Annotated in this window: 51 protein-coding genes and 1 pseudogene (2 of these 52 only partly in view); 34 read left to right on the top strand and 18 right to left on the bottom strand. The window is 60.5% G+C overall.

Annotated features, from left to right (window positions below; all coding sequences use genetic code 11):
* A protein-coding gene (locus KSS91_RS01940; protein ID WP_217836897.1) for a TonB-dependent receptor crosses the window boundary here: on the top strand, positions 1–1104 show its 3' portion. The gene continues 990 nt to the left of window position 1, outside the view; the window shows 1104 of its 2094 coding nt (coding positions 991–2094); its start codon lies beyond the left edge, outside the window; it ends in the stop codon at positions 1102–1104.
* A 176-nt stretch (positions 1105–1280) separates the two neighbouring features.
* On the opposite strand, the gene KSS91_RS01935 is transcribed toward KSS91_RS01940, so the two are convergent.
* The 3 genes from KSS91_RS01935 to KSS91_RS01925 form a co-directional block, all read right to left on the bottom strand.
* The gene (locus KSS91_RS01935) at positions 1281–1493 is read right to left on the bottom strand and encodes a hypothetical protein (RefSeq protein ID WP_217836896.1); all 213 of its coding nucleotides are present in this window, start codon (positions 1491–1493) and stop codon (positions 1281–1283) included.
* A gap of 244 nt (positions 1494–1737) precedes the next feature.
* Positions 1738–2844, bottom strand: a complete 1107-nt coding sequence (gene aguA / locus KSS91_RS01930) for an agmatine deiminase (RefSeq protein ID WP_015093047.1) — start codon at positions 2842–2844, stop codon at positions 1738–1740.
* 294 nt (positions 2845–3138) lie between these two features.
* Positions 3139–6051 carry an aminotransferase gene (locus KSS91_RS01925; protein ID WP_217836895.1) on the bottom strand — a complete coding sequence of 971 codons (2913 nt, stop codon included), beginning with the start codon at positions 6049–6051 and terminating at the stop codon, positions 3139–3141.
* A 258-nt stretch (positions 6052–6309) separates the two neighbouring features.
* Here KSS91_RS01925 and rfbC point away from each other — a divergent pair, with 258 nt between their 5' ends.
* The 4 genes from rfbC to KSS91_RS01905 all read left to right on the top strand — a co-directional run bounded on the left by rfbC (position 6310) and on the right by KSS91_RS01905 (position 10645).
* Positions 6310–6855 (top strand): dTDP-4-dehydrorhamnose 3,5-epimerase, encoded by a 546-nt coding sequence (gene rfbC / locus KSS91_RS01920; RefSeq protein WP_217836894.1) that lies wholly within the window; start codon positions 6310–6312, stop codon positions 6853–6855.
* 93 nt (positions 6856–6948) lie between these two features.
* Positions 6949–8757: a sensor histidine kinase gene (locus tag KSS91_RS01915; RefSeq protein WP_015093044.1), complete on the top strand. Its 1809-nt coding sequence runs from the start codon at positions 6949–6951 to the stop codon at positions 8755–8757.
* A complete protein-coding gene (locus KSS91_RS01910; protein WP_217836893.1) occupies positions 8754–10148 on the top strand; it encodes a sigma-54-dependent transcriptional regulator in 1395 nt (464 codons plus the stop codon). The genes KSS91_RS01915 and KSS91_RS01910 overlap by 4 nt, the downstream gene beginning before the upstream one ends.
* Positions 10149–10189: 41 nt before the next feature.
* Positions 10190–10645: a YiiD C-terminal domain-containing protein gene (locus KSS91_RS01905; RefSeq protein WP_217836892.1), complete on the top strand. Its 456-nt coding sequence runs from the start codon at positions 10190–10192 to the stop codon at positions 10643–10645.
* A gap of 140 nt (positions 10646–10785) precedes the next feature.
* Here KSS91_RS01905 and cysQ read toward each other — a convergent pair whose 3' ends face one another.
* Together cysQ and nudE are read right to left on the bottom strand one after the other, a co-directional pair.
* Positions 10786–11613 carry a 3'(2'),5'-bisphosphate nucleotidase CysQ gene (gene cysQ, locus KSS91_RS01900; protein ID WP_217836891.1) on the bottom strand — a complete coding sequence of 276 codons (828 nt, stop codon included), beginning with the start codon at positions 11611–11613 and terminating at the stop codon, positions 10786–10788.
* On the bottom strand, positions 11610–12176 hold the full coding sequence (gene nudE, locus KSS91_RS01895) for an ADP compounds hydrolase NudE (protein WP_217836890.1): 567 nt from the start codon (positions 12174–12176) through the stop codon (positions 11610–11612). The genes cysQ and nudE overlap by 4 nt, the downstream gene beginning before the upstream one ends.
* 88 nt (positions 12177–12264) lie before the next feature.
* Between nudE and yrfG the strand changes: the two genes are divergently transcribed.
* Positions 12265–12927 carry a GMP/IMP nucleotidase gene (gene yrfG / locus KSS91_RS01890; RefSeq protein ID WP_126048645.1) on the top strand — a complete coding sequence of 221 codons (663 nt, stop codon included), beginning with the start codon at positions 12265–12267 and terminating at the stop codon, positions 12925–12927.
* Between the two features lie 129 nt (positions 12928–13056).
* Here the strand turns inward: yrfG and lysM are convergent, their stop codons facing one another.
* Positions 13057–13497, bottom strand: a complete 441-nt coding sequence (gene lysM / locus KSS91_RS01885; RefSeq protein WP_102673942.1) for a peptidoglycan-binding protein LysM — start codon at positions 13495–13497, stop codon at positions 13057–13059.
* A 128-nt stretch (positions 13498–13625) separates the two neighbouring features.
* On the opposite strand from lysM, the gene KSS91_RS01880 reads away from it, so the two are divergent.
* From KSS91_RS01880 to KSS91_RS01865, 4 genes are all read left to right on the top strand, one after another.
* Positions 13626–14513, top strand: a complete 888-nt coding sequence (locus KSS91_RS01880; protein WP_217836889.1) for a LysR family transcriptional regulator — start codon at positions 13626–13628, stop codon at positions 14511–14513.
* A 92-nt stretch (positions 14514–14605) separates the two neighbouring features.
* Positions 14606–15460, top strand: a complete 855-nt coding sequence (gene fdhD / locus KSS91_RS01875; protein ID WP_217836888.1) for a formate dehydrogenase accessory sulfurtransferase FdhD — start codon at positions 14606–14608, stop codon at positions 15458–15460.
* On the top strand, positions 15457–17805 hold the full coding sequence (locus KSS91_RS01870) for an FdhF/YdeP family oxidoreductase (RefSeq protein ID WP_217836887.1): 2349 nt from the start codon (positions 15457–15459) through the stop codon (positions 17803–17805). The genes fdhD and KSS91_RS01870 overlap by 4 nt, the downstream gene beginning before the upstream one ends.
* A 355-nt stretch (positions 17806–18160) precedes the next feature.
* The gene (locus KSS91_RS01865) at positions 18161–18652 is read left to right on the top strand and encodes a glycine zipper domain-containing protein (protein ID WP_217836886.1); all 492 of its coding nucleotides are present in this window, start codon (positions 18161–18163) and stop codon (positions 18650–18652) included.
* Positions 18653–18718: 66 nt separating this feature from the next.
* Here KSS91_RS01865 and KSS91_RS01860 read toward each other — a convergent pair whose 3' ends face one another.
* The 3 genes from KSS91_RS01860 to KSS91_RS01850 all read right to left on the bottom strand — a co-directional run bounded on the left by KSS91_RS01860 (position 18719) and on the right by KSS91_RS01850 (position 22711).
* Positions 18719–19141 carry an acyl-CoA thioesterase gene (locus KSS91_RS01860; RefSeq protein WP_217836885.1) on the bottom strand — a complete coding sequence of 141 codons (423 nt, stop codon included), beginning with the start codon at positions 19139–19141 and terminating at the stop codon, positions 18719–18721.
* 176 nt (positions 19142–19317) lie between these two features.
* A complete protein-coding gene (locus KSS91_RS01855) occupies positions 19318–20544 on the bottom strand; it encodes a 3-hydroxyacyl-CoA dehydrogenase (protein WP_217836884.1) in 1227 nt (408 codons plus the stop codon).
* 232 nt (positions 20545–20776) lie between these two features.
* Positions 20777–22711 carry a RecQ family ATP-dependent DNA helicase gene (locus tag KSS91_RS01850; RefSeq protein WP_217836883.1) on the bottom strand — a complete coding sequence of 645 codons (1935 nt, stop codon included), beginning with the start codon at positions 22709–22711 and terminating at the stop codon, positions 20777–20779.
* A 262-nt stretch (positions 22712–22973) separates the two neighbouring features.
* Here KSS91_RS01850 and KSS91_RS01845 point away from each other — a divergent pair, with 262 nt between their 5' ends.
* From KSS91_RS01845 to KSS91_RS01825, 5 genes are all read left to right on the top strand, one after another.
* Complete coding sequence (locus KSS91_RS01845; RefSeq protein ID WP_217836882.1) at positions 22974–24038, top strand: S8 family peptidase; 1065 nt, start codon at positions 22974–22976, stop codon at positions 24036–24038.
* A 396-nt stretch (positions 24039–24434) separates the two neighbouring features.
* Positions 24435–24773 carry a hypothetical protein gene (locus KSS91_RS01840; RefSeq protein WP_126048631.1) on the top strand — a complete coding sequence of 113 codons (339 nt, stop codon included), beginning with the start codon at positions 24435–24437 and terminating at the stop codon, positions 24771–24773.
* Positions 24774–25161: 388 nt separating this feature from the next.
* Positions 25162–25461 (top strand): hypothetical protein, encoded by a 300-nt coding sequence (locus KSS91_RS01835; RefSeq protein ID WP_217836881.1) that lies wholly within the window; start codon positions 25162–25164, stop codon positions 25459–25461.
* Positions 25462–25571: 110 nt separating this feature from the next.
* Entirely contained in the window at positions 25572–25757 is a 186-nt protein-coding gene (locus tag KSS91_RS01830) for a hypothetical protein (protein ID WP_217838484.1), read from the top strand.
* Positions 25754–26110 (top strand): DUF1493 family protein, encoded by a 357-nt coding sequence (locus tag KSS91_RS01825; protein ID WP_217836880.1) that lies wholly within the window; start codon positions 25754–25756, stop codon positions 26108–26110. The genes KSS91_RS01830 and KSS91_RS01825 overlap by 4 nt, the downstream gene beginning before the upstream one ends.
* A 343-nt stretch (positions 26111–26453) precedes the next feature.
* Here KSS91_RS01825 and KSS91_RS01820 read toward each other — a convergent pair whose 3' ends face one another.
* The 4 genes from KSS91_RS01820 to KSS91_RS01805 form a co-directional block, all read right to left on the bottom strand.
* Entirely contained in the window at positions 26454–27476 is a 1023-nt protein-coding gene (locus tag KSS91_RS01820; protein WP_217838352.1) for an IS110 family RNA-guided transposase, read from the bottom strand.
* A gap of 125 nt (positions 27477–27601) precedes the next feature.
* The gene (locus KSS91_RS01815) at positions 27602–29143 is read right to left on the bottom strand and encodes a phosphoenolpyruvate carboxykinase (protein ID WP_015093023.1); all 1542 of its coding nucleotides are present in this window, start codon (positions 29141–29143) and stop codon (positions 27602–27604) included.
* A gap of 180 nt (positions 29144–29323) precedes the next feature.
* The gene (hslO, locus tag KSS91_RS01810; RefSeq protein ID WP_217836879.1) at positions 29324–30226 is read right to left on the bottom strand and encodes an Hsp33 family molecular chaperone HslO; all 903 of its coding nucleotides are present in this window, start codon (positions 30224–30226) and stop codon (positions 29324–29326) included.
* Positions 30227–30454: 228 nt separating this feature from the next.
* Positions 30455–30859 carry an RNA-binding S4 domain-containing protein gene (locus KSS91_RS01805; RefSeq protein ID WP_217836878.1) on the bottom strand — a complete coding sequence of 135 codons (405 nt, stop codon included), beginning with the start codon at positions 30857–30859 and terminating at the stop codon, positions 30455–30457.
* A gap of 216 nt (positions 30860–31075) precedes the next feature.
* Between KSS91_RS01805 and rimB the strand changes: the two genes are divergently transcribed.
* Both rimB and rimK read left to right on the top strand, forming a co-directional pair.
* The gene (rimB, locus tag KSS91_RS01800; RefSeq protein ID WP_007972870.1) at positions 31076–31555 is read left to right on the top strand and encodes a retropepsin-like aspartic endopeptidase RimB; all 480 of its coding nucleotides are present in this window, start codon (positions 31076–31078) and stop codon (positions 31553–31555) included.
* A complete protein-coding gene (gene rimK / locus KSS91_RS01795; RefSeq protein ID WP_007972871.1) occupies positions 31552–32457 on the top strand; it encodes a 30S ribosomal protein S6--L-glutamate ligase in 906 nt (301 codons plus the stop codon). The genes rimB and rimK overlap by 4 nt, the downstream gene beginning before the upstream one ends.
* A gap of 168 nt (positions 32458–32625) precedes the next feature.
* Here rimK and KSS91_RS01790 read toward each other — a convergent pair whose 3' ends face one another.
* Both KSS91_RS01790 and ompR read right to left on the bottom strand, forming a co-directional pair.
* The gene (locus KSS91_RS01790; RefSeq protein WP_126052807.1) at positions 32626–33939 is read right to left on the bottom strand and encodes an ATP-binding protein; all 1314 of its coding nucleotides are present in this window, start codon (positions 33937–33939) and stop codon (positions 32626–32628) included.
* Between the two features lie 115 nt (positions 33940–34054).
* Positions 34055–34795, bottom strand: a complete 741-nt coding sequence (ompR, locus tag KSS91_RS01785; RefSeq protein ID WP_007972873.1) for an osmolarity response regulator transcription factor OmpR — start codon at positions 34793–34795, stop codon at positions 34055–34057.
* Between the two features lie 361 nt (positions 34796–35156).
* Between ompR and KSS91_RS01780 the strand changes: the two genes are divergently transcribed.
* The 7 genes from KSS91_RS01780 (at position 35157) to tauD (ending at position 43521) form a co-directional block, all read left to right on the top strand.
* Entirely contained in the window at positions 35157–37481 is a 2325-nt protein-coding gene (locus KSS91_RS01780; protein WP_095964510.1) for a Tex family protein, read from the top strand.
* Positions 37481–37864 carry a PaaI family thioesterase gene (locus KSS91_RS01775; RefSeq protein ID WP_217836877.1) on the top strand — a complete coding sequence of 128 codons (384 nt, stop codon included), beginning with the start codon at positions 37481–37483 and terminating at the stop codon, positions 37862–37864. The genes KSS91_RS01780 and KSS91_RS01775 overlap by 1 nt, the downstream gene beginning before the upstream one ends.
* Positions 37865–38107: 243 nt before the next feature.
* Complete coding sequence (gene gshA / locus KSS91_RS01770) at positions 38108–39691, top strand: glutamate--cysteine ligase (protein ID WP_217836876.1); 1584 nt, start codon at positions 38108–38110, stop codon at positions 39689–39691.
* A gap of 240 nt (positions 39692–39931) precedes the next feature.
* A complete protein-coding gene (tauA, locus tag KSS91_RS01765; RefSeq protein ID WP_217836875.1) occupies positions 39932–40909 on the top strand; it encodes a taurine ABC transporter substrate-binding protein in 978 nt (325 codons plus the stop codon).
* A gap of 16 nt (positions 40910–40925) precedes the next feature.
* The gene (tauB, locus tag KSS91_RS01760; protein ID WP_217836874.1) at positions 40926–41720 is read left to right on the top strand and encodes a taurine ABC transporter ATP-binding subunit; all 795 of its coding nucleotides are present in this window, start codon (positions 40926–40928) and stop codon (positions 41718–41720) included.
* On the top strand, positions 41717–42550 hold the full coding sequence (gene tauC, locus KSS91_RS01755) for a taurine ABC transporter permease TauC (RefSeq protein WP_126048610.1): 834 nt from the start codon (positions 41717–41719) through the stop codon (positions 42548–42550). The genes tauB and tauC overlap by 4 nt, the downstream gene beginning before the upstream one ends.
* Positions 42551–42678: 128 nt before the next feature.
* Positions 42679–43521, top strand: coding sequence for a taurine dioxygenase (gene tauD / locus KSS91_RS01750; protein ID WP_217836873.1), 843 nt, complete (start codon positions 42679–42681; stop codon positions 43519–43521).
* 160 nt (positions 43522–43681) lie between these two features.
* On the opposite strand, the pseudogene KSS91_RS01745 reads toward tauD, so the two are convergent.
* A pseudogene (locus KSS91_RS01745) lies at positions 43682–43879 on the bottom strand (aldo/keto reductase); the annotation flags it as partial.
* A gap of 186 nt (positions 43880–44065) precedes the next feature.
* On the opposite strand from KSS91_RS01745, the gene KSS91_RS01740 reads away from it, so the two are divergent.
* Positions 44066–44326 (top strand): hypothetical protein, encoded by a 261-nt coding sequence (locus KSS91_RS01740; RefSeq protein WP_007972888.1) that lies wholly within the window; start codon positions 44066–44068, stop codon positions 44324–44326.
* Positions 44327–44349: 23 nt separating this feature from the next.
* Here KSS91_RS01740 and betT read toward each other — a convergent pair whose 3' ends face one another.
* Entirely contained in the window at positions 44350–46311 is a 1962-nt protein-coding gene (gene betT / locus KSS91_RS01735) for a choline transporter BetT (RefSeq protein WP_217838351.1), read from the bottom strand.
* Positions 46312–46703: 392 nt separating this feature from the next.
* Positions 46704–47630, bottom strand: coding sequence for a serine O-acetyltransferase EpsC (epsC, locus tag KSS91_RS01730; RefSeq protein WP_217836872.1), 927 nt, complete (start codon positions 47628–47630; stop codon positions 46704–46706).
* Positions 47631–47820: 190 nt separating this feature from the next.
* On the opposite strand from epsC, the gene KSS91_RS01725 reads away from it, so the two are divergent.
* From KSS91_RS01725 to KSS91_RS01685, 9 genes are all read left to right on the top strand, one after another.
* Positions 47821–48813: a D-cysteine desulfhydrase gene (locus KSS91_RS01725; RefSeq protein ID WP_217836871.1), complete on the top strand. Its 993-nt coding sequence runs from the start codon at positions 47821–47823 to the stop codon at positions 48811–48813.
* A gap of 297 nt (positions 48814–49110) precedes the next feature.
* A complete protein-coding gene (tcyJ, locus tag KSS91_RS01720) occupies positions 49111–49911 on the top strand; it encodes a cystine ABC transporter substrate-binding protein (protein ID WP_015093009.1) in 801 nt (266 codons plus the stop codon).
* Positions 49911–50576: a cystine ABC transporter permease gene (gene tcyL / locus KSS91_RS01715; RefSeq protein WP_007972897.1), complete on the top strand. Its 666-nt coding sequence runs from the start codon at positions 49911–49913 to the stop codon at positions 50574–50576. The genes tcyJ and tcyL overlap by 1 nt, the downstream gene beginning before the upstream one ends.
* Positions 50577–50580: 4 nt before the next feature.
* Complete coding sequence (tcyN, locus tag KSS91_RS01710; RefSeq protein WP_007972898.1) at positions 50581–51336, top strand: L-cystine ABC transporter ATP-binding protein TcyN; 756 nt, start codon at positions 50581–50583, stop codon at positions 51334–51336.
* A gap of 482 nt (positions 51337–51818) precedes the next feature.
* A complete protein-coding gene (locus KSS91_RS01705; protein WP_015093008.1) occupies positions 51819–52592 on the top strand; it encodes a hypothetical protein in 774 nt (257 codons plus the stop codon).
* 375 nt (positions 52593–52967) lie between these two features.
* The gene (locus KSS91_RS01700; RefSeq protein WP_217836870.1) at positions 52968–54200 is read left to right on the top strand and encodes an SfnB family sulfur acquisition oxidoreductase; all 1233 of its coding nucleotides are present in this window, start codon (positions 52968–52970) and stop codon (positions 54198–54200) included.
* 23 nt (positions 54201–54223) lie between these two features.
* Positions 54224–55417: an SfnB family sulfur acquisition oxidoreductase gene (locus KSS91_RS01695; protein ID WP_217836869.1), complete on the top strand. Its 1194-nt coding sequence runs from the start codon at positions 54224–54226 to the stop codon at positions 55415–55417.
* Positions 55418–56770 (top strand): LLM class flavin-dependent oxidoreductase, encoded by a 1353-nt coding sequence (locus KSS91_RS01690; RefSeq protein WP_217836868.1) that lies wholly within the window; start codon positions 55418–55420, stop codon positions 56768–56770. It abuts the gene before it with no gap.
* 119 nt (positions 56771–56889) lie between these two features.
* Positions 56890–57217 carry the beginning of a MetQ/NlpA family ABC transporter substrate-binding protein gene (locus KSS91_RS01685; protein WP_217836867.1) on the top strand. The gene runs 482 nt beyond the window's last position, so the window shows 328 of its 810 coding nt (coding positions 1–328); it begins with the start codon at positions 56890–56892; its stop codon lies beyond the right edge, outside the window.

Genomic DNA, 57217 nt, shown 5'->3' with positions numbered 1-57217 from the left:
CTGAATACCCGCAACGTCTACAACAACGTCGAGCTGGAAGGTGGCTTCGATACTTTCGGCCTGGAGCACCGCTTGCTCACCGGCATCGAGATCGGCAGCCAGCGCCGCGACCCGCTGCTGTACACCGCCGCCACTTCCGGGCCGGGCAGCTCCCCGGTGCCGGCGCTGGACCTGTACGCCCCCGACCGCAATTTGCGTCATACCGGGCGCATGGTGGTGTCGAGCAACACCCATACCGAGGTCGAGAGCCGTGCGGTGTATGTGCAGGATCAACTGCGCCTGAACGATCAATGGCAGTTGCTCGCCGGCCTGCGTTACGACACGTTCGATATCGAGTCGACCAACAAGGTGCGCAACATTTCCGAAGACAGTGATAGCCATAGCACCAGCCCTCGCGTTGGCGTGGTCTGGACGCCGCTGCAAAATCACTCCTTCTACGCGTCCTGGAGCAAGACGTTCTCGCCGGTCGGTGGTGGCTTGATCGGCATCACCCCGGGTGCGGCCGGTAACAGCAATGACCTGAGCCCCGAGCTGACCAGGCAGAAGGAAATCGGGGTCAAGAGTGACTGGCTCGATGATCGCCTGAGCACCACGCTGGCCATCTACGAGCTGGAGCTCTACAACCGCCGCACCAGCGATCCGAACAACCCGACCATTACCCTGCTCTCCGGGCTGCAACGTTCTCGCGGTATCGAGCTGACCGCTGCCGGCAGGATTACCGGCAACTGGTACGTGCGCGGTGGCGTGGGTCTGCAGGACGCAACCATCGAAAAGGACAACAATGGCCTGGAAGGCAAGCGCGTCAACAACGTGGCCAAGCACAACGGCAGCCTGTTCCTGACCTGGAAACCGGAAATGGGCTGGTATGCCGAAACCGGTTTGACCCTGGTTGGTGACCGCTATGCCGACAACCTCAACACCGTCGTGTTGCCGGGTTATGGCCGCTGGGACGCCTTGGCGGGCTTCCGTCAGAACGATTGGGATTTGCGCGCGGCGCTGAACAACATCAGCGACAAGACGTATTACTCATCGGCGACCAGTGCATTCCAGATCCAGCCTGGGGCACCGCGTAGCCTGGTGGTGACGGGTACCTACAGCTTCTAGACACCACAAAACCTGTGGGAGCGGGCTTGCCCGCGAAGGCGTCGTGTCAGCCAATGACAACGTTGCTGACACACCGCTTTCGCGAGCAAGCCCGCTCCCACAGGGTTCCGAGTGCTGAAAAAAAAGCGCTGCCATCCCGGCAGCGCTTTTTCTTGATCAATCCGTTGTTGTTCTTCTTATCCTTCCATTACATCCCACAACGCATCCAGTTCCGCTTCGCTGAATAAACCAGCAGGGTAACGCTCGATCATCGTCCGGCGCGGATCAGTTTCACTGATCTGACGCATTCCATTGGACTTGAACCACTGCGCCAGAATCTGGAGCGATTCGCTGTTTACGGCCAGGGGATGCAACGCCTTGTCGCTCACTACGTCCACTTCGGCGTTCATTTCAGCGCTCTCTCCCGGTTTGTGAGCGGCTAACTTATCCAAGGTTTATGACAGAACATCGAAGTTCTCCCCCTCCCCGAGTTACAACAACAGAGATACAAGAGCTGTGCCAAGGTGTCTGAAGTGTGGCCTCGCGGATACAAAAAAGCCCGCAACCCTGAAGGGCTGCGGGCTCTGCGAATTGCGGGAGGTTGATTTACAGGTTGAGAAATTTCGCAATCAACTCAAGATGTTACGACCTCACTCACTCCTTGTGTGGCGCGGGTTGCTGCTGGGTAAGGCAGTGAATATTGCCGCCCCCCAGTAACAGTTCACGACCAGGCACCATCACCACTTCATGCTGTGGGAACAGGTTCTGCAGGATTTCCTTTGCCGGGCCATCCTGCGGGTCGTCAAAGCATGGCGCGATGATGCCGCCGTTGACGATCAGGAAGTTCACGTAGGAACCGGCCAGACGCACAGTCGGGTTACGTTCCTGAGTACCATCTACCGGATCGACTCCGGCACATTCTTCCTCGGTCGCAAACAGCGGGCCCGGGATCGGCATTTTGTGCACCGTGAACGGGCGACCCTTGGCGTCGGTGCTGCTTTGCAGCACTTTCATCGCCGCCTGGCAGCGCGGGTAGTTCGGGTCCTGCGGATCATCGGTCCAGGCCAGCAGCACTTCACCCGGACGCACGTAGCAGCAGAAGTTATCCACATGGCCGTCGGTTTCGTCGTTGAACAAGCCATCCGGCAGCCAGATGATTTTATCCACAGCCAGGTTCGCACTCAGGACCGCTTCGATTTCTTCGCGGTTCATGTGCGGGTTGCGATTGCGGTTGAGCAAGCACTCTTCGGTGGTGATCAGCGTGCCTTCGCCGTCGACGTGAATCGAACCGCCTTCAAGTACGAAGCCTTCGGTGCGGTAACGCGGGCTGCGTTCGATCTCGAGGATCTTGCCGCCGACCTGCGAGTCACGGTTCCACGGCGAATACAGACCGCCGTCAAAACCGCCCCAGGCATTGAAGTCCCAGTTCACGCCACGGACTTCGCCACTGTTATTGATGACGAAAGTCGGACCTGAATCGCGAACCCAGGCGTCGTCACTGGACATTTCCACTACGCGAATATTCGGCATGTCCAGACGGGCACGGGCGTTTTCGTACTGGCCGGCGGAAACCGCCACGGTGACCGGCTCGAAACGGGCGATGGCCTTGGCCACGGCCACGTGCGCGGCCTGTGCCGGTTTGCCACCCAGGCGCCAGTTGTCCGGGCGCTCGGGCCAGATCATCCAGGTCTGGGTTTGGGGTGCCCATTCGGCTGGCATGTAGAAGCCGTCGGCGCGAGGGGTGCTGTTCAACGTGGTCATGACTCAGGACTCCGGAGTGGCGTTGATGCCTGACAGAAAAGAAAGCGCATGGATACACGCCGTGGACTGGCCACTTTATATCCGATAAATATCGGCTTTTAAAGCACTACCAATCCGTATCTACAAAAATAACCGACATAAAGCCGATATCAATCGAATTAAAACCACCCTTCCTGTGGGAGCGGGCTTGCTCGCGAAGAGGCCGGTACATCCGACGCAAATATTGAGCCTGGAATGCCGCTTTCGCGAGCAAGCCCGCTCCCACATTGGCCCGCATTTACAGGGGGATTGTGTCTACAACCCTTCCGCCAGCACCTTCGACAGCATGTCCACGAAGAAATCCACGCTCTGGCGCGAAGTGACCATCGGTGGCTTGATCTTGAGGATGTTCAGGTAATCGCCGGTCGGCTGCATGAAGATCCCCAGTTCCCGCAAACGATCGCACAGTGCGGTGGTTTCCTCGGTGGCCGGCTCCAGGGTTTCGCGGTTGCGGATCAACTCGACGCCCAGGTAGAAACCGGAACCGTGCACCGCGCCCACTAACGGATGAATATCGATCAACGCTTCGAGGCGCTGCTTGAAGTGGCCGCCAACGACCTGAGCGTTCTCCCAGAGTTTTTCCTCTTCCATCACATCCAGCACGGCCATGCCGACCTGGCAACTGACCGGGCTGCCACCGGCGGAGGAAAAGAAATAACCCTCGGCCTCCAGCGCCTCGGCGATTTCCCGGCGGGTGATGACCGCGCCCAATGGCTGGCCGTTGCCCATGCCTTTGGCCATGGTGATGATGTCCGGCACCACACCTTGCTCTTCAAAGCCCCAGAAGAAATCGCCCATGCGTCCGTAGCCGACCTGCACTTCGTCGGCGATGCACACGCCGCCCTGGGCCCGGACCATGCCATAGACTTGCTTCAAATAGCCCGGTGGCAGCGAGATACCGCCGGCATTGCCGTACACCGGTTCACAGATGAAACCGGCCAGTTGGCGTTTCTGTTCGGCGATTTTCGCCAGGTTGTGCTCGACGCTGCGCACATAATCCGGCGCACTGTCGGGGCCACGGAATTCACCGCGGTAAGTGTTTGGCGCGGTCACCGGGTGTACCCAGTCCGGGCGGCTGCTCAAGGCCTTGGGGTTGTCGGCGATCGAGGTCGACACCGAGTCCGCGCCCACCGTCCAGCCGTGATAGGCCTCCAGCACGCTGAGCATGTCGCGGCCGCCGCTGTAGGCCCACGCCAGCCGAATCGCCAGGTCGTTGGCCTCGCTGCCGCTGTTGACCAGGAACACGCGGTCCATGCCGTCAGGGGACAGTTTCAGCAAGCGTTCGGAGAACTCGGCCACGGCCGCGTAGTTGAAACGCGAGTTGGTGTTGAGCAACGACCACTGGCGACTGGCGACCGCCGCCATGCGCGGATGACCGTGGCCCAATACCGCGACGTTGTTGAGCATGTCGAGGTAGGAACGCCCCTGCATGTCGATCAAATGGTTGCGCCAGCCACGCTCGATGCGCGGCGGGTCGACGTAATAATGTTTTTGCGTTCGGGCGAAACTGGCGTCACGCCGGGCCAGCAAGGTCGCGCCGTCGAGTTCTGCTTCGGCATCACAGGCCAGCCCCAGCAGTGCCGCAGGTGATGGGCACAGTGCCTGCCAGGCAGCGGCGCGCGATGGTGTGCAGAACAACGGGGCATCGATCGACGCGCCACGGCTCAACTGCACGATCAACGGCCCGCTGACCGAACCCAGTACCTGGCCTTTGACCAGTGCCGCGCCGCTGTGCAGCGACGGCGTGACACCCCAAAGCCGCACACTCAATTGCGGGCCGTCCAGTTGCAGCACGCCCGCCGACGGCTGGTGCACCACACCGGCAAACGGTGCTTCGACCGTCGTGCCCTGAGGCACACGCAGTTCAACGTGCAAGGGGCAAGTGTCCGGTTCGGTGGCACTGTCCGGGCGGGTGTGGGACAGGCGGTACTGTCCATATCGACTGGCCGCCAGGCCATGAGCTGCGGCGGCTTCATCCAGCAAGCGCTGATCGACCCCCTCCTGCTCCCAGTTCCCGGCTTCGAAATGCGGGCTGAGCACCCCCAGGTCGATCAAGGCGAACTCACGCCCCACCAGGCTTGGCAACAGCGGCGCAAAGCCTTCACTGCCAATGGCCGGAAGACTGTGGCCGACAGCAGTGAGGATCGCCGCTTCCATCAATGCCAACGGCACCGACGTGGCCACACGGAAGATTTCCCATTCATGGACCAGGTTATCGCGACTGTAGGCATTGCCCGGATCGATGCTGACCTGCTGTTCGCCACTGAGCACCAGCACCGCCGCACGGGCGACGATCAGCGGCCACAGCGCCAGCAGCTCTTCGTGTTGCAAAGGGTTGACTGCGTGGTAAGCCTGGATTGCCGGCAAAATGCAGAACGGATCGCCCTCGCCATGATGCAGCAGCGCGGCGCAGGTGACCGACAGATCGGTAATGCGCCAGGTACGCACCAGGTCACCGAAATCGATCACGCCTTGCAGTTGCCAATGGCGTTGCGCATCGCGCTGCCACACCACGTTGTCGTCGGTGATGTCCATATGAATGGCCTGCACCGGCAGCCTGGCTTCCAGCGGCTGCAAATGCCGCTCGGCTTGTGCAGACGCTTCGACGATCAGTTTGCGCTGGGCTTCATCCTTGATCACCGGCAGCAAGTGCGCGATCAGGGCGTGAGCATGGCGAGCGTCCCATTGCAGGGTTCGCACCAGGCCCGGATGATCGAAATCCGCCAGGGCCAGGTCCATTTCACCGCACAGGCGACCGAAACCGGATACCACCGTCGGGTTGAAATGGCCGAGGCTCGTCAGCGGCTGGCCTTCGATGTAGTCGAGCAGACGAACGTGCACTGCCTGGCCACCCACGTCCAGAGACAGCAGGTCTGCACCGTTTTTCGCCGCGATAACACGCGGCACATGGACATCGGGGTGCTCGCCCAAGTGCTTGAGCCCGGCATGCTGTGCCTGAAGCTCAACGACCGAGTAGTCGCCACGGCAGATTTTCAGGACGAAACGCCCCCGCTCGCTGTCGACGCGGTAGTTCAGGTCTTGCTGGCTGCCGAGGGGCTGCAGTCTGCCGCTGAACCCGTAATGTTCTTCCAGCAGCTCTAGCGCTTGCTCCGCAGACACCTGCGGGCTGGGCAAACTGGCGCGATGAATCAACGTGGCGAGCGGCATACAACAACCCCTGAAATTTTATTAGGCGCCTATATCGCCACTGCTTCGGGCGATACGCAACCCCCCGCAAGCCGCTATGAGGGCATTTGTGGGAGCGGGCTTGCTCGCGAAGAGGGCGTGTCAGTCACATTCAGGTTGCCTGTCACTCCGCGTTCGCGAGCAAGCCCGCTCCCACAGGTTTTGGTTCTGGCACTCGCCTCCAATGGCACTTTGCGCAAGAATGACGGCCCTAAACACATGCATCTGGAGATGCCCACCATGAATGTAGTGACCACCGACCTGCCCGGTGTTCTGATCCTCGAACCCAAGGTCTTTGGTGACGATCGTGGTTTCTTCTACGAGAGTTTCAATGCCAGGGCGTTCAAAGAGGCCACCGGGCTGGACACCGAATTCGTTCAAGACAATCACTCCCGTTCGCAGAAGGGTGTGCTGCGCGGCCTGCATTACCAGCTGGAAAATACCCAGGGAAAACTGGTCCGCGTCACAGCCGGTGAAGTGCTGGACGTCGCCGTGGACATCCGTCGCAGTTCGCCGCACTTCGGCAAATGGGTCGCCGTGCGGCTGTCCGCCGCCAATCATCGGCAGCTCTGGGTCCCGGAAGGCTTTGCCCACGGGTTCGTCGTACTCAGCGAATTTGCCGAGTTCCTGTACAAAACCACCGACTACTACACGCCATCGGCCGAACGCAGCATTCGCTGGGATGACCCGGACCTGGCCATCGACTGGCAACTCGAAGGCACGCCGCAACTGTCGGCCAAGGATCAGGCCGGCGTGTTTTTCAAGGACGCTGACGTCTTTGCCTGAAAGGCCGGCTGAAACTCGCCTTTCAAGATGCAGCTGACCCAAGGCGGGCAAGCCTAGGCATAATGCGCCTGTACCCACAGGCGCATGCTGCTCATGAAACCGACTCTCCCCCCCAGACCCCGTTGGCGCAGCCTGGCCCTGCTGGCACTGTGCCTGGCGCCGTTGCTGTGGCCGCTGGAGCATCTGGCCGAGCGCTATTACCGCAGCGAACTGGCCAGCCAGAATCGTCAGACCCTCGACCTCTATGTCGCCAACCTGCTGGGCACCCTGCACCGCTATGAAGTGTTGCCGCAAATCCTCGGTGACCTTCCGGCCCTGCGCGCCGTGCTCGGTGCACCGGACGATGGTGTCACCCAGGGCAATGCCAACCGCCTGCTGAAAAATATCGCCACCCAGACCGGTGCCGAAGTCATGTACCTGATGGACGCCACCGGCAAGACGCTGGCTGCCTCCAACTGGGACAAGCACGACAGTTTCGTCGGGCGCAATTTTTCCTTCCGGCCTTATTTCAGCGAAGCCATGGCCGGGCGGCTCGGGCGCTTCTTTGGTTTGGGTACCACCTCCGCCAAGCGCGGTTACTTCTTCGCCGCCGGCGTGCGTGATGGCGAAAAAATCATGGGGGTGCTGGTGGTCAAGGTCGACCTCGACCACACCGAAAGCCTCTGGGGCAAAACCCCGGAACAACTGCTGCTGACCGACCACAACGGCGTGGTCATTCTCACCTCGCGACCGGAGTGGCGATTCCGCTCGACCCGCCCGTTGAGCGAGGCCGAAAGCAAAGCCATCACTGCGATCCAGCCCTATCCAACCCGCGATCCCAAACCGCTGGAGCTCAACCCCAACGCCTGGCTGACCCAGACCCAGCAGATTGCCGAAACCGGCTGGAATGTCAGCATCCTCGCCCCGCGCACCTTGATCGACCGTCCGGTGCGCACGGTGGTGGCCATCGGCGGTGCAACGCTGCTGGTGTTGATGCTGTTGCTTGGCCTGATGATGCAGCGCCGCCGCCATTACCTCGATCGCATTGCTTTCGAAGCCAAGGCCCGCCGCGAACTGGAAGGCCGGGTCGCCGAGCGCACCAGCGATCTCGAAGGCCTGAACCGGCGCCTGAAACAGGAAGTACTGGAACGCGAGCAGGCCCAGCAGGAGCTGGTCCGCGCCCAGGACGATCTGGTGCAGGCCGGCAAACTGTCGGCGCTGGGCACCATGTCGGCGAGCATCAGCCATGAACTCAATCAGCCGCTGGCAGCGATTCGCAGTTATGCGGAAAACGCCGAGATATTGCTCGACCACCAGCGCACCGACGATGCCCGCGGCAATCTCAAGCTGATCAGCGAACTGACCGGTCGCATGGCCTCGATCATCGCCCACCTGCGCGCCTTTGCCCGGCGCGACCGGCATGCCCCGGAAAGCGTAGCCCTGCAACCGGCGCTGGATGATGCCCTGGCCTTGCTGGCCAAGCGCCGACGCAGCATGGACGTCGAGCTGATCCGTGATCTGCCCGCCGCCACCCTGTGGGTCGAGGCCGGGGAAACCCGCCTGCGCCAGGTGCTCGGCAACCTGCTGGCCAATGCCCTGGATGCCCTGACGGAAAAAGGCCCGCCACGCAAACTCTGGTTGAGTGCCCAATCCACGGCCGAAGGCGTCAACCTGTACATTCGCGACAACGGCCCGGGCTTTTGCATGGAGGCCCTTGGACGCGCCAGCGAGCCGTTCTACACCACCAAGACCCGAACCCAGGGCCTGGGCTTGGGGCTGGCGATTTGCGAAACGCTGATGCGCGCCTTCGGGGGTGAACTGTCGTTCGCCAACCACAAGGAAGGCGGCGCCCTGATTACCCTGAAGCTGCGCGCAGGCGCACCAGGCGTGAGCCTGCAACCGTCCGAGGACCGAAGTGCATGACCATCGACAACCGCATTCAGGTCGTGTTGATCGACGACGATCCCCACTTGCGCCAGGCCTTGAGCCAGACGCTGGATCTGGCCGGCCTGAAGATCCTGCCGCTGGCCGAAGCCAAGGGCCTGGCCGGGCAACTGGAGCGCGACTGGCCGGGTGTGGTGGTCAGCGACATCCGCATGCCCGGCATGGACGGTCTGGAACTGCTGACCGAACTGCACGCCCAGGACCCTGAATTGCCGGTGCTGCTGATCACTGGCCACGGCGATGTGCCACTGGCGGTGCAGGCCATGCGCGCCGGGGCCTATGACTTTCTCGAGAAGCCGTTCGCCAGCGACGCCTTGCTCGACAGCGTGCGCCGCGCGCTGGCCCTGCGCCGGCTGGTGCTGGACAACCGCAGCCTGCGGTTGGCCTTGAGCGACCGCAACGAGCTGAGCGCCCGCCTGGTTGGCCATTCACCTTCGATGCTGCGCCTGCGCGAGCAGATTGGCGCCTTGGCGGCGACCAAGGCCGACGTGCTGATCCTCGGCGAAACCGGCGCCGGCAAAGAAGTCGTGGCCCGGGCGTTGCACGATCTATCAGGCCGGCGTAACGGTCCGTTCGTGGCGATCAATGCCGGTGCCCTGGCCGAATCAGTGGTCGAAAGCGAGCTGTTCGGCCACGAGCCCGGCGCCTTCACCGGCGCGCAGAAACGCCGCATCGGCAAGTTCGAATTCGCCAATGGCGGCACCTTGTTCCTCGATGAAATCGAAAGCATGAGCCTGGATGTGCAGGTCAAATTGCTGCGCTTGCTGCAGGAGCGCGTGGTCGAACGCCTGGGCGGCAATCAACAGATCCCGCTGGACATCCGCATCATCGCCGCGACCAAGGAAGACCTGCGCCAGGCAGCGGATCAAGGGCGCTTTCGTGCCGACTTGTATTACCGCCTGAACGTCGCGCCGCTGCGGATTCCACCCTTGCGCGAACGGGGCGAAGACGCGCTGATGCTGTTCCAGCATTTCGCCGACGAAGCCAGTGCCCGCCACGGCTTGCCGCCCCATGAACTGCAACCAGGACAACGTGCCCTGCTGCTGCGCCACACCTGGCCCGGCAACGTGCGCGAGCTGCAAAATGCGGCCGAGCGTTTTGCCCTCGGGCTGGAACTGGCCCTCGACAACAGCACGCCGGAAGGCGGCGCTGGCCCTATGGCCGAAGTCGTCAGCGGTGGGTTGAGCGAGCAAGTGGAGAACTTCGAAAAAACCCTCATCGCCGCCGAACTGGCGCGCTCGCACAGCTCCGTGCGCAGCGTCGCCGAAGCCCTCGGCATTCCGCGCAAGACCCTGCACGACAAACTACGCAAGCACGGTTTGAGCTTCTCGGACAGTGGCGCTTCGGCCCACCCTGATGACCTCGACTGAGCTACCGTCCAATCATCCAATTCAAGCAAGAGGCCCCCTGAATGAGCCGCGACAGTCGACAACTGGAATCAGTCCTCCATCACGACATTCCCCTCACCCGGGACATGGGCCTCAGAGTGCTCAACTGGCATGACCAGCAACTGCGCCTGCACTTGCCGCTGGAAGCAAACGTCAACCACAAGAGCACCATGTTCGGCGGCAGCCTGTATTGCGGCGCGGTCCTGGCCGGTTGGGGCTGGCTGCATTTGCGCCTCAAGGAAGAAGGCATCACGGACGGGCACATCGTGATTCAGGAAGGGCAGATCAGCTATCCGCTGCCGGTGACGGGCGATGCCAACGCCATTTGCCAGGCGCCGGATCCGGTGATCTGGAAGAAATTTTTGACCACGTTCCAGCGGTACAGCCGAGCTCGGTTGACGCTGCATACACGGGTCGTCAATGAAGGCCGTGATGAGGATGCGGTGAGGTTTGTCGGGCAGTACGTGTTGCACCGCTAAATCGGGACCACCACAAAACCTGTGGGAGCGAGCTTGCTCGCGATGGGGTCGTCCAGGCCAACATTGTAGTTGCCTGACCCACCGCCATCGCGAGCAAGCTCGCTCCCACAAGGATTTTGCATCAGCGCGTGGGAACGATCTTATGCGCGTGCCAGTTCCAGCAGCTTCTCCCGCCAAGCCGCCTTCGCCGGCAACGCCAGAAAGAACGCATTCAACAGCGATTCCCGCGCCGGATAGCTGAACGGCTCACCGCTCAGCTCCAGCACCTCACCGCCCGCACCTTCCAGTACGCCTTGGGCGGCCGCCGTGTCCCACTGCGAAGTCGGTGCCAGACGCGGATAGCAATCCGCGGCCCCTTCAGCCAGCAAACAGAATTTCAGAGAACTGCCGATGTTGACCAGTTGCAGCTCGCCAAGACTGGCGCTCAACCCGGCCAGCAAACGTTCCTGCTCCGGGCTCGAATGGCGACGGCTGGCCACCACGGTGAACGACTCACCGGGCGCTAATGCATCACGCACCTTGATCGCCACTGGCGTACCACCTTTATCGCCACGCCACGCGCCGAGGCCGGCGCCACCGACATAAAAACGACCATTGGTCGGCATAGACACCACACCGAACACCACCCGACCGTTTTCGATCAGGGCGATGTTGACGGTGAACTCTTCGCTGCCGCTGATGAACTCCTTGGTGCCATCGAGCGGATCGACCAGCCACCAGCGCTGCCATCCGGCCCGCACACTTTGCGCAATGTTTGCGTCCTCTTCGGAGAGCACCGGGATGCCCGGATCCAGCGCCGTCAGCCCCGCCAGAATCAGGTGGTGCGCGGCCAGGTCAGCAGCGGTCACCGGCGAATCATCAGCCTTAGCCGTGACGGCCGTGCCTGTACGCCAGAACGGCAGGATCGCATCACCGGCCTGCAAAGCCAGCTCAATGACCGGAGCCATCAACGGATGCGGAAAATTCATGACTGGAACGCTCCGCGCTGAGTCAACAGGTCTCGGGCCAGGTACAGCGCCGCCAAGGCACGGCCTTCGGTAAATTGCGGGTTTTGCGCCAGCGCCGAGAGTTCATGCAGATTGACCTTGTCCACCCGCATCGGCTCGGGTTCGTCGCCTTCCAGGCGCGCTTCGTAGAGGTCGGTGGCCAGCACCACCTGAATCTTCTGGCTCATGTAGCCGGGGGACAACGACAGCTCGGTCAGGTGCTCCAACTGTCGCGCGCCGAAGCCGGCCTCTTCCTTGAGCTCACGCTCGGCCGCCGCCAACACGTCTTCGCCCGGCTCGATCAAACCCTTGGGCAAAGACATTTCGTATTCATCGGTACCGCCGCAATACTCCTCGACCAGCACCGCATGCTCGGCATCGAGCATCGCCACGATCATGACCGCGCCGTACCCGGCCCCTTTGCCAACCAGGCGCTCATACGTACGCTCCACGCCATTGGAAAAGCGCAGCTTCAGCTCCTCCACGCAGAACAATCGACTGGTGGCGACAATTTCGCGGGCGAGTATGGTGGGTTTCTGGCGCATGCAAAGCTCCTTGGCGTGAACGCGCTACTATAACGCGGCTTTCCCGTTTGTTTACGCCAGAAATCTTTCTACTGCCCGAGACGTTGCCATGCCTTCATTACCCTGGTCCGACATCGATACCGTTCTGCTGGACATGGACGGCACGTTGCTTGACCTGCATTTCGACAACCACTTCTGGATGGAGCACCTGCCCCAGCGTTACGCCGAATTGCACGGGGTCAGCCGGGCCATGGCCGAGATGGAATTGCAGCCGTTGTTCGAGCGCAATGCCGGCCAGCTGCAGTGGTACTGCCTGGACTTCTGGAGTGCCGAACTGAAGCTGTCGGTGCGCGACCTGAAACTGGAAACCGCGCATCTGATCGCCCTGCGCCCGGATGCCGACACCTTTCTGACGGCGATCAAACGGGCCGGCAAGCGCGTGGTGCTGATCACCAACGCCCATCGGGATGCGCTGTCGTTGAAGCTGGAAAAAATCGAACTGGCGCCCTACTTCGAGCGCCTGATCAGTTCCCATGACTACGGCTTCCCCAAGGAAAACCCGCAGTTCTGGAATGCGCTGCAAGCCGATATCGATTTCGAACCGGCGCGCAGCCTGTTCATCGACGACACCTTGCCGATCCTGCGCAGTGCGCGGGATTTTGGTGTGGCGCATTTGCTGGCCGTGCGTGAACCGGATAGTCGCAAGGGGCCGAAGGACACGGCGGAGTTTGCGGCGGTCGGGGATTATCGGGATTTGATTGCAGGACTTTGATACCGAGGCGCCTGCTTCGCGGGCAAGCCACGCCCCCACAGAATCTGAGCCGTTTCACAAAGAATGCGAACGACGCAGATCCTGTGGGAGCGTGGCTTGCCCGCGATGGCCATCACGCGGTTTGACGACTTACTCAGGAATCCGCAACGATTGCCCCGGGTAGATTTTGTCCGGGTGCGACAGCATCGGTTTGTTGGCTTCGAAAATCTTGTTGTACTTGTTGGCATCGCCGTACACGCGCTTGGAAATCGCGCTGAGGGTGTCGCCCTTCACGACGGTGACAAACACCGCGGCCTTCACCACCGGCCCGGTCACAGTGATCTGATCATCCACGCTGCCAACCCCGGCAATATTGCCCACGGCCAACAGAATTTTTTCCTTCTCTTCCTGGCTTGCCACTTCGCCGGTCACGGTCACTTTGTCACCATCGACCGTCGCCTGCACATTCGGGTTGCCCAGCCCGACCTTTTTGATGTGCTCCTTCAATTGCTCACTGGCATTGGCGTTGCCTGGCGTCAGCAAATCCAGCAGTTTTTCGCCTGCCTCCTTCACAAAGCTCAAAAGACTCATGGTGCACTCTCCTTGGGTTTGGGGTTCCAGACGCAAAAGCCTAGACCACGGCCGCCACTTGCGAATCCAACCCGACCAATGACCCCGCTTGCGATAGAATCCGCACCTTCCCGCGCCCAGGAGCGAAGATGGACATCAAGCAGCTGAAATTCCTCATCGCGCTCGACGAAACCCGCCATTTCGGCCAGGCCGCCGCACGCTGCCACATCACCCAGCCGACCCTGTCCATGCGCCTGCGCAGCCTCGAAGAAGAACTCGACCTGCCGCTGGTCAATCGCGGCCAGCGCTTCGAAGGCTTCACCGCGCCGGGCGAGCGGGTGCTGGCTTGGGCGCGCACGGTGTTGGCGGCCTATGACGGCTTGTATGCCGAGGCCGCCGCCTGTCGCGGCAATCTGGTCGGCACGTTGCGCCTGGGCATGGTGCCGTTGTCGAGCTTCGATCCGCTGCCGCTGCTGCAACGCCTGCACGCCGAACACCCGAACCTGCGCTTCGAGCTTTCAGCCTTGAGTTCGGAGCAGATCCTCGAACAACTGGCGAACAATCGCCTGGATCTCGGTGTTTCCTATCTGGAACGCCTGGACGCCGAACATTTCGACTCACTGGCCTTCAGCGAAACCCGCATGGGCCTGCTCTACGACCAACGCTTCTTCACCTTTGGCGAGGCGCCGCTGAGCTGGGAATCGTTGATTGAGCTGCCACTGGGCATGCTCACCAGCGGCATGCACTTTCGCCAGTCCATCGACCATAACTTCCATAGCCGCGGCCTCACCCCACAACCCTTGCTGCAGACCGACGCCGTCCATCAACTGCTTCAAGCCGTGCACGGCGGCCTGTGTTGCGCCGTGATGCCCCTGGACGGTGGCCTCGAAGGGTTGACCGACCACTTGCGCCTGCAACCGATCGAGAACGCCCAGACCCTTGGCCGCCTGGGGCTGATCATGCGTCGCAGCGCGCCACGCTCGGCCCTGGCGGAAGCCTGTTTCGCGATTTATCAGCAATCACTGACGAGCGCTTGATCGACGGCATCTATCGGTAGATCAGTATTAGCGATTAGACGCGACAGTTTGCCGCGCCTAGTCTTAAAGCTGATCAATCCGTGGGTGATGCCATGAACACCAAGCGCCCTGCCTGCGCGGCGCCTGCCCTCGAAACGCCCGCGCCCGCCGCCAGCCAGACGTACAGCTACAGCAATTTCCGCCCCACCGAAACGGAAAGCGTCGAATCGGACAGCACCGCGCTGGCCGAGGAAGTCGCGTTGGCGATTGCCTATAACGGCATCAGCCAAGCGGTCATGCTGGTAACGCCAACGGATCTGGAGGACTTCATTGTCGGCTTCAGCCTGGGCAGCGGCATCATCCAGGACGCCTCGGACATCTACGACCTGCAACTGACTGGCTCGGGCTCGGCGCAATACGCGCAAGTGACCATCGCCAATCGCGCCTTCTGGAACCTCAAGCAGCAGCGTCGGCAACTGGCCGGCACCAGCGGTTGCGGGTTGTGCGGCGTGGAAGCGGTCGAGCAGGCGTTGCCTGACCTTCAGGTATTGCCCGGCGCCCCGCTGCCACCCGTTGAATGGCTCGATGGCCTGCGCCAGCGCATCGGCGCCTTCCAGCCTTTGGGCCAGCATTGCGGTGCGGTGCACGCAGCGGTGTTCATGAACGATCAGGGCCAGTTGCTGATGGGCCGCGAAGACATAGGCCGACACAACGCCCTCGACAAGCTGATCGGTGGCCTTGTCCGCCAGAACATCCCGACCGCCGGCGGGCTGGCGATTGTCACCAGCCGCTGCAGTCTCGAATTGATCCAGAAAGTCCTGCGCGCCGGCATCCAGACCCTGGTCAGCCTGTCGTCGCCCACGGGCCTTGCCGTGCAATGGGCTCGGCGCCACAACCTCAACCTCATCCATTTGCCACAGAAGAATGCGCCGCGGGTCTACAGCCCAACGTTGGAGAATCAAGCGTGAGTCAACACCGTCAAGCCGACCAGACCCCCGTCCCTCGCTACAAGCCCTACAAAGGTCCTGCCGGTGGCTGGGGCGCTCTGATCAGCGTGGCCCAGGCCTGGTTGACCAGCGACAACGCACTGAAAAACCTGCGCATCATGCTCAAGACCAACCAGAACGGTGGCTTCGACTGCCCGGGTTGCGCCTGGGGCGATTCTCCGGAAAAGGGCATGGTGATGTTCTGCGAGAACGGCGCCAAGGCGGTGAACTGGGAAGCGACCAAACGCCGTGTCGACGCCAAATTCTTCGCCAGACACAGCGTCACTTCATTGCTGGAGCAGAGCGACTACTGGCTCGAATACCAGGGCCGCCTGACCGAGCCGATGAGCTACGACGCCGAAACGGACCGCTATAAACCGATCAGTTGGGACGACGCCTTCGCGCTGATCGCCAAACACCTGAACGGTTTGTCGAGCCCGGACCAGGCCGAGTTCTACACCTCGGGCCGTGCCAGCAACGAAGCGGCTTATTTGTACCAGCTGTTCGTGCGCGCCTTCGGCACCAACAATTTCCCTGACTGCTCGAACATGTGCCACGAGGCCAGCGGTGTGGCGCTGTCGCAAAGTGTCGGCGTCGGCAAAGGCACCGTGACGTTCGACGACTTCGAACACGCCGATGCGATTTTCGTCTGGGGCCAGAACCCCGGCACCAACCACCCACGCATGCTCGAACCGCTGCGTGAAGCGGTGAAACGCGGTGCGCAAGTGGTGTGCATCAACCCGCTCAAGGAGCGCGGCCTGGAACGTTTCCAGCACCCGCAGCACGCGATCGAAATGCTCACCAACGGCGACAAGCCGACCAACACCGCGTTCTTCCGCCCGGCCCTCGGTGGCGACATGGCGATCATGCGCGGCATGGCGAAATTTCTCTTGCTGTGGGAACGCGACGCACAGAAAACCGGCGCACCCGCGGTGTTCGACCATGACTTCCTCAATGAGCACAGCGCCAATGTGCTGGAGTACCTGGCGGCCATCGACGACACCCCGTGGGAGCAGATCGTCGAGCAGTCCGGCCTGACCCTGGTCGAGATCGAGCAAGCGGCGCGCATGTACGCCAAGGGCAAGAACGTCATCATGTGCTGGGCCATGGGTATCACCCAGCATCGCCATTCGGTGGCGACCATCCAGGAGATCGCCAACCTGATGCTGCTGCGCGGCAACGTTGGCCGCCCCGGTGCCGGCCTGTGCCCGGTGCGGGGTCACAGCAACGTGCAGGGCGACCGGACCATGGGCATCAACGAACGCCCGCCGGCAGCCTTTCTCGATGCCCTGGAGCGCCGCTTCCAGTTCAAGGTGCCACGCCACAACGGCCACAACGTGGTCGAGGCGATTCATGCCATGGCCGAAGGCCGGGCAAAAGTCTTCATCGGCCTGGGCGGCAACTTCGCCCAGGCCACGCCAGACAGCCCGCGCACGTTCCAGGCGTTGCAAAACTGTGACCTGACCGTGCAGATCAGCACCAAGCTCAACCGCAGCCATTTGACCCACGGCAAGGACGCGTTGATCCTGCCGTGCCTGGGCCGCACCGACATCGACATCCAGAACGAAGGCCCGCAAGCGATAACCGTCGAAGACTCGTTCAGCATGGTCCACGCCTCCAATGGCCAGTTGCAGCCGCTGTCGAACCAGATGCGCTCGGAACCGGCGATCCTGGCCGGCATCGCTGCCGCGACCCTGGGCAACCACCCGGTGGACTGGAACTGGCTGGTGGCCGACTACAGCCGCATCCGCGACCTGATCGCCGAGACCATTCCCGGTTTCACGGACTTCAACGAGAAGGTCAAGAATCCCGGCGGCTTCTACCTGGGCAACAGTGCCGGCGCACGCAAGTGGAATACCGCCTCGGGCCGGGCCAATTTCCGCCCCAACGCACTGCCCAAAGATCTGGTGCACGAACGCACCCGCGCCACTGGTGTACTGCCGGACCTGATCATGCAATCGATGCGCTCCCACGATCAGTACAACACCACGATCTACGGCCTGAATGACCGCTATCGCGGGGTGAAGGGACAACGCGATGTGTTGTTCGTCAACGAGGCCGACATCATTCGCCTGGGCTTCAAACCGGGGCAGAAGGCTGACATCGTTTCGCTCTGGGACGATGGTGTCGAACGTCGGGTGAAAGGCTTCACCCTGCTGGCATTCGACATCCCGGCCGGGCAAGCGGCGGCGTACTACCCGGAAGTGAATCCGCTGGTGCCGCTGGAAAGCACCGGCGATGGCAGCCATACCCCGACATCGAAATTCGTGGCGATCCGGTTGGAAGCGGCGAGCGAGACCAGGTTGATCATGGCCAGGTCTGCGTAACGCTTCGCCTGAACCGGCCTCTTCGCGAGCAAGCCCGCTCCCACATTGAATCTCTGCCGTACACAAAATTTGTGTTCGCTGAAGATCCAATGTGGGAGCGGGCTTGCTCGCGAATGCGGTAGATCAAACAACAAACTTTCCGAATTCTGCACTTTCCTTTCGCCCACAAAAAAGGCCGTTTCCTCATGAAAACGGCCTTTGCGAAGTAGTAAAAGACCGGCAAAAAAACGTTAAGTTCCGCCCAAAAAACAGTAACTTGCAATATTGTATACAGGTCGTGTTATTCGTCGGATTTCGATTGTCACGCCCATTCCAGAGCCTCAGGATCGCGCCGTCATCCCCTTGAGGTTCCTCCATGAAGTTCTCCTCGATTCTCTTGTTGTCCCTTGGCCTGGTCAGCGGTATCGCGTCTGCTGGCGGCACCACCGAAGCCGGTGTAGGCGGCGCATTGGGCGGGGTTCTAGGCTCGGTCGTCGGTCAGTCGTTAGGCGGCAGTACAGGTTCCACCATCGGCGCGGCCCTGGGTGGCGCGGGTGGTAGTGCCGTCGGCGCAAACAAACACAGCCGTGGCGAAGCGGCCATTGGCGGTGCGTTGGGTGCTGCGGGCGGTAACGTGGTCGGCCGCAGCGTGGGCGGCACCACTGGCAGCCTGATCGGCGCAGCAGCAGGCGGCGGCGCCGGCGGCGCGCTGGGTAACTACATGGGCAAAGAGTACGATAATGATGACGACGACGATCGTCGTTCGTATCGCGGCCATGGTGATCGTCGTTACTACCGTGACGGCCATCCGGGCCGCGGTCATGCCTACGGCCATCGCAAGCATCGCCACAAGCATTACCGCGACTAAGGCCTCGAGCGCCTCGCTGATCAGTACAACAAAAATCGCAGCCCAAGGGCTGCGATTTTTTTTGTCTTACTGAACCACCAGACGCTCCAGCGCCCCGCGTAACCCGGCAGGAATCGCCACGGGTTGATTCGACCCGCGATCGACAAACACATGCACGAAGCGCCCTGCCGCACAGGCTTCATCCTCGCCTTGCCTGAACACGGCCAGTTCGTACTGCACCGAACTGTTGCCCAACTTGCCCACGCGTAGACCGATCTCGATACGGTCCGGGAAAGCAATGGACGCAAAGTAATCACAGGAGGAGCTCACCACGAACCCCACCACCTCGCCGTCATGGATATCCAGGCCGCCGACCTCGATCAGGTAAGCGTTCACCGCCGTATCGAAGAAGCTGTAATAGGTGACGTTGTTGATGTGACCGTAGGCGTCGTTGTCGTGCCAGCGGGTGGTGATGGGCTGAAAATGCGGATAGTCGGTGCGTTGGGGCATCAGCGTTGCATCCTGGAATGGGTTTACCAAGTCTAAGGCGAAAAACGCTTTATCGTTCTTCGCGAGCAAGCCCGCTCCCACATTGGATCTCCAGCGAACACAAATTTTACGTATGGCAGAGATTCACTGTGGGAGCGGGCTTGCTCGCGAAGGCGCCCTCACAGGCGCCATATCAATCACTGTTCAGCAAAACCCTTGCCCGCCGCCGCCAACTCTCCAATCAACCGCGCCGGGTTCCAGTGACCGCCCTGACGCGTCTCAAGGTCCATCAAGCGCCGATGGATATCCGCCAGCCCTTGTTGATCCGCCCAGGCCATCGGCCCGCCCTTGTCCGCCGGAAAACCGTAACCATTGAGGTAGACCAGGTCGATATCCCGAGCCGATCCGGCAATGCCTTCCTGCAGGATCTTCGCGCCTTCGTTGACCAGTGCCAGCAAGCAGCGCTCGAGAATCTCCTCCGGGCCAATCTCGCGACGCTGGAACCCCAGTTCTTCACTGACTTGAAGCACCAGTGCATCGACCTGCGGATCGTGCTCGGCCTGCCGGCTGCCCGGTTCGTAATGGTAAAAACCGTTGCCACTCTTTTGGCCGAAACGTTCCATCTCGCACAGTCGATTGTCCACCTGAACCTCAGGCGCATCCTGCCCGACGCCGGTCAGTTGCCGTGCTCGCCACTGCAGGTCGACGCCCACCACGTCGAACATGCGGAACGGCCCCATGGCGAAACCGAACCCTTGCAGCGCTGCATCCACCTGGTAGGGATAAGCCCCTTCCAGCAGCATTTTCCGCGCCTCAAGCACATAGGTATTGAGCATGCGGTTGCCGATGAAACCATCACAATTGCCCGCCACTACACTGACCTTGCCCATGCGCTGGCCGAGCGCCAGCGCCGCGTCGAGGACTGCCGGAGCAGTCTGCGCGCCACGGACGATTTCCAGCAGCTTCATGATGTGTGCCGGGCTGAAGAAATGCAGGCCCAGCACTTGCTGTGGTCGGCGTGTGACTGCCGCGATAGCGTCGATGTCCAGCGCCGAAGTATTGCTCGCCAGAATCGCCTCAGGTTTGAGCAAGCCATCGAGCTCACGGAAGATTTTCTGCTTGAGCTCAAGGTTTTCGTACACCGCTTCGATGACCAGGTCGACATCGCGGATGGCCACATAACCATCGGCCGCCGTTACGCGCGCGATACGGGCGTCGGCTTCTGCCTGATCAATGCGGCCCTGACGCACACTGTGGGCGTAGGTGTCCGCCACGGTTGCCATTGCCTGTTCCAGCATTTGCGGATTGTTGTCGACCCACTGCACGGCCACTCCGGCGTTGGCCAGGCACATGACAATGCCACGGCCCATGGTGCCCGCGCCGATGACGGCGGCGCGCTGAATATTCGACGGTGTCTGGCTCATGTTTTGTTCTCTTGTTGGCGATCCGAAGACAGCCACCACCATAGTCAGCCACTGCACATTTTTGAAATTTATTCCTGTGATGAGCAACATTCAGCGGATGGATATAACCCTTTGAGTACACCGTAAATCCCTGTGGGAGCGAGCTTGCTCGCGATGGCGATTTGTCAGTCACCATCACTGTTGAATGTGCCGGCCTCATCGCGAGCAAGCTCGCTCCCACAGGGGTTGTGGTTCAGGCTACCAGATGCCGCTGGGCCCACCCGCGTACCTCGGCGTACGGATAATCTTCCAGCGTCGCAAATCCGGGAATCGTCCGTGCCTTGAGTTTGGTGAACAGCGGCACGCTGATCCCGCACAGAAACCGCGTCACGCGTTCAGCCGAAGGCACGTTGCCCGTGTGCTGCTCGTGCCTGTGGATAAAGTCGCCACACAACGCCTCGAAATTTTTATCCACAAGCGCCGGCAACTCCGGTGGTGCCGGTAGCCGCACCACTTGCCCATGACACACCGAACAATGTCCGCATTGCTGCGGAGCATTGTGGTCGCCGAAATACTCGGCCAGGCGATGGCCCAGACAACGGTCGGTGGCGAACAGATCCAGCATCGCGTGAATCCGCGCGATCTCGGTGTGTTCATGCCGAGTGAAATAACGGTGCAGCTCTTCGCTCAACGCGGTGCTGTCGAACCCGCTTTGCAGCACGCTGTAGACCTCGGTCATCTGCTTGCTTTCGAGCTCCACCCAACCCTTCTCCTGGAAGTAGTCCAGCGCCTTCACTACTCGACTGCGCTCGGCCTGATGCTGCTCGTGCAACGCCTCGAAACTCACCGTGGCCCAGGTCCTGGCGCGGCTGGAGGTCTGGATGATCGCAGCGACAAAATCCCTGCGCTCGCCTTCAAAACGCGCCAACAGTGCCTCGGGCTCCTCCAGATACTTGAAACGATACTCGGCGTAGTAGGCGTAACGCGGTGCGATCAACCCGCGCAGTTCGAGTTGCACCAGCAAGGTCTTGAGCGGCAATTGGCGAATATTGCTCTGATCCGCCAACGGCCCCAGCAGAAACTCCCACTGCCCCTCGGGTGCTGCGGCAAGCATCTCGTCCAGCACGCAACGAATGCCATCGAGCTCGGGGGTGTCGCCGTAGACGAAGTTCTCCAGCACGTTGAGGCTGTCGCGGTTGGCCAACACCAGGCAGTCCGACGGCTGCCCGTCACGCCCGGCGCGACCGATTTCCTGGCTGTAGTTTTCGATGGATTTGGGCAGGTCGAAATGCACCACATTGCGGATGTCGCTTTTGTCGATGCCCATGCCGAAAGCGATGGTGGCGACGATGCAATTGGACTGCCCGCCCATGAAGCGACGCTGGATCGCTTCCCGTTGTTCATGAGGCAACCCGGCGTGATAGGCCTCGGCCTGAATGCCGTTGCGGTTCAGGTGTTCGGCGATGTGCTCGGCGGTTTTCTGCAAGGTGACATAGACGATGCTGGGCTGGTCCGCACGCTGGCTCATCCACTCGACGAGGCGTCTGCGCTTGTCCGCTCCACGAACCGGCTCCACCAGCAAATTGAGGTTCGGGCGATAAAAACCGGTGGTCACCACATCGTCGGCGGCGATGGCGAATTTCGCCTGCATGTCGGCGATGACCCTGGGCGTCGCCGTTGCGGTCAGCAGCAGCACCTGGGGGATATTGAACTGGCGTTGATAGTCGGGAAGCTTGAGGTAGTCCGGGCGAAAGTTGTGCCCCCATTCGGAGATGCAATGCGCCTCGTCCACCACCAGCAGCGAGATCGGTACTTGCTGCAGAAAATGCCGGAAGCGTTCGTTCTTCAGGCGTTCCACCGAGATCATCAGAATCTTCAATTCGCCGGATTTTGCCCGAGCCATGACATCGCTGGCGTCATCGCGGCTCTGGGCCGAATCGATACTGCCCGCCGAGATGCCGTGGCGTTGCAGGAACGCCAGTTGATCCTGCATCAACGCCAGCAACGGCGAGACCACCAGCGTCAGGTGCGGCAGCAACAGCGCCGGCAATTGGTAGCAAAGGGATTTGCCGGAACCGGTGGGGAAAATCGCCGCCGCCGAACGCCCGGCCAGCACGGCACTGACGGCCGCCTCCTGACCGGGTCGAAACTGTGGATAACCGAAAACCTGTTCCAGGGTGTTGTGCATAAGCTGTCACTCCGTTGACCGCTGCGGAGTCAAAAGCCTAGCCGGCGATTGCAGCGAGTCGAGAAAAGGTCGGGGGCGAAAACGATACGGGATGATACAGCGTCCCAACAAACCGATCCCTGGCCATAGGTTGAAACACAGGAGGCACTTTGCCCACTGATCTCGGCCTTACATCAGCCGGTATGGTTTACCGCCATCAACTTCCGCCAGGTATCCATCATGCAGGAAGCCTGAGATAGCGGATCTTTATCAAGGAACAACCATGTCCCCACACCACTTTTTTCCGCTTGCCTGCACCCTCGCACTCCCCCTTCTTTTGAACGGATGCCTGACCGTCCCGGAGCAGCCTTCCCTGGACACAGCAGCATTTGAAACGCCGGAGTATCAGGCCCAAAAAGGTCTGGCGATTGTCAACGCATCAAGCCTTTATGCCCGCGGCGGCACCGGCCAGGGTGTGGCTGTCGCGCTGATCGATTCGGGTCTGAACAGCAGCCTGTCGGAGTTTCGAGGAAGGCTGCGCGATCCGGGTTTTGACTATGTGGAGAATCAGGTCGGCACTTTTGATCGGGTCGGCCACGGCACCCAGATGGCCGGCATCCTCGCAGCCAACAAGGATGATCAGGGCATGCACGGCGTCGCGTTCAACGCACAGCTGATCCCCTATCGCTTCGGCGACGATAACGAACCCTTTTTCTTCGACGGTGAAATCGCTCAGTCCTGGCAAGCAGGTTTCGACAAGGGCGCGCGCATTCTCAACAACTCGTGGGCCAACGCCATTCCTGCGACCGAAATCAACGAGGCGCGTTACAAGCAAGTCATGCCGCAATCACTGGTGACCGCGCGCAAACTGGTTGAGGACGGCGCCGTATTTGTTTTCCCTACCGGCAATGAACTGAAACGAGAACCCTTGGCTGAACCCGGCTTGCCTGTCGCCATACCCGAACTGGAAAAAGGCTGGATCGCGGTGGTTGCGTTGAAAAACGACGGCAGCGCCATCAATGCCAAATCCAACTATTGTGGCGTGGCGGCAGCCTGGTGCATTGCTGTACCGGGTGGCGACTCCGGTGCAGGGCAAGGCCTGCTGACCACCAACAAGGATGGCACCTACACCCAGACGGCTGGCACCTCGCCTGCTGCCGCGCTGGTCAGCGGAGCATTGGCGGCACTGCAAAGTCGTTACCCCGAGCTTACTGCGCAGCAAGTGCGCGAGCGTCTGCTGGCGACGGCGAACCGGACTGGCATCTATGCCAACAGTGAAGCGTACGGTAGAGGCTTGATGGATCTGGAAGCAGCCTCGCGCCAAGCGCCAAAGGTCATGACCGAGTAAGTCTGTATGGGTCGTTCGGCAGCGTCGAGATAACCTCGCCAGTCTGAACCACCCACATGACTCAGACCCCTTGTGGAAGCGGGCTTGCTTGGGAAGAGGCCAGCACAGCCACTGTAAAACTCGAAACACCCGACATTGTCCGAGGCACCCTCTACCGAGATTTACTGCGAAGCGACTGAGAATGCTGTAGGCATTTTTACCTCTCGCCATTTCACGTTGAAAACCCAGCAACAACCTGTAGTCCCCTTCCTCCAAATATGACAAAACCCTTACAAAGCGTGTCGACCTCAGCCGTCTTGTCCCCCAACGCCATACCCTCCTATAGTTTCCTGCGCGGCTGAAAACAGTGTCTCGGCCTGCCGGGAACACTTGCCGATTTCGCAAAGGACGCACTCAATGAAAAACCGCGACTCACTGACAGCCCGCTACCACCCGCTAAAGACCCGCTACAGCGAAACCCCGGTGCTGGTCATCGATACCGAGGCCGATCCCTACGAGATCCTCGACGCCGCCCGACAACGCATCCGCGCCGCCAGCGACCTGCTCGAAACCCTTTATTGCACCTGCTTCAAACAGGCCGAAGCAAGCGACATCCCCAATATCGTCAGTGCCCTGTACCTGCTGACCCAGGACGGCAACGACCTGCTCGACATCGCCCGCCAGCGCTTGCCGAAACACGTTGCTTGCCCCACCACAACTCCCTGTGGGAGCGGGCTTGCTCGCGAAAAACGATAACGCGGTCCCGTTGAGGCCATATGAATGCAAGAAAATTCGCTGTGGATATCTCCGTCAGCAACGACCTATGAAAGCTTCGGCAAGGTCCTACAAAACAAGGCACCTTGTCGGCTATCGATGACCAGTCACTCAATCCTATAGTCCGGGCTGTCGCTGCCAAATCAGCGACTCGGGCTTGGTCACCCGAATTAGATCTACGTACTCACCCGTTGTATGCTGCCGACGCTTTTTTGTGTCTGCACGCTATATGGTGGCTGTGTTTGGGATGCCTTCGGGCATACCGGTTCTGTGCGTAGATCTCACCGGTTGACCAACCCGAACACAGTCGCCTCCCATCGTTTGGTCACGATGATGGCGGTCCTTTCTGACACATCTGAGATTGCACATCATGAATAAATGGAATCCGTTCACCAACGAACGCTATCTACCGCTCCAAACCAACCTCACCGATTCCCCGCCTCTGATCATCGACACAGAAGCCAACCCCCAAGACATCCTCGAAGCCGCCCTCCAACGCATCCGGGCGTCCAGCGAGCTGCTGCAAACCCTGCACTGCCAATGCTTCAAACACGGCGACCTCGAAGACATCCCGCACATCACCCACGCCCTCTACCTGCTGACCCAGGACGGCTGCGACCTGCTCAAAGTCGCCCAGCAACGAATGCTCAACTGGAAAGCCCCGGTCTGACGTTGCGTGAAGATCAGTCCCCATGTTCTGCATGGGAACGATCAAAACGACAAAATCTGATCCAACGGACAAAAAGCATGGAAAGCCGTCATCGAGCGCAGGAGATAACCATGAGCAAGTTTTTTAATGAGCTAATGGAAAGCGTGCAACAGATGAACGAGATCCTGCGGGATGAACGTCAGCCTTCCCCGCGACCTGAAACATTGAACCCAGGAACGATCAAGTCAGTCGCTCCTTCCTCTCGCGATCGGCAATCAATAAGATCCGCCCAAGCCCAACCGGACACCCCGCAATGAACCTCGCCCCCAACTTCCCGGACGACCACGCCATGCAACTGCTCATGCAGTTGCTGCACGAAGAACTCGGTCTGCCCGAACGCAAAACCATTAGCCTCAACACCTCGATCAACTTTGATCTGGGCTGCGATGGCGCTGATGCTCGGCACCTGATGGAAGTATTGGAAGAACAGTTCGCCATCGACTTCGTCGACTACGATGCCTATCGCTACTTCCAGCCTGAAGGTTTTGATGTGTTTCTCAAGCGACGGGCGAAGGGGCGTGGCGACAAGGTTCCACTGACTATCGAAATGCTTTACCAAGCGGTAAAAGCGCAACGTTGGGATACGCGAAAGCTGGAAGGGATCGGTTGAACGCGTAAGTGTCACTATTCTGGCCGTTTGAAGCCTATTCAGCTGGAATAATGGTAGCTGCGCCTCACATCCTCCGACTCGCACCCACAAAAATGTATGGTCAGCCCGTCTCCTGCAACCTCTTTGGCTGTTTTCGGTAAAGCTGGCTTGCGCTAATGTATTCGGGCTCGTTGTGAGCGTTGCTGTAACAACGCTCGGCCCTCGATGAGTAGCCGCTCCCGACTGTCCTGAAAAAACCGTCAGCCTCTAAAGCTGATTTTTGTGCCAGGTTCTCAGTCGGGCCATATGCCGTTTACTGTCATCAGTCAGTGACGTCGCAAAAGCCGGTGGTAAAGCTGTAGGTTCAAACGTTCGGATGTGGGGCGTACTGGCCGCCTTTGGCCAGTACCGCCCACACGATTCGCGCCAGTTTGTTCGCCAGCGCGCAGGCGACAACATTGGCGTGTCGACGCGTTAGCAGTTCTCGAACCCAAGGCCCAAGGGCATCTTCCCGCTTATCGATATGCTGCATGAGGGCCCGCGCGCCCTGCACCAGCAGTTGGCGTATGTGCTTGTCGCCACGTTTGCTGATCCCCTGCAGCACCGTCTTGCCACCCGTTGAGTACTGTTTCGGCACCAGCCCTAGTGAAGCGGCAAAATCACGACCACTTCGATAGTTCGACGTATCGCCCACATCGGCCAATACCGCGCTGGCGGTGATGGGACCAATACCTGGAATACTCTGCAGACGACTCCCGGCATCATCTTCTTTCAACTGCTGTTTCAGGTCGGACTCGATGTCCTTGATTTCATCATTGAGCTGTTGAATTTGACGATGAAGACGCATCACCACACCCTTCAGGCGTACTGGAACGGGGTGTTGTGGATCGTCCAGCAGCGCTGGCACGCGGTGCAACGCAGCGACTCCAATAGGCAGGCTGATCCCGAACTCCAGCAGAAAGCCATGAATCTGGTTGGTCGCCACTGTGCGATGGCCAATCAATGATTCACGGACCCGATGCAGGGCTGAAAGCGTTTGCTGCTCTGCGGTTTTGATCGAGCAGAAGCGCATGGCGGGGCGGCTCGCCGCCTCGCAAATCGCTTCGGCATCAATGAAGTCGTTTTTGTTGCCTTTGACGAATGGTTTGACGTACTGCGGAGCGATCAGCTTCACCTCGTGGCCCAACGCACCGATCTGTCGAGCCAGCCAGTGGGCGCCGCCGCACGACTCCATCACCACCGTGCAGGCCGGTAGCTGGGCCAATGTACTGAGCAATTGGCCGCGGTTGGTTTTTTTGCGCAAGACCTGGTGGCCTTTAGAGTCCTGGCCATGCAAGTGGAAACTGTGTTTGCCGATGTCGATACCGAGAAGCGTCATCGTGTTCATGAGAGATCCTCCGGCCGAAAACGAGAAAAGCCCTGCAAGCGTAAACCTGCAGGGCTTCTCGGTCAGGCTGACCATCTCATTAAGCCGCCCCGAAGGGCGGCTTTTTCGTTAGCTCAATCCAACACTTACAACTTCGGACCCGCAGCCTTGATCGCGTCGCTCACTTCGAACTTCTTGAAGTTCTCGATGAACAGGCCGGCCAGTGCTTTGGCGGCTTCGTCGTAGGATGGCTTGTCGGCCCAGGTGTTGCGTGGGTTCAGCAGGCCAGTCTCAACGCCCGGTACGGCCACTGGCACGTCGAGGTTGATGGTGTCCAGGTGCTCGGTCTCGGTGCCGATCAGCGCGCCGCTCTGGATCGCTGCGATCACGGCACGGGTGGTCGGGATGTTGAAGCGCTTGCCGACGCCGTAGCCACCACCGGTCCAGCCAGTGTTGACCAGATAGACCTTGGAGCCGAAGCCGCGGATGCGCTTGATCAGCAGCTCAGCGTATTCGCCAGCCGGACGCGGGAAGAACGGTGCGCCGAAGCAGGTGGAGAAGGTCGACTTGATGCCGCTGCCCGAACCCATTTCAGTCGAGCCCACCAGTGCGGTGTAGCCGGACAGGAAGTGGTAGGCCGCTTGCTCTTCATTGAGGATCGACACTGGAGGCAGTACGCCGGTCAGGTCGCAGGTCAGGAAGATCACAGCGTTCGGCTCGCCACCGAGGTTCTTCTCGGAGCGCTTGGCAACGTGCTCCAGCGGGTAGGCGGCGCGGCTGTTCTGGGTCAGGCTGACATCGGCGTAGTCGGCGTGCTTGGCATCGTCGATAACGACGTTTTCCAGTACCGCGCCGTGCTTGATGGCTTTCCAGATAACCGGCTCGTTCTTCTCGGACAGGTCGATGCACTTGGCATAGCAACCGCCTTCGATGTTGAACACCACGCCTTCGCCCCAGCCGTGTTCGTCGTCACCGATCAGGTAACGGCTTTCGTCGGCGGACAGGGTGGTCTTGCCGGTGCCCGACAGACCGAAGAACAGGGTCACATCGCCCTCTTCGCCGATGTTGGCGGCGCAGTGCATTGGCAGTACGTCGGCAGCCGGCAGCAGGAAGTTCTGCACCGAGAACATGGCTTTCTTCATCTCACCGGCGTAACGCATGCCGGCGATCAGCACTTTCTTCTGTGCGAAGTTGATGATCACGCAGCCGTCGGAGTTGGTGCCGTCACGCTCTGGCACGCATTCGAAGTTGGCAACGTTGAGGACCTGCCACTCGTCACGACCCGCCGGGTTGTACTGAGCCGGGTTGATGAACAGGCAACGGCCGAACAGGTTCTGCCAGGCAGTCTGGGTGGTCATCTTCACGGCCAGGTAGTGCTCGGAAGCCGCACCTACATGCACGTGGGAAACGAAATGCTCTTGCGCGTTGTTGAAAGCTTCAACACGGTCCCACAGGGCGTCGAACTTGTCGGCCGGGAACTTGCGGTTGATCGGGCCCCAGGCGATGGCGCCCGTGGTGCTCGGCTCATCAACGATGAAACGATCGACTGGCGAACGGCCGGTACGGTGACCGGTACGAACAACCAGTGCGCCGGTATCGGCAAGCTCGCCTTCACCGCGATTGAGGGCTTCTTTAACCAGATCATCAACACTCAGATCGGTGTACACGGCATTGTTGGCTTGCGTCATGAGGTTCCCCGTCGGCCAGTGGCCGAGTGCTCCAAACGTTTTTGTAGTAGAAAGTCGTGCACTACTACCGCGAAAAAAGTGGGCCGGATTATGCCAGAAAAGCCCAAAAAAAGTAGGCCCCTCCTGTCGTAACGGCGTTAATCCGGCGGTAGCCAGTGAATTTACCTGCGCTGAACCGTTTTAGTGACGGGTATCTGACGGCGTCTCGACACCCGCGCCGGCGAACAATTGGGTGACATCGGCGGCATCGAACAGGTAGCGCTGGTTACAGAATTGGCAATCGATTTCGATGTTGCCACCGTGTTCGACCACCAATTGCTGCGCATCTTCCACACCCAGACTGACCAGCGCATTGGCCGAACGTTCGCGCGAGCAGCTGCAGCGGAAGCGCAACTTCTGTACATCGAACAGGCGCACCTGCTCGTCGTGGTACAAGCGATGCAACACGGTTTCGTTGTCCAGGCCCAGCAGTTCATCGGCAGTCAGCGTGCCGCCCAGGGTGGTGAGGTGCTGCCAGCTGGCGGCGCGCTCGTCTTCGTCCTTCAACCGGTCGGCAGGCAGCTGTTGCAGCAGCAGGCCACGGGCGCGACGGCCGTCGGCGTACAGCCAGAAACGCGTGCCGACTTGCTGGGACATGACGAAATAGTTGGTGAAGCATTCCGACAGGGTGGCGCCATCGAGGTCGACGATGCCCTGGTAACGCTGGCCCTGAGTCGGGTCGATGGTCAATGCCAGCACGCCGTCCGGCATCAGGTCGGCCAGGGTCGCGTCAGGTTTGATACGGTCTGCTTCGTAACGGGCCAGGCCACGGATCTCGCGCTCGCTGGAGCACTCGATCATCAGCAGCGGGATCGGGCCTTCGGAGCGGGCTTGCAGAATCAGCAAGCCATCGAACTTCATCGCGCCGACCAGCAACGATGCGGCCGCCATCAGCTCGCCGAGCAGTTGCGCGACCGGCTGCGGGTAGGCGTGTTTGGCCAGGACTTCGGCGTAGCTGAGCTCCAGCGAGACCAGCTCGCCACGGGTGTCGCTGTCATCGAAGATGAAGCGTTGGGTGAAGTCGTTATCCGGTAGGTCAGTCATAAGTCTGGGTATCTGAAGTGGTGACAAAAGTGATTACAGAATTCGAGGTCGCGCCTTGGCCATAGCGCCTTGCTGTCTGGTTATGGCTTACAGGCGGGCGATTGTGTGCGCTTTACGACGAATGGCACTGCCAATGGCTCATTTAGGGTAGGCGAGTTACCCCATATGGCTACGCGCAAGCACAATTACAAGTCTTTGCCTGTTTGAGTGATCGACGGAACCGGTCAATCATTCGTTGCTGCTGCCACGAAACTTGAACAGATCCCGTCGCTGTTTCTTGCTCGGCTTGCCCTCGGTGCTCACGCCCAGAGCGCCTGCCTTGCGCTCGGCGGCGGCGTTTTCGCGCTTGGCGATACTGGCTTCCGTTTCGGTGTACAGCATCTGTGCCTCCGGTGCACCACGGCGAACGATCGACAACGCCTGAACCACCACCGTGCGCTCCTCGAAACCGGTGCGGATCACAAACTCGTCACCGACCCGTGGCTCTTTACCCGGCTTGCAGCGTTCGCCCCGGCAGTGCACCTTGCCGCTTTCAATCGCCGCCTTGGCCAGCGCGCGGGTCTTGTAGAATCGTGCAGCCCACAACCATTTATCGAGGCGGACTTTGTCGTCCTCTTCGCTTTTTTGTGCCATGGAATTTCCTCATTCTGAAATATTGGTGAACTGTACTACCGTTTCTGACGTACCAAGAATTTCACCGGCTCGGATTACAATACCGACATTCCATAACCTCCTTGCGAGGCTGGAAATCCGGGCCGTAGATATCTGTCGCCTTTTAATCATTATTCTGCGTGAATACCGCGAATCCGGCCGCGTGCGGCCCGAGCGGTTTCTACCGGTTGAGCACTTTTGAAGACATTTGACCATTTGACCGTTGTCGGTCTGCGCGAGTGGGTGGCGCTCCCGGATTTGGGAGTCGCCGGCCTTCGGGCAAAAATCGACACCGGTGCCAGCACCTCAAGCCTCCACGCCACCGACATCGAGCTGTTCGAGCGCGATGGTGAGCAGTGGGTGCGCTTTACCGCCCACCTGGGTTCCGTCGTACAACTTCGCCACCGACGCTGCGAAGCACCGCTGGTGACGATGAAAACCATTAAAAGCTCAAACGGTCACGCGCAGGTGCGATACGTGATCAGCACCACCCTGGCCCTCGGTGATCGGGTCTGGCGGGTCGAGTTCACGCTCGCCTGCCGCAAATCCATGCGTTATCGCCTGCTGCTCGGCTCCAAAGCCCTGATCCACGGCCAGTTGGTGGTCAATCCGGGCATCAAGTATGTACAAGACAAGCCGGTGTTCCCGGTATCTACCTCCTCCACAGGTGTTGCATGAAGATCGCTGTGCTGTCGCGGAACCCGCGTCTGTATTCCACCCGCCGCCTGGTTGAAGCCGGTACTGAACGCGGCCATGAAATGGTGGTGGTCGACACCCTGCGCGCCTACATGAACATCGCCAGCCACAAGCCGCAGATCCACTACCGCGGCAAGCCGCTGGAAGGTTTCGATGCAGTGATTCCACGGATCGGTGCGTCCGTGACTTTTTATGGCTGCGCCGTGCTGCGCCAGTTCGAAATGATGGGGGTGTTCCCGCTCAACGAATCGGTGGCCATTGCCCGCTCACGGGACAAGCTGCGTTCGCTGCAATTGCTGTCCCGTCGCGGGATCGGCTTGCCGGTGACCGGCTTTGCCCACTCCCCCGATGACATTCCCGACCTGATCGAAATGGTCAACGGCGCGCCGCTGGTGATCAAGGTGCTGGAAGGCACCCAAGGCATCGGCGTGGTGCTGTGCGAAACCGCGACCGCCGCTGAATCGGTGATCGAGGCGTTCATGGGCCTCAAGCAGAACATCATGGTCCAGGAGTACATCAAGGAAGCCGGTGGTGCAGACATTCGCTGCTTCGTCGTCGGAGACAAGGTGATTGCGGCGATGAAGCGCCAGGCCAAACCCGGCGAGTTTCGCTCCAACCTGCATCGCGGCGGCAGCGCGAGCCTGATCAAGATCACGCCGGAAGAGCGCATGACGGCGTTGCGTGCAGCCAAGGTCATGGGGCTGGCGGTGGCGGGTGTGGACATCCTGCGCTCCAATCACGGGCCGCTGGTGATGGAAGTGAACTCGTCGCCGGGGCTGGAAGGGATCGAGACCACCACTGGCAAGAATGTGGCGGGGATCATCATTGAGCATCTGGAGAAGAATGGCGGGCCGAATATGACGCGGACCAAGGGTAAGGGTTAACCCTGTTTTTTGTGGCGGCTGGGAGGCCGCCTTCGCGGGCAAGCCCACTCCCACAGGGTTTTGGGTTGATAGCGATATTTCGGCTAGCCAAAATCACTGTGGGAGCGGCGGTGCGGCGATCCGACTTGCCCGCGAAGGGGCCATCAGCCCCACTGAAAAAATCAGGTTTTAAACCGCATCCCTCGGCAACATCAACCCCAACGGCAAGCGCACCCGCGCTTCCAGTCCACCGCCCGAACGGTTACGCAGTTCAACATTCCCACCATGCATCGAAGCAATCCGCTTCACGATCGCCAGCCCCAACCCGGTGCCCTTCCCGCCCCTGGCACGGTCACCACGGGTGAACGGGTTGAAGATTGCTTCCAGCTCCGACGGATCGATCCCGGCACCGCGGTCCATGACGCTCAGCACCACGTATGGTGCACTCACATCCCCAGACACATACGCCGCCACCTCCACACCGCTGCCGGCATGATGCAACGCATTGCCAATCAAGTTGTTCAGCAGTCGCTTCATCGACACACGACGCAACGGAAACGGCTGAATCGGCTCCAGGCGCAGCCGCACTTTCTCTTCATTCTGGTTATAGGGCGCCGCGACTTCGCGGACCAGGTCGCTCAGGTCAACCTCCTCCACCGACTCATCACGCCCGTCGCGAATGAACGCCAGGAACTGATCGAGAATCGCGTCCATGTCTTCGATATCGCGCACCATGTCGTCAGTCAGGTCGGTGCGATCGCCCATCAACTCCAGGGACAGACGCAAGCGGGTCAAGGGCGTGCGCAAATCATGGGAAACCCCGGCCAGCATCAGCTCACGCTCGCGACCGGCCTGCTCGACGTCTTCGGCCATCTGGTTGAAGGCGCGGTAAACCTCGGTCATCTCACTGGGCGTATCGCTGATTGGCAGGCGCACGCTGCGACCCTGACCGAGTTGCCGCGCGGCATACACCAGACGTTTCAAGGGCTGATTGAGTTGGCTGACGAAGATCCAGGCCGAAGCAGTGGAAAGCAGACCAATAGCAAGGAACCAGCCCAGTACATTCCAGATTTTCTGGCCGCGCAACGGATGGGGATACAGCGGTACTTTCAGCCAACCATCGCCCAGACTTGGCGCCCGAACCCACAGCGCCGGTGGCGAATGCATGCGCAGCCGGACTTCAGTGTCGGCACCCAGCTCCGCCTGCATCTGCCGCTGGTAGATCTCGCTGTAAGGCCAGTGTTGTTCGCCTTGGGGCACACCGGCACCCACCACCCGGATCAGGGTCGCGGCCTCGGCGATCTTGTCGCGGTTTTCTTCATCGGCAGCCCAATAGGCGCGCAACGTCAGGGCGACACCGTGGCTGTACTGGCGGTCCACCAGCACATCTTCGTTCATCAGCAGATAAACCAGGGTCAGCGCCTTGGAGAAGAGAACGACGATGAGCACCAGCCAAAGGGTGCGGGAGAAGAAGCTCTGGGGGAACCAAACGGGGGTTTTCATGGATAACCGTTAAACACTTGCAGGAAAGAGCGATGCTCGCATATTGCGGTTTGCGAGTCTGCGGACAGGATCGATTGATCCGGTGTCCGCATGACCCGCTCCTACACATCGCCAATCACTTGGTGGCGGTACCATCCGGAACAAACACATAACCCACGCCCCAGACAGTCTGGATGTAACGCGGTTTGGACGGATCGGGTTCGATCATCCGGCGCAGACGGGAAATTTGTACATCGATGGAACGCTCCAGGGCATCCCACTCGCGGCCACGGGCCAGGTTCATCAGTTTGTCGCGGGTCAGCGGCTGACGCGCGTTCATCACCAGGGCCTTGAGTACCGCGAACTCACCGGTGGTGAGCATATGCACTTCTTCGCCGCGCTTGAGCTCGCGGGTGGCCAGGGACAACTCGTAGTCACCGAAGGTCACGCTTTCGTCTTCGCTGCCCGGGGCACCTGGCACCGGAGCCGACTGGCGACGCAGTACCGCCTTGACGCGAGCCATCAGCTCATCCGGGTTGAACGGCTTGGCCAGGTAATCGTCGGCGCCCAGTTCCAGGCCCTTGATGCGGCTCAGCTCGTCGCCCTTGGCAGTGAGCATGATGATTGGAATCTGGTTGTTCGCGTTGCGCAGGCGGCGGCAGGCGGTCAGACCGTCTTCGCCGGGCAACATCAGGTCGAGGACGACCAGGTTGAACACTTCGCGTGCCAGCAGGCGATCCATTTGCTCGGTGTTCGGTACGGCGCGGGCGCGGTAGCCCTTGCTGACGAAAAAACGTTCCAGCAGGCTGCTCAGCCCCGGATCGTCGTCAACGATAAGAATTTTCTCGCCTTCAGCAGTTTGTGCAGTGCTGCTCATTGGATGCTCCTTTGATCTCGGCGCGCATTATGGCGTAGCTGCCGTTATACGCACCGTGTGCATTGTTAGCAGATTTTTCCTTTAGCGCCAGAAAACCGGCCATTGCACCGGCAACCCGTGATGCCCCCGAACGACAGAACGCTGGTTATAATGCGCGGCCTTTTGTGTCAGGCAACATCAGACAGGTACTACAGACAGACGCCACTTATTTTCATGGCGTCGGCAGTAATTGTTCGATTTCACGGGTCAACGGGATACCTTTTGATCCAGGTAGCGGCGCAGGCCAGGCCGCTCAACCAGACTCGCCGAGCCCTTATCCTTGAGCCTGCGAGCCTGCTTTCACAATTTGTCAGGTGGTTTTATGGACAGCATCAACAGCCGCATCGCCGAGGAACTCGGTGTACGCCCACAACAGGTCGAAGCGGCCGTCGCGCTACTCGATGAAGGCTCTACCGTTCCCTTCATCGCCCGTTACCGGAAAGAAGTGACCGGCAGCCTCGACGATACGCAATTGCGTCATCTGGAAGAGCGCCTGCGCTACCTGCGAGAACTCGACGAACGGCGCATCAGCATCCTTGCCAGCATCGAAGAGCAAGGCAAGCTGACCCCGCAACTTGAACGCGACATCAAGCTTGCCGACACCAAGACCCGTCTCGAAGACTTGTACCTGCCGTACAAGCAGAAGCGCCGCACCAAGGGCCAGATCGCCCTGGAAGCCGGCCTCGGCGAACTGGCCGACGGCTTGTTCAACGACCCGTCCCTGAGCCCGGAAACCGAAGCCGCACGTTTCATCGACGCTGAAAAAGGCGTGGCCGACGCGAAGGCAGCCCTCGAAGGCGCCAAGTACATCCTCATGGAGCGCTTCGCCGAAGACGCCGGCCTGCTGGACAAGCTGCGCAACTACCTCAAGCAGGAAGCCACCCTCAGTGCCCGCGTGATTGCCGGCAAGGAGGAGGAAGGCGCCAAGTTCCGCGACTACTTCGAGCACGACGAACCACTGAAAAGCATGCCGTCGCACCGCGCGCTGGCGATTTTCCGTGGCCGCAACGAAGGCATCCTCAGCTCCGCGCTGAAAGTCGGCGACGAACTGCCGGGCACCATGCACCCGTGCGAAGGCATGATCGGCCAGCATGTCGGCATCCAGAACCAGAACCGCGCCGCCGACAAATGGCTGGGCGAAGTGGTGCGCTGGACCTGGAAGGTCAAGCTCTACACCCATCTGGAAACCGACCTGCTGGGCGAACTGCGCGATGGCGCGGAAACCGAAGCGATCAACGTGTTCGCCCACAACCTGCACGACCTGCTGCTGTCGGCCCCGGCCGGCCCGCGCGCGACTTTGGGCCTCGACCCTGGCCTGCGCACCGGCTGCAAGGTGGCGGTGGTTGATTCCACCGGCAAGCTGCTGGATCACGCCACGGTTTACCCGCACGTGCCGCACAACAAGTGGGACCAGACCATCGCGATCCTTGCCGCCCTGTGCGCCAAGCACTCGGTGGACCTGATCGCCATCGGCAACGGCACCGCCAGCCGTGAAACCGACAAGCTCGCCGCCGAGCTGATCAAAAAATATCCAGCGATGAAGATGACCAAGGTCATGGTCTCCGAGGCCGGTGCATCGGTTTACTCGGCATCGGAACTGGCTTCCAAGGAATTCCCGGACCTCGACGTGTCGATCCGTGGCGCCGTGTCGATTGCCCGTCGCCTGCAAGACCCGCTGGCCGAGCTGGTGAAGATCGACCCGAAATCCATCGGTGTCGGCCAGTACCAGCACGACGTGTCGCAGCTGAAACTGGCCCGTGGCCTGGATGCAGTGGTCGAGGACTGCGTGAACGCCGTCGGCGTCGACGTGAACACCGCTTCCGTGGCGTTGCTGGCACGGATTTCCGGACTCAACGCGACCCTGGCGCAGAACATCGTCAGCCACCGCGACGAGCACGGTGCGTTCAAGACCCGCGCTGCGCTGAAGAAAGTCGCGCGCCTGGGTGAAAAAACCTTCGAACAGGCCGCCGGATTCCTGCGCGTGATGAACGGAGACAATCCCCTGGACGCCTCCGCAGTGCACCCGGAAGCCTACCCACTCGTGCAGCGTATCGCCGCCGAGACCGATCGCGATATTCGTTCGTTGATTGGCGACAGTGGTTTCCTCAAGCGCCTGGACCCGAAAAAATTCACCGACGAAACCTTCGGTCTGCCAACGGTCACCGACATCCTTCAGGAACTGGACAAGCCCGGCCGCGACCCGCGCCCCGAGTTCAAGACCGCCGAGTTCCAGGAAGGCGTCGAAGACCTCAAGGACCTGCAACTGGGCATGATCCTCGAAGGCGTGGTGACCAACGTGACCAACTTCGGTGCCTTCGTCGATATCGGCGTGCATCAGGACGGTTTGGTGCATATCTCCGCGCTTTCGGAGAAGTTCATCAAGGATCCGCGCGAAGCGGTGAAGGCCGGTGACGTGGTGAAAGTGAAGGTCATGGAAGTCGACATCCCGCGCAAACGCGTTGGCCTGTCGATGCGCATGAGCGATACCCCGGGCGAGAAAATCGACGGCGCTCGCGGTGCGCGTCCGGGGTCGGCGCCCCGCCAATCCCAGAACACTGCACCGCGCAAGGAAACCACGGCGGCAGCACCGAGCAACAACGCCATGGCTTCGCTGTTCGCCAATGCCAAGCAGTTGAAGAAACGCTGATGGACATTCCCGCCGGGCTGACCGAAAGCGCGTTCTTCAAGCTGCTGGGCTGCCGCTTGCACAGTCTGGAAACCGGGGTGGCGCAAGTCGCCCTGGCGCTGGAGCCCGAACTGCGCAATCGCGGCGGCAAGCTCCACGGCGGGGCCTTGTTCAGCCTGGTGGACATTGCCATGGGGCTGGCCTGCTCCAGCACCCACGGCTTTGACCAGCAGAGCGCGACCATCGAGTGCAAGATCAACTACATCCGCGCCGTATCCGAAGGCGAGGTGATGTGCACGGCGCGGGTGATCCACTCGGGCCGCCGCACATTGGTGGTCGAAGCCGATGTGATGCAGGGCGACAAACTGGTCGCAAAAGCACAAGGCACGTTCGCTGTCCTGTAGCTAGATCTCATCGATTTGAGTTAATTTCAGCGCAACGCAAACTGTGGGAGCGGGCTTGCTCGCGAATGCAGTCTGTCAGTTGACATCTCTATCGACTGACACGACCCCTTCGCGAGCAAGCCCACTCCCACAATGATTGCGGCGAGTTCCAAAACCAGGCGAAAACGCCAGTTTTAACTTCACCCTTGTAGACCGTCTTGCCCACCCCCATATTGGGGCGACTGACGCGTGAAGGAATCCAACTTGAGCGAACTTCTCAACCGCCGCCTGGCCCTGCTCGGCGAGCGCGCTAACCTCTCTCTGCTCGAACAGTGCCTTCACGGCATCGAACGTGAATGCCTGCGCGTGACCGGCGAAGGTCGCCTGGCGCAAACGCCGCACCCGGAAGAATTGGGTTCCGCGCTGACCAACGAACAGATCACCACCGACTACTCCGAGTCGCTGCTGGAGTTCATCACTCCGGCCCTGCCCGACCCGGCGGACACCTTGGCGAGCCTGGACAGCATTCACCGTTTTGCCTACAGCAAGCTCGGCAACGAGTACCTGTGGAGCCCATCGATGCCGTGCCCCTTGCCGGCCGAGGAAGACATCCCGATCGCCTATTACGGCACGTCCAATATCGGGCAGCTCAAGTACGTGTATCGCAAGGGCCTGGCCCTGCGTTACGGCAAGACCATGCAATGCATTGCCGGCATCCACTACAACTTCTCCCTGCCGGAAAAACTCTGGCCGCTGCTCAGGCAGGCCGAAGGCTTTGTCGGCAGCGACCGCGATTTCCAGTCGTCGTCCTACATCGCGCTGATCCGCAACTTCCGCCGCTACAGCTGGTTGCTGATGTACCTGTTCGGTGCGTCGCCAGCGCTGGATGCCGGCTTCCTGCGCGGCCGTTCGCACCAGTTGGAACAACTGGACCCGCACACTTTGTACCTGCCGTACGCCACCAGCCTGCGCATGAGCGACCTGGGTTACCAGAGCAACGCCCAGGCCGGCCTGACGCCGTGCTACAACGATCTGAACAGCTACACCGACAGCCTGCGCAAAGCGGTGGCCACGCCGTATGCGCCGTACGTCGAAGTCGGCACCCACCAGGATGGCGAGTGGGTGCAGCTCAACACCAACATCCTGCAGATCGAAAACGAGTACTACTCCAACATCCGCCCGAAACGCGTGACCTATACCGGCGAGCGGCCGATCCAGGCGCTGATGGCCCGGGGCATCCAGTACGTCGAAGTACGCTGCCTGGACATCAACCCCTTCCTGCCGATGGGCATCGACCTTACCGAGTCGCGCTTCCTCGATGCGTTCCTGCTGTACTGCGCGCTCAACGACAGCCCGCTGCTGACCAACACCAGCTGCGGCAACGCGACTTCGAACTTCCTCAGCGTGGTCAAGGAGGGTCGTCGTCCTGGCCTGCAACTGCAACGCGACGGTCAGCCGGTTGATCTGAAGGAATGGGCCGGTGAGCTGCTGGAAAAAATCGCTCCGCTGGCGGCGATGCTCGACCAGAGCCATGGCGGCGATGCCCACAGCAAGGCGCTGGACGCCCAGATGGCCAAGGTCCGGGACCCGTCCCTGACGCCGTCGGCACAAGTGTTGGCGGCGATGGCCGAACACAAGGAGAGCTTTGCCCAGTTCTCGCTGCGCCAAAGCCAGGCGCATGCCGAGTTCTTCCGCAGCGAGCCGTTGGCGGCTGAAGAACAAGCGCAGTTTGAAGAGCGGGCGCGTTCATCGCTGGCTCAACAGGCTGAGCTGGAGCAGAACGAGGTCGGTGATTTCGATGTGTTTGTCGGGGCGTACCAGGCGAGCATTCTGGCGATCAGCAACTGAAGGTCCTTCGGACCTTATCGCGAGCAAGCTCGCTCCCACAGGGTTCAGTGGTGTTTGCACGATTGTGCTCACACCGAAGATCCACTGTGGGAGCGAGCTTGCTCGCGATGACCACGTAGTGGTCGCTCCTCAAGTTTTCCTCTCATAAGCTAATTCGAATAAGTTATTTATTTTCGAATTATTAGATCATTTAGTCTCTTTATCACGCCGACATTCGGTCGCCTGACAAGGAGCTTTCTGATGAAACTGACTTTCCCTCTACGCTTGCTGGCGGCCGCAACGCTGGCTACCGCGACTTTCTTTGCCCAGGCGGCCGACGTCACCGTTGCCTACCAGACCACCGTTGACCCGGCGAAAGTCGCCCAGGCCGACGGCGCTTACGAAAAAGCCACCAAAGCCGATATCAGCTGGCGCAAATTCGACAACGGTGCCGATATCATCGCCGCCATCGCCTCCGGCGACGTGCAGATCGGCTACCTCGGTTCCAGCCCCCTAACCGCTGCCATCACTCGCAAAGTCCCGGTGGAAACCTTCCTCATCGCCACCCAGATCGGCGCCGCCGAAGCCTTGGTCGCCCGCGACGGCTCCGGGATCAAGACCCCGCAAGACCTGATCGGCAAGAAAATCGCCGTGCCGTTTGTATCCACCGGCCACTACAGCCTGCTCGCGGCACTGAAGCACTGGAACATCGATCCCTCGAAAGTCACCGTTCTCAATCTGGCGCCACCGGCGATCATCGCCGCCTGGAAACGCGGTGACATCGACGCCACCTACGTGTGGGACCCGGCCCTCGGCGTGGCCAAGGAAAACGGCAAGGTACTGATCACCTCCGGTGAACTGGCCAAGTTCGGTGCTCCGACTTTCGATGCCTGGATCGTGCGCAAGGATTTCGCCGAGAAGCATCCGCAGATCGTCTCCGCGTTCGCCAAAGTCACCCTCGACGCCTACGCCGACTACCGCAAAGACCCAAAAGCCTGGCTCGCCAACCAGGGCAACGTCGACAAGCTGGTAAAACTGTCCGGCGCCAAGGCCAGCGATATTCCGCTGCTGCTGCAAGGCAACGTCTACCCGCTGGCAGCTGATCAGGTGCTCACCCTCGGCGCGCCGACCACCAAAGCCATCACCGACACTGCGGCGTTCCTCAAGGAGCAAGGCAAGGTCGAGGCGGTGCTGCCGGACTACGCGCCGTACGTCAGCGCCAAGTTCATCACCAATTGATCGGGAGTTGACTGCGATGGCTTTGCTACAGCTGGAGCGTATCAGCGCACAGTACCCCGGCAACCCGGAACCGGTGTTGGCGGATATCTCCCTGAGCCTGGGCCCCCGGCAACTGCTGGTCGCCCTCGGCCCGTCCGGCAGTGGCAAGACTTCGCTGTTGAACCTGATTGCCGGTTTCGTCGAACCCAGCGCCGGGCGCATCACCCTCGACGGCGTGCCCGTCAGAGGCCCGAGCGCCGAGCGCGGCGTGGTGTTTCAGGACGACGCGCTGCTGCCCTGGCAAGACGTGCTGGCCAACGTCGGTTTCGGCCTGGAGCTGGCCGGTATTGCCCGGGACAAACGCGAAGCTCGCGCCCGGGAAATGCTCGCCCTGGTCGATCTTTCCGGCTTTGAACAACGCCGCATCTGGCAGCTTTCGGGCGGCCAGAAACAGCGTGTCGGCCTGGCCCGCGCGCTCGCCGCCGACCCGCGCGTGTTGCTGATGGACGAACCTTTCGGCGCCCTGGATGCCTTCACCCGCGAGCAGATGCAGGAGCTGTTGCTGCAAGTCTGGCAACGCACCGCCAAGCCGGTGTTCCTGATTACCCACGACATCGAAGAAGCCGTATTCCTCGCCACCGACCTGATTCTGTTGGCGCCGAACCCGGGGCAAATCGTCGAGCGCCTGAGCCTCGACTTCGGTCAGCGTTATGCCGCCGGTGAGTCGGCCCGCTCGATCAAATCCGATCCGCGTTTTATCGAAACCCGCGAACACGTACTCGCCAAAGTGTTCTCCCAACGCAGCGCCGCCCAGCGGCAGGAGCGCGCATGAGCAGTTACGAAATACCCGTCGCCGCGATAAAGCCAGGCACTCCCGTGCCTGCGGCACGACGCAGCTTGAGCACTCGCTGGATCAGCGTGCTGACACTGGCCGCGCTCATTGTCATTTGGTGGGCCGTGACGGCGACCGGTTTGATCGAGCCGCTGTTCCTGCCGCCACCTTCCGCCGTGCTGCAAAAAGGCTGGCTGCTGGCGACCTCGGGTTACATGGACTCAACCCTGTGGCAGCACCTCGGCGCGAGTCTGAGCCGCATCGGCCTGGGCCTCGGCTTTGCGATTCTCACCGCCGTGCCGGTGGGCATCGCCATCGGCGCCAATCGTATCGCCCGTGGCGTGCTCGACCCGCTGATCGAGTTCTACCGGCCCATCCCACCGCTGGCCTACCTGCCGCTGATCGTGATCTGGTGCGGTATCGGCGAACTGTCGAAAGTGCTGCTGATCTACCTGGCGATCTTCGCCCCGATTGCCATCGCCACCGCCACCGGCGTGCGCACGGTCGACCCGGCCAAATTGCGTGCCGCGCAGTCGTTGGGTGCCACTCGCGCACAGTTGATCCGCCACGTGATTTTGCCGAGTGCCTTGCCGGACATTCTGACCGGGGTGCGCATTGGCCTCGGTGTCGGTTGGTCGACCCTGGTCGCCGCCGAATTGATCGCCGCCACCAGCGGTCTTGGCTTTATGGTGCAGTCCGCCGCGCAGTTCCTGGTCACCGATGTGGTGGTGCTGGGGATCTTGGTGATTGCGCTGATCGCCTTCGCGATGGAGCTGGGCCTGCGCGCCCTGCAACGCAAACTGGTGCCGTGGCACGGCCAGGCCCACTGAAATCATAAATGTGGGAGCGGGCTTGCTCGCGAATGCAGAGTGTCAGGCAACATTATTAAGACTGACACACCGCTTTCGCGAGCAAGCCCGCTCCCACAAAAAGCGCACCCGAATTCAAGAGAAACACCATGAGCGAGTTGACCATCACCCCTTTAAGCTTGGCCCTCGGCGCACAAATCAGCGGCGTCGACATCAGCCAGCCGCTGAGCGCGGAACAACGCGACGCCATCGAGCAGGCCCTGCTCAAGCATCAGGTCCTGTTCTTTCGCGACCAGCCGATCACGCCACAGCAACAGGCGCGATTCGCCGCGAATTTCGGCGATCTGCACATTCACCCGATCTACCCCAATGTGCCGGAACAACCGGAAGTGCTGGTCCTCGACACCGCCGTCACCGACGTGCGCGATAACGCGATCTGGCACACCGACGTGACCTTCCTGCCGACCCCGGCCATGGGCGCTGTGCTCAGCGCCAAGCTGCTGCCGGAGTTTGGCGGCGACACCTTGTGGGCCAGCGGAATTGCCGCGTATGAAGCCCTGTCGGCACCGGTAAAAACCTTGCTCGAAGGCCTGACTGCCACCCACGATTTCACCCGTTCGTTCCCGCTGGAGCGCTATGGCAACACGCCCGAAGCGTTGGCCCAGTGGGAGGAAGCACGGCGCAAGAATCCGCCGCTGTCACACCCGGTGATCCGCACGCACCCGGTGAGCGGGCGGCGTTCGCTGTTCGTCAACGAAGGCTTCACCTCGAAGATCAACGAATTGTCGGAAACCGAAAGCGAGGCGATTCTGAAGTTTCTGTTTGCCCACGCGACGCGGCCGGAATTCACCATTCGCTGGCGCTGGCAGCAGGACGACATTGCGTTCTGGGACAACCGCGTGACCCAGCATTACGCGGTGGATGATTACCGGCCAGCGCGGCGGGTGATGCAGCGGGCGACGGTGTTGGGGGATGTGCCGTTTTTTCGGTGATCAGCCGGTTTCTGTATTGATTGAAATGGCCCCTTCGCGGGCAAGCCCGCTCCCACAGTGCTCGTGTCGTACACAAATCCTGTGAATACCGCTGAACCTGTGGGAGCGGGCTTGCCCGCGAAGAGGCCGGAACAGGCACCAAAAATCCAGTGCCGGTCACTTACTCCGCAGTCGAAAGCTTCTCCCAAAGATTGATCCCGCCCTCCTGGGCAAACCGGTCAATCTCCGCCAGTTCCTCTGCACTGAAGCCCAGGTTCTTCAACGCGCCGACGTTCTCGATGATCTGCTCCGGCCGGCTCACGCCAATCAATGCCGAAGTGACTCGCGGGTCGCGCAGGGTCCACGCCAGCGCCAGTCGCCCAGCACACGTCCGGACGGACACCAGAAAACCCGGGATTCGACTAAGTGCTGAAACGTTTCACAGTAATTTAATCTGCCTGGAGAATTCAACAAAAAAGCGACAGACTTGCGTGATCCGGGCCGACAGGAACACAGTCGCCAAAGCAACGAAGACGCGATAACGATCGCAAGGATGGAAGAAGCCATGCACACCACCATCATCATCACCTTCGGCCTGGTCCTGCTCGCGATGATGCTGTTCATCGGCGAGAAACTCGGCTTCAGCCGCCAGACACTCACCTACAGTTTCGTGATCCTGTGGCTGGCGCTGACGGTGATCAACGGCGCCATCGGCGTGGTGACCGCCGGCCAGTCGTTGAGTACGGAACTGGGGATCGGCACGATGGTGTTCAGCATCCCCGTGGCGGCGCTGGTGTTGTTCATGGTGCTGAGCGCCGAGAGCTAAAAGCCCCGGCGCCCTGCCCGTGATCAACGCACCAGATGCAGGAACTGCATGTGCCGCTCGTACTGGTCGAGGATGTCGTTGATGATCTGCTCCTTGGTGTAGCCCACCAGGTCGTAGTCCTGGCTGCCCTCGCTCAAATGCACTTCGGCCCGGTAGTAACGGCGATTGTTGAGTTGCTTGGAGCCCATGCCGCCACGGGCAAACGAAGGCGTGAAATAGCCGCGCATCTGCACCTGATAAACGAACGGATGCTGATCGCCGTGGCCGATTTCCAGGCTGACGCTGTCATGGGCCGGGTCCGGGTGCATGACCACGTGCAGCCCCTTTTCGCGGAACACCGCCGACACTTCCTCAATGGCCGGTCGCACCGTCGTATCGAGGAAGCGATAAACCTCGTCCCGCGACGGGAAATGCACGGCCTGACTCAGCCGTTGCCGCCAGCCGCCCTTGCCACGCCGAGAACCCGAGACCGGCGCCAACGAATGCATCTGCGCAATCTGCTTCTGCGACTCCAGATAAAACGCCTTGTGCAGCCCCCACATCATCAACAGCAAGATCAGCGAGAACGGCAACGAAGTCAGGACCACCGCCGACTTCAACGCATCGATACTGCCGGAAAACAGCAACGCACTGGTCACCACTGCGGTCATTGCGCCCCAGAACACCCGCAGCCATTTCGGCCCGTCTTCATCGGGATTACCGCCCTTGGCGGACAGCGTCGACAGCACCACGGTGCCGGAGTCGGCGGAGGTGACGAAGAACACAAAGCTGATGAACACCGTCACCGCGATGACGGTTTTGCTCCACGGGTAGGTTTCCAGCAGCAGGTAGAGCGTCATCGACGGATTGTCGATAGCCGACATGCCAAGCGAGCTCATGCCGTGGTTGAGCACTTGATCGATGGCGCTGTTGCCGAAGATCGACATCCACGCCAGGGTGAAGCCGAGCGGAATCAGCAGCACGCCGAAGACGAATTCGCGGATGGTGCGGCCACGGGAAATCCGCGCGATGAACAAGCCCACGAACGGCGACCATGCGATCCACCAGGCCCAATAGAACACCGTCCAGCCGCCCAGCCAGTCGCTGGGTTTGTCGTAGGCATAGAGGTCGAAACTCTTCATCGGCAAGGCGCCGAGGTAATCGCCGAGGTTCTGGATCAGGGTGTTGAGCAAGTGCTGCGTGGGGCCGGCAAACAACACGAACAGCAACAGCGCACAGGCCAGCAGCATGTTGATGTCGGACATGACCCGCACGCCCTTGTCGACGCCCGACACCGCAACGATGATCGCCGCGCCCATCATCAGGGTGATCAGGCCGACCTGAACCCACTGGGTGTGGGCGATGCCGAACAGGTAGTCCAGGCCCGAATTGAGGTGCAACACACCAAAACCCATGTCGGCACCAAGGCCAAACACCGTGGCGATGATGCCGAAGCCATCCACCGCGTAGCCGATGGGGCCATTGATGCGCTTGCCGATCAGCGGATACAGCGCCGAGCGCAGGGCCAGCGGCAGGTTGTGGCGATAGGCGAAATAGGCCAGCGCCATACCGACAAAGGCGAACACGCCCCAGCCATGCAAACCCCAGTGCAAAAACAGAATCTGCATCGCCTGACGCGCCGCATCCGCCGTACCGGCTTCGCCCTGGGGCGGCTGCAGCATGTGGGTCAACGGTTCGGACACACAAAAGAAAAACAGGGTGATGCTGATCCCCGCGGCGAACAGCATGCCGGCCCATGACAAATAGCTGAATTCGGGCTCGTCGTGGTCGGCACCGAGCTTGATCTTGCCGTAGCCAGACAAGGCGGTGACCACCACGAAGACCAGATACAGGGTCATCGCCAGCAGGTAATACCAGCCGACCGTGTTGGCCGCCCAGTTTTGCGCCGCCAGCAACCAGGCACCGGCCTGTTCGGGCATGGCGATGACAACGACACCAAACAACAGAATGAAACTCGCCGAGAACCAGAACACCGGCGGATTCATGCGGACCAGGCCGCTTGGAGGGATGGACGATGCACTCATGTACGGTGCACCTCGAAGGGGTAAAACGTGGCTGTAGAAATCGGACTCAGCAAAGGCAAGCCTCCTGTTGTGAGCGGGCAGCGAACCGCCGGTTTAACTTGAATGAACGTTCAAGTTAAACATGGATAGGGGGCTAAGGACTAATCGCAGGGCTCGGCGGTAGTGTTAATACGCTAGCTCAAGGGAGGATCTGGTGCGGGATTGGCGACTCGATTCGACTTGAAATCCAATCGCGAGCAAGCTCGCTCCCACAGGGTTCAATGCCGGCCACAACAGTTGTGTTCACCAGAGAACCATTGTGGGAGCGAGCTTGCTCGCGATGAGGCCAGACCAGACAACGGAGATTCAAAGGCCTACTTCTGCGCCCCATCTTCATGCTGCAGATTCGCCTGGGTCAGGTTGCTGCCCGCCGGCACGCTGCGGGTCAGCCAGACGTTGCCGCCAATAGTCGAACCCTGGCCGATGGTGATCCGCCCCAGAATCGTCGCCCCGGCATAAATCACCACGTCATCCTCGACAATCGGATGCCGAGGCTGGCCTTTCTGCAACTGGCCGTCTTCGTCCGCCGGGAAACGCTTGGCGCCCAGGGTCACGGCCTGATAAATCCGCACGCGCTCGCCGATGATCGCGGTTTCGCCGATCACCACGCCGGTGCCGTGGTCGATGAAGAAACTGCGGCCGATCTGCGCGCCGGGGTGAATGTCGATACCCGTGGCCGAGTGGGCGATTTCCGCGCTGATACGCGCCAGCAACGGCAGCCCGGCACGGTACAGATGGTGGGCCAGCCGATGGTGAATCACCGCCAGGATCCCCGGGTAGCACAACAGCACTTCATCGACACTGCGCGCTGCCGGGTCGCCGTGATAGGCCGCCAGTACGTCGGTGTCCAGCAGGCTGCGCAAGCCCGGCAGGGCGAGGGCGAAGTCCTGGATGATCTGGATGGTCCTGGCTTCGACTTCGGTATCGGCCTGGGCACCGTGGCGCGCGGCATAGCGCAATTCGAGTCGCGCCTGGGCCAACAACGCATTCAACGCCACATCCAGCGTGTGGCCGACGTAGAAATCTTCACTCTCTTCGCGCAGGTCAACCGGCCCCAGGCGCATCGGGAACAGCGCACCGCACAAGGCTTCGAGAATCTCTGCCATGGCCGCCCGGGAGGGCAACTCGCGACCGCCCTGCTCGGTACTGGCCCGGCCATTTTGCGCTCGCCACTGCTCACGCGCGGTGCGCAGTTGGCTGACGATGGTCTGCAATTGCCAATGGCTGGAACGCTCACTCACGGTAAAAACTCCTCACGGGCGACCGGACTGTCTGGCCGCACTGACGGCGATTACTTTACGGCAAGGGCAGCGGGGCAAATTAAGAACCAATAATGCTGTGCTCATTACGATTGGCTATAAGCAATTGACGGTTGCCCAGCCTTTTTCGCGTGCCTATAGTCCTGAGATCTTCCACGGCCAGTACGGACCCATGATCAAACAACAGCTTGCCCGCTTTAACCGCCTCGACCTGCTCGGTCAACCCACCGCCCTGGAAAAACTCGAACGCCTGTCGACCTGGCTGGGTCGCGACCTGTACGTCAAACGCGATGACCTGACGCCGCTGGCAATGGGCGGCAACAAGCTGCGCAAACTCGAATACCTGGCCGCCGATGCGCTGGCCCAGGGTGCCGACACCTTGATCACCGCCGGCGCGCTGCAATCGAACCACGTGCGCCAGACGGCTGCCATTGCGGCGAAACTGGGTCTGGGCTGCGTAGCCCTTCTGGAAAACCCCCTCGGCACCGATGACAACAATTACACCGGCAACGGCAACCGCCTGCTGCTCGACCTGTTCGATGCCAAGGTCGAACTGGTGGAAAACCTCGATAACGCCGACGAACAACTGCAGGCACTGGCCGACAGACTGCGCAGCAACGGCAAGAAGCCGTACCTGGTGCCGATCGGAGGCTCCAACGCGCTGGGCGCACTCGGCTACGTACGCGCCGGGCTGGAACTGGCCGAACAGATTAAGGACACCGGCCTGACGTTCGCCGCCGTGGTCCTGGCCTCGGGCAGTGCCGGTACCCACAGCGGTCTGGCACTGGCCTTGAGTGAAGCACTGCCGGAGCTGCCAGTGATCGGCGTGACGGTCTCACGCAGCGATGAAGACCAGCGGCCAAAGGTTCAAGGTTTGGCTGAACGCACTGCCGAACTGCTGGGCGTGGACCTGCCGGACGCGTTCAAGGTTGAGCTGTGGGATGAATACTTCGCCCCACGTTATGGCGAGCCGAATGCCGGAACACTGGCGGCGGTGAAGCTGCTGGCGAGTCAGGAAGGCTTGCTGCTGGACCCGGTCTACACTGGCAAGGCCATGGCGGGCCTGCTGGACGGGATCGGGCGTCAGCGTTTCGACGAAGGTCCGATCATCTTCCTGCACACTGGCGGGGCGCCGGCGTTGTTTGCCTATAAGGATTTTCTGTAACCGATTCGGAAGATCAAGAGATCGCAGCCTGCGGCAGCTCCTACAGGTGAATGCCAATCCATGTAGGAGCTGCCGAAGGCTGCGATCTTTTCTCACAATCACCACATATTCATTTAACGCATAACAAAAAGAATATTTATTATTTTCCTATCTAACGGCGGCGTCTTATATTCACGCCGCAGGTGAATTTGCAGCGAGACGCATAAGCTGCATTAGGGCAGGATATCGCAGTCGTCCGATTCCCGAATTTGCCAACTTTCCTAAAGCGTCTTCCATAAGAAAACACAGGGGCTTGTCATGAATTTTTCCGCACTACGTCGCAATCTGCTGGTGGGCTCGCTGGGCCTGGCACTGAGCGCCGGCCTGATTGGCCAAGCCGTTGCCGGTGAGCAACTGCAAAAAATCAAGGACGCCGGCGTGATCAACGTTGGCCTGGAAGGCACTTACCCACCGTTCAGTTTCGTCGATGCCGACGGCAAACTGACCGGCTTCGAAGTCGAGTTCTCCGAAGCCCTGGCCAAAGAGCTGGGCGTCAAGGTCAAACTGCAACCGACCAAATGGGACGGCATCCTCGCGGCCCTGGAATCCAAGCGTCTGGACGCCGTGATCAACCAGGTGACCATCTCCGAAGAGCGCAAGAAGAAGTATGACTTCTCCGAGCCGTACACTGTTTCCGGTATCCAGGCGCTGGTGCTGACCAAGAAGGCCGCCGAGCTGAACATCAAGACCGCTGCCGACCTGGGTGGCAAGAAAGTCGGCGTAGGCCTGGGCACCAACTACGAAGAGTGGGTGAAAACCAATGTGCCGACCGCCGATGTCCGCACCTATGAAGATGATCCGACCAAGTTCCAGGACCTGCGTGTCGGCCGTATCGACGCCATTCTGATCGACCGCCTGGCCGCACTGGAGTACGCCAAGAAGGCCAAGGACACCACCGCCGCCGGTGACGCGTTCTCCCGTCAGGAAGCCGGCATTGCCCTGCGCAAAGGCGAGCCTGAACTGCTGGCCGCGGTGAACAAGGCGATCGACAAGCTGCGCGCCGATGGCACCCTGAAAAAACTCTCGGAAAAATACTTCAACGCTGACGTCACTCAATAATGGAAGAAGCTTTCCAACTCGCACTGGACTCCGTGCCCTTTCTACTCAAGGGCGCGTACTACACGGTCATCCTCAGCCTGGGCGGGATGTTCTTCGGCCTGGTGATGGGGTTCGGCCTGGCGCTGATGCGCCTGTCGCGCTTCAAACTGGTGAGCTGGATCGCCCGCATCTACGTGTCGTTCTTTCGCGGCACGCCGTTGCTGGTGCAACTGTTCGTGATCTATTACGGCTTGCCGCAATTGGGTCTGGAACTTGATCCGCTGCCGGCGGCCCTGATCGGCTTCTCGCTTAACATGGCCGCCTACGCCTGCGAAATCCTGCGTGCCGCGATCAGCTCCATCGAGCGCGGCCAGTGGGAAGCCGCTGCCAGTATCGGCATGACCCGCGCGCAAACCCTGCGCCGGGCCATCCTGCCGCAGGCCATGCGCACCGCATTGCCGCCGCTGGGCAACAGCTTCATTTCGCTGGTCAAGGACACGGCGCTGGCCGCTACCATCCAGGTGCCGGAGCTGTTCCGTCAGGCGCAACTGATCACCGCCCGCACCTTTGAAATCTTCACCATGTATCTTGCCGCCGCACTGATCTACTGGGTCCTGGCCACGGTGCTGTCGCACCTGCAGAACCAGTTGGAAGCGCGGGTCAATCGGCACGACCAGGAGTCCTGACCCCATGATTGTCGTGGAAAAACTGACAAAGCAGTTCAAGGGTCAAGTCGTGCTCAATGGCATCGATCTTGAGGTCAAGGAAGGCGAGGTGGTCGCGATCATCGGCCCTAGCGGTTCGGGCAAGACCACCTTTCTGCGCTGCCTGAATTTTCTGGAAGAACCCACCAGCGGCCGGATCAAGGTCGGCGATATCGAGATCGATACCAGCCGGCCCCTGAACCAGCAGCAGAGCCTGGTGCGACGTTTGCGCCAGCACGTGGGCTTCGTGTTCCAGAACTTCAACCTGTTCCCCCATCGCACCGCCCTGGAAAACGTCATCGAAGGCCCGATCGTGGTCAAGAAGACCCCGCACGCCGATGCTGTAGCCCTGGGTAAAAAACTCTTGGCCAAGGTCGGTCTGGCGGGCAAGGAGGACGCTTACCCGCGTCGCCTCTCCGGTGGCCAGCAACAGCGCGTGGCGATTGCCCGGGCGCTGGCAATGGAGCCCGAAGTGATCCTGTTCGATGAGCCGACCTCGGCCCTCGACCCGGAACTGGTGGGCGAGGTATTGGCGACCATCCGCGGCCTGGCCGAAGAGAAGCGCACCATGGTGATCGTCACCCACGAAATGGGTTTTGCCCGGGACGTGGCCAACCGTGTGGTGTTTTTCGACAAGGGCGTGATCGTCGAACAAGGCGAAGCGAAGGCGTTGTTTGCCAACCCGAAAGAAGAGCGAACCCGACAGTTCCTGAGCAAGTTCCTGAATAACGCACACAACTAAAAACCCTGCGTAACAACGGTAAACTTCCATGGACGGAAGTGATACCCCTCGAAATACGCTTCATTAATACCAAATCAAACCCATCTATTTAACATGCATATCCTATACGCGTGCGCGGTACAAATATATGCATCACAACAATTAAACAGTGACAATTAAATCAGATCTTCTATCGCAAGACGGTGCCCACGTCTTGCAACAGTCCGCCCTTATTTCCGTGCCTTCAGCAGAAAAACTCGACGAACAGACATGGTTTAATTACTTGGATCCGTAGGAACTTTCTGAATAGCACCACACAACCACCACAACTAATAAATCTTATTGACACCTGATCTCCCTGACTCTTATCTAGTCTCCATCCAGCGACACCCTTCACATTTAAATCATTATTTCCGCTCAAAGTAATGAATGGTTTTTCTGTTCGATTATTGGTTTTTGATATTCCAGAAACGGACTTCGTTGCAAGACTTCAAGGAGACTTCATGAATAGCACCTCGAACACATCCAGGCTTGCGGCCCCGACCCTGGCGCGATCGAACAAGGCCGGCATCAACGTCACCTGCGCGGCGCACCTGCTGATCGATGTGGCGCCCTACCCCGCCATGGACTCAGGAGACCTGGTCGAACTGTTCTGGGACAACTGCTACGTGGCCTCCCGCGTGCTGACGGCCAGCGATGTCGGCCGACCGGTGCAGTTGCGGGTGCCTGAGAGTTTTGTCGCCAACGGTACTTCGCGCATTCACTACCGGGTCATGCAGATTGGCCGGGGTCCGGCGGTATCGGCCAGTCAAAACGTACAGATCAAACTCGACTGTCCAGGCGGCCAACCCTCGGCGCTGTGCGGCGATGAAAACCAGTGCCTGGCACCAGTGAGCATTCCCGAAGCGATTTGCCGTCAGGGGGTCAATCCGAGTCAGGTCAAACGCGGTGTTCCCTTGACCATCGAGCCGTACCTGAACATGGCCGTCGACGACGAGATCACCCTGCGCTGGGGCGATGTGCGCATGGATCTGCCACCGCTCAAGTCCGCCGATATAGGCCAGCCGATCCACGTCTGGATACCGCCGGCCATCATCCTCGAAGCAGGCGAAGATCTGCACCTGGAAGTGACGTACTGCATTCTCGACAGGGTAGGCAACAACTCCCGCTGGGCACCGGCCCGCACGCTGAAGATCGGTTGCGCCAATCCTTATGTGAAAGTCCCGAAGAAACAGCATCTCAAGGCTGCTGAACCCTGCAGACAGCGGCGGCAGTGACTGTGCCCACCGTGTTTTTGTGGCGAGGGGGCTTGCCCCCGTTGGACGCGAAGCGTCCAAAAATATGCAACTTCGGTCCATCAGGACATTGCAGTAGCAGGTTTTGCGGCCGCTGCGCGGCCGAACGGGGGCAAGCCCCTCGCCACAGAGATTGTGCCCCTCCCCCCCCAGAACACCTTCTATTCATATTCCTAAAAGTTAGTTCATAAAATATTTATACACGTTTAGGGTATATAAACCGGACCACCGGACATTCTTGTTTTCATGCGCGGCCACAAGCGGCGCTTCCATGAGATGTGAGGTAGGTATGGTCCGGAACACAATCAACCCAGTGCAGATCGCCAGGGCATTGCGAGCAGCCAAGGAGTGGCACTGATGTCCAGTCTGGCAGATGCAATCGTCCAGAGTGACCTGGACATCGCCCCGTTGTTGTTGCCCGCACAAGTCTTGCGTAACGATGCCCAAGCCATCAAGGCGGCCCACGAACTGGCGCACGTTGCGCGCCTGCAAGCGGCCAAGCGTGACCAGTTGCGCAAGCTCCCATGGTCTGCAATCGAACACTTCACCCGCAGCGGCCTGGGCAGCATTTCCATCCCCCGCGAGTACGGTGGCCCGCAGGTTTCGTTCGTCACCCTGGCCGAGGTCTTCGCGATCATTTCCGCCGCCGACCCGGCCCTTGGGCAGATCCCGCAAAACCAGTTCGGCATTCTTAACCTGATCCTCGGCAGCGCCACCGAAGCGCAGAAAAGGCAACTGTTCAAAAGCGTCCTGGATGGCTGGCGCATCGGCAATGCCGGGCCGGAACGCGGCACCAAAAACACCCTGGAACTGAAGGCTCGCCTCACCGCCGACGGCGTCCTCAATGGCCAGAAGTTCTATTCCACCGGTGCACTGTTCGCCCATTGGGTTGCGGTCAAGGCATTGAACGACGACGGCAAACAAGTGCTGGCGTTCATCCGTCGCGGCACGCCGGGATTGCGCATCGTCGATGACTGGTCCGGCTTTGGTCAGCGCACCACCGCCAGCGGCACGATTTTGCTCAACAACGTGCAGGTCGATCCCGAACTGGTGGTGGATAACTGGCGGATCAACGACACGCCGAACATCCAGGGCGCCGTCTCCCAACTGATTCAGGCGGCCATCGACGCCGGTATCGCCCGGGGTGCCATCGACGACGCCATCGACTTCGTGAAAACCCGCGCACGGCCGTGGATCGACGCCAAGGTCGAGCGGGCCAGCGATGACCTGTACGTGATCGCTGATATCGGCAAGCTGAAAATCGAACTGCACGCCGCCGAAGCGCTACTGCGCAAAGCCGGGCAGGTGCTCGATGAAGTCAGCGCCACACCGCTCACCGCCGAATCCGCCGCCCGCGCCTCGATTGCCGTGGCCGAAGCCAAAGTGCTGACCACCGAGATTTCGTTGCTGGCCAGCGAAAAGCTGTTCGAACTGGCCGGCAGCCGCGCCACCCTCGCCGAATTCAACCTCGACCGCCACTGGCGCAATGCCCGGGTGCACACCCTGCACGATCCGGTGCGCTGGAAGTATCACGCCATCGGCGCCTATCGCCTCAACGGCACGCTGCCTAATCGTCATTCCTGGATTTAACGACCAGACATCTGGAGAAGCACATGAGCATTTCTCACCCCGTCGCGGTCATCACCAGCGATGAGCAAGCCCTGATTGTCGCCAGCGATCTGGCCGAAGATTTCAAACGTGACAGCGCCACGCGCGACCGTGAACGCCGTTTGCCACACCCCGAACTGGAGGTGTTTTCCCGCTCGGGCCTTTGGGGCATCAGCGTGCCAAAGGAATATGGCGGCGCCGGTGTTTCCAACGTCACCCTGGCCAAGGTCATCGCTCTGATCGCCCAGGCCGACGGCTCGCTGGGGCAAATTCCGCAGAACAATTTTTATGCCCTCGAAGTGCTGCGCGTGAACGGCAGCCACGAGCAGAAAAAACGTCTATATGCCGAAGTGCTGGCCGGCCAGCGCTTCGGCAATGCCCTCGCCGAACTCGGCACCAAAACCGCCCACGATCGCATCACCAGCCTGACCCGCGATGGCAGCGGCTATCGCATCAATGGTCGCAAGTTCTACGCCACGGGCGCGATTTACGCCCAGCGCATTCCCACCTCGGTGGTGGATGAAAATGGTGTGCAGCAACTGGCGTTCGTCCCGCGCAACAGTAAGGGCCTCACCGTAATTGATGACTGGAGCGGCTTCGGCCAGCGCACCACCGGCAGCGGTTCGGTGGTGTTCGAAGATGTCTACGTCGCGGCCGAAGATGTCATCCCCTTTCAAAGCGCCTTCGAGCGCCCGACGCCGGTCGGCCCGCTGGCGCAGATTCTCCATGCCGCCATCGACACCGGTATCGCCCGCGCCGCATATGAGGACGCGCTGCACTTCGTGCGCAGCAAAACCCGGCCATGGATCGACGCCACCCACGAAAAAGCCACGGACGATCCGCTGACCCTCAAGAGCTTCGGCCACCTGAGCATCCGCCTGCACGCCGCCGAGGCACTGCTGGAGCGTGCCGGCGAATACCTCGACAACGCCCAGGCCGACACAAATGCAGAGACCGTCGCAGCCGCGTCGATTGCCGTCGCCGAAGCCCGCGCCCTGAGCACCGAAATATCCCTGGCCGCCGGCAGCACGCTGTTCGAACTGGCCGGCAGTCAGGCGACCTTGATCGAACACGGTCTCGACCGCCACTGGCGCAACGCCCGGGTGCACACCCTGCACGACCCGGTGCGCTGGAAGTACCACGCCGTGGGCAACTACTACCTCAACGATGAAAACCCGCCACTGCGGGGGACCATCTGAATGGCTAAAAAGAAGATCCTGCTCAATGCCTTCAACATGAACTGCATCGGGCACATTAACCACGGGTTGTGGACGCACCCGCGCGACACGTCCACCCGCTACAACACGATCGAATACTGGACCGAACTGGCGCAATTGCTCGAGCGCGGGCTGTTCGACGGCCTGTTCATCGCCGACATCGTCGGGGTCTACGACGTCTACCAGAATTCGGTGGACGTGCCGTTGAAAGAGTCGATCCAGCTGCCGGTCAACGATCCGCTGTTGCTGGTGTCGGCCATGGCCGCGGTGACGAAAAACCTCGGTTTCGGCCTGACCGCCAACCTCACCTACGAAGCGCCGTACCTGTTCGCCAGGCGCCTGTCGACGCTGGATCACCTCAGCCGTGGCCGGGTCGGCTGGAACATCGTCACCGGCTACCTCGACAGCGCCGCCAAGGCCATGGGTCTGCGCGAACAGGTCGAGCATGACCGTCGCTACGACCAGGCCGACGAGTACCTGGAGGTGCTCTACAAACTCCTGGAAGGCAGCTGGGAAAACGGCGCGGTGCTGAACGATCCACAGCAGCGGATCTATGCGCAGCCTGAGAAAGTGCACAAGGTCGAGCACAAGGGCGAGTTCTATCAGGTCGAGGGTTATCACCTCTGCGAACCCTCGCCGCAGCGCACACCGGTGCTGTTCCAGGCCGGCAGTTCGGATCGCGGCTTGCTGTTCGCCGGGCAACATGCCGAGTGCGTGTTCATCAGTGGCCAGACCAAGGCATCGACCAAGGCTCAGGTGGACAAAGTGCGCGCCAGCGCCGTCGAAGCCGGGCGCAATCCCGAGGACATCAAGGTGTTCATGGGCCTGAATGTGATCGTCGGCGCCACCGAAGAGCTGGCCTGGGCCAAACACGCCGAGTACCTGAGCTACGCCAGTGCCGAGGCCGGCGTGGCGCATTTCTCGGCATCCACTGGGATCGACTTTTCCCAATACGAGATCGACGAGCCGATCCAGTACGTGAAGAGCAACGCGATCCAGTCCGCCACCAAACACCTGCAAAACAACGACTGGACGCGGCGCAAATTGCTCGAACAACACGCCCTCGGCGGTCGCTACATCACCGTGGTCGGCTCAGCGCAGCAAGTGGCGGATGAGCTGGAATCCTGGATCGCCGAAACCGGGCTGGATGGCTTCAACCTGACCCGCATCGTCACCCCGGAAAGCTATGAGGATTTAATTGAGCTGGTGATTCCCGAGTTGCAACGGCGGGGGTCGTACAAGACTGCGTACGACAGCGGCACCTTGCGCGAAAAGCTGTTTCAGCGGGAGGCGCATCTGCCTGAGCAACATACGGGTTCGGCTTACCGCCGCTAAAAGCTTCGCGAGCAAGCCCGCTCCCACAGGGGAATGCATTCCAAATGTGGGAGCGGGCTTGCTCGCGAAGAGGCCCCACCAGACACCAAAAAATTAATGCACTGACTGGACAACTCATCATGAAAAAGCACTCCCTCTCTCACCCAGTCAAAGCACTGGCCCTGGCCCTCGGCCTGTTCAGCTCTGCGGTTTTCGCCGCCGACGCGCCGCTGAAAATCGGCACCACCGCCGCTTTCGCCATTCCCCTTGAAGCAGCCGTCGAAGAGGCCTCCAAACAAGGCCTGAAAGTCGAGCTGGTGGAGTTCACCGACTGGATCGCGCCGAACGTCAGCCTCGCCGCCGGCGATATCGACGTGAACTACTTCCAGCACATCCCGTTCCTGGAAAACGCCAAGGCCGCCTCGGGTTTCGACCTGGTGCCGTTCGCGCCCGGGATCATCAACAACG

Source organism: Pseudomonas azerbaijanorientalis, from assembly GCF_019139795.1.
Taxonomy (GTDB): Bacteria; Pseudomonadota; Gammaproteobacteria; order Pseudomonadales; family Pseudomonadaceae; genus Aquipseudomonas; species Aquipseudomonas laurylsulfatiphila.
The sequence above is the reverse complement of the archived record's forward strand: the minus strand, read 5'-3'. Positions and strand labels throughout refer to the sequence as shown.

What these genes read in the sequence shown, in the direction of transcription:
- tauC (WP_126048610.1), top strand. Translation starts at nt 41,717, where the DNA reads ATGAGCAGTTACGAAATACCCGTCGCCGCGATAAAGCCAGGCACTCCC.
- tcyN (WP_007972898.1), top strand. Translation starts at nt 50,581, where the DNA reads ATGATTGTCGTGGAAAAACTGACAAAGCAGTTCAAGGGTCAAGTCGTG.
- KSS91_RS01830 (WP_217838484.1), top strand. Translation starts at nt 25,572, where the DNA reads ATGAGCAAGTTTTTTAATGAGCTAATGGAAAGCGTGCAACAGATGAAC.
- KSS91_RS01860 (WP_217836885.1), bottom strand. Translation starts at nt 19,141, where the DNA reads ATGCCCCAACGCACCGACTATCCGCATTTTCAGCCCATCACCACCCGC.
- KSS91_RS01815 (WP_015093023.1), bottom strand. Translation starts at nt 29,143, where the DNA reads ATGACGCAAGCCAACAATGCCGTGTACACCGATCTGAGTGTTGATGAT.
- KSS91_RS01705 (WP_015093008.1), top strand. Translation starts at nt 51,819, where the DNA reads ATGAATAGCACCTCGAACACATCCAGGCTTGCGGCCCCGACCCTGGCG.
- lysM (WP_102673942.1), bottom strand. Translation starts at nt 13,497, where the DNA reads ATGAGTCTTTTGAGCTTTGTGAAGGAGGCAGGCGAAAAACTGCTGGAT.
- KSS91_RS01905 (WP_217836892.1), top strand. Translation starts at nt 10,190, where the DNA reads ATGAGCCGCGACAGTCGACAACTGGAATCAGTCCTCCATCACGACATT.
- KSS91_RS01915 (WP_015093044.1), top strand. Translation starts at nt 6,949, where the DNA reads ATGAAACCGACTCTCCCCCCCAGACCCCGTTGGCGCAGCCTGGCCCTG.
- tauA (WP_217836875.1), top strand. Translation starts at nt 39,932, where the DNA reads ATGAAACTGACTTTCCCTCTACGCTTGCTGGCGGCCGCAACGCTGGCT.
- KSS91_RS01925 (WP_217836895.1), bottom strand. Translation starts at nt 6,051, where the DNA reads ATGCCGCTCGCCACGTTGATTCATCGCGCCAGTTTGCCCAGCCCGCAG.
- nudE (WP_217836890.1), bottom strand. Translation starts at nt 12,176, where the DNA reads ATGCGCCAGAAACCCACCATACTCGCCCGCGAAATTGTCGCCACCAGT.
- KSS91_RS01850 (WP_217836883.1), bottom strand. Translation starts at nt 22,711, where the DNA reads ATGCACAACACCCTGGAACAGGTTTTCGGTTATCCACAGTTTCGACCC.
- KSS91_RS01740 (WP_007972888.1), top strand. Translation starts at nt 44,066, where the DNA reads ATGCACACCACCATCATCATCACCTTCGGCCTGGTCCTGCTCGCGATG.
- KSS91_RS01775 (WP_217836877.1), top strand. Translation starts at nt 37,481, where the DNA reads ATGGACATTCCCGCCGGGCTGACCGAAAGCGCGTTCTTCAAGCTGCTG.
- KSS91_RS01690 (WP_217836868.1), top strand. Translation starts at nt 55,418, where the DNA reads ATGGCTAAAAAGAAGATCCTGCTCAATGCCTTCAACATGAACTGCATC.
- tauD (WP_217836873.1), top strand. Translation starts at nt 42,679, where the DNA reads ATGAGCGAGTTGACCATCACCCCTTTAAGCTTGGCCCTCGGCGCACAA.
- KSS91_RS01845 (WP_217836882.1), top strand. Translation starts at nt 22,974, where the DNA reads ATGTCCCCACACCACTTTTTTCCGCTTGCCTGCACCCTCGCACTCCCC.
- tauB (WP_217836874.1), top strand. Translation starts at nt 40,926, where the DNA reads ATGGCTTTGCTACAGCTGGAGCGTATCAGCGCACAGTACCCCGGCAAC.
- KSS91_RS01935 (WP_217836896.1), bottom strand. Translation starts at nt 1,493, where the DNA reads ATGAACGCCGAAGTGGACGTAGTGAGCGACAAGGCGTTGCATCCCCTG.
- fdhD (WP_217836888.1), top strand. Translation starts at nt 14,606, where the DNA reads ATGAACACCAAGCGCCCTGCCTGCGCGGCGCCTGCCCTCGAAACGCCC.
- KSS91_RS01910 (WP_217836893.1), top strand. Translation starts at nt 8,754, where the DNA reads ATGACCATCGACAACCGCATTCAGGTCGTGTTGATCGACGACGATCCC.
- KSS91_RS01840 (WP_126048631.1), top strand. Translation starts at nt 24,435, where the DNA reads ATGAAAAACCGCGACTCACTGACAGCCCGCTACCACCCGCTAAAGACC.
- KSS91_RS01865 (WP_217836886.1), top strand. Translation starts at nt 18,161, where the DNA reads ATGAAGTTCTCCTCGATTCTCTTGTTGTCCCTTGGCCTGGTCAGCGGT.
- KSS91_RS01835 (WP_217836881.1), top strand. Translation starts at nt 25,162, where the DNA reads ATGAATAAATGGAATCCGTTCACCAACGAACGCTATCTACCGCTCCAA.
- yrfG (WP_126048645.1), top strand. Translation starts at nt 12,265, where the DNA reads ATGCCTTCATTACCCTGGTCCGACATCGATACCGTTCTGCTGGACATG.
- rimK (WP_007972871.1), top strand. Translation starts at nt 31,552, where the DNA reads ATGAAGATCGCTGTGCTGTCGCGGAACCCGCGTCTGTATTCCACCCGC.
- KSS91_RS01855 (WP_217836884.1), bottom strand. Translation starts at nt 20,544, where the DNA reads ATGAGCCAGACACCGTCGAATATTCAGCGCGCCGCCGTCATCGGCGCG.
- tcyL (WP_007972897.1), top strand. Translation starts at nt 49,911, where the DNA reads ATGGAAGAAGCTTTCCAACTCGCACTGGACTCCGTGCCCTTTCTACTC.
- KSS91_RS01700 (WP_217836870.1), top strand. Translation starts at nt 52,968, where the DNA reads ATGTCCAGTCTGGCAGATGCAATCGTCCAGAGTGACCTGGACATCGCC.
- KSS91_RS01695 (WP_217836869.1), top strand. Translation starts at nt 54,224, where the DNA reads ATGAGCATTTCTCACCCCGTCGCGGTCATCACCAGCGATGAGCAAGCC.
- KSS91_RS01725 (WP_217836871.1), top strand. Translation starts at nt 47,821, where the DNA reads ATGATCAAACAACAGCTTGCCCGCTTTAACCGCCTCGACCTGCTCGGT.
- rfbC (WP_217836894.1), top strand. Translation starts at nt 6,310, where the DNA reads ATGAATGTAGTGACCACCGACCTGCCCGGTGTTCTGATCCTCGAACCC.
- hslO (WP_217836879.1), bottom strand. Translation starts at nt 30,226, where the DNA reads ATGACTGACCTACCGGATAACGACTTCACCCAACGCTTCATCTTCGAT.
- aguA (WP_015093047.1), bottom strand. Translation starts at nt 2,844, where the DNA reads ATGACCACGTTGAACAGCACCCCTCGCGCCGACGGCTTCTACATGCCA.
- ompR (WP_007972873.1), bottom strand. Translation starts at nt 34,795, where the DNA reads ATGAGCAGCACTGCACAAACTGCTGAAGGCGAGAAAATTCTTATCGTT.
- betT (WP_217838351.1), bottom strand. Translation starts at nt 46,311, where the DNA reads ATGAATCCGCCGGTGTTCTGGTTCTCGGCGAGTTTCATTCTGTTGTTT.
- tcyJ (WP_015093009.1), top strand. Translation starts at nt 49,111, where the DNA reads ATGAATTTTTCCGCACTACGTCGCAATCTGCTGGTGGGCTCGCTGGGC.
- KSS91_RS01805 (WP_217836878.1), bottom strand. Translation starts at nt 30,859, where the DNA reads ATGGCACAAAAAAGCGAAGAGGACGACAAAGTCCGCCTCGATAAATGG.
- KSS91_RS01780 (WP_095964510.1), top strand. Translation starts at nt 35,157, where the DNA reads ATGGACAGCATCAACAGCCGCATCGCCGAGGAACTCGGTGTACGCCCA.
- KSS91_RS01825 (WP_217836880.1), top strand. Translation starts at nt 25,754, where the DNA reads ATGAACCTCGCCCCCAACTTCCCGGACGACCACGCCATGCAACTGCTC.
- KSS91_RS01880 (WP_217836889.1), top strand. Translation starts at nt 13,626, where the DNA reads ATGGACATCAAGCAGCTGAAATTCCTCATCGCGCTCGACGAAACCCGC.
- cysQ (WP_217836891.1), bottom strand. Translation starts at nt 11,613, where the DNA reads ATGAATTTTCCGCATCCGTTGATGGCTCCGGTCATTGAGCTGGCTTTG.
- KSS91_RS01790 (WP_126052807.1), bottom strand. Translation starts at nt 33,939, where the DNA reads ATGAAAACCCCCGTTTGGTTCCCCCAGAGCTTCTTCTCCCGCACCCTT.
- KSS91_RS01820 (WP_217838352.1), bottom strand. Translation starts at nt 27,476, where the DNA reads ATGAACACGATGACGCTTCTCGGTATCGACATCGGCAAACACAGTTTC.